This is a genomic window from Acidobacteriota bacterium, assembly GCA_039030395.1.
GTDB lineage: Bacteria > Acidobacteriota > Thermoanaerobaculia > Multivoradales > JBCCEF01 > JBCCEF01.
The window spans coordinates 1-57,671 of the sequence record JBCCEF010000023.1 but is presented as its reverse complement, the minus strand read 5'-3'; the positions used below and the strand labels follow the sequence as shown (position 1 = coordinate 57,671).

Below are 57,671 nucleotides of genomic sequence, written 5' to 3'. Positions count from 1 at the left end.
CTACCGCGGTGACTTCCCAGGCGGTGGGGCGGCGGCGGCTCCGGTCGGCGAAGACCATGGAATCGAGGTCGCCCTGAAAGTAAGGGATCTGGTGGCTGCGGGCCGCCACCAAAGGTCGGATGCGCCGCGCCGCCTGGGCGTAGCTCAGGGGTTGACCGCCATGGGCCGAGAGGACCTGGAGGAGGGCGTCGGTGAAGATGCCGGAGCCGGCCCGCTCCAGGGCCGGGGTGTTGTCCGAGGCGGCAGAGAAGGTCACCACTCCCGGCAGGTCCCGGGGCAGCCAGCTCGCGGCACTGTCGTCGCCGATGTCGCTTTCCCGAGATGTATCGTCCCCGGCGACGAGGACGTGATCGCGCGCCACCGCCGGTGGCTGAAAGCGCGCCGTGAAGGCGTTGCCGGTGGCTCGGGTGGCAGAGGCCGAAGTGCAGGAGTCGAGGATCACCGTCACCCGCTGGGTGCGCCGGTGGAGGCGGGTGAGAAGGCGATGGAATTCATCGTCGATGAGGTCGCCGACGTCGCCGGTGCGAGCGTCGTGAAAGAGCAGGGTTTCGTCCTGTCCGTCGGATTCGTCGCCGTTTTCGTCCGGAGTCTGAGCGCCGTGGCCGGCGAAGTAGATCACCGCGACGTCGCCCGCCTCGGCGCGCGCGATCAGTCCCTGTTCGAAGGCTTGGCGGAATCCGGCGGTGGTGGCTTGCTCATCGAGCAGCAGGCAGACATTCGACCGCGGAAAGCCGTAGCCGCTCGCCTCGTCGGTCAAAAGCTGGTAGATCCGCTGCGCATCGTTCGGCGGTCCCGGAAGATCGCTCACCGATGGGTTGGCGTATTCGCCCACCCCTACCACCAAGGCCAGGCGGCGGATGCCATCGGACGCCACCGCCGCACCCTTCGGGCAGTCGGAAGTGGGCCGCGCGCCGGTCTGCGCCGGGGGATCCGGTGCCGATGAGGCGCCCGGCGAGCAAGCCGCGGTGAAGAGGACGAAGGCCGCCGCCGCGAGGGCTTCGAGGGCGGTCCTCACAGCCAGTCGCCGGTGAGCTGGAAGCCGGCCCAGTAGTAGGGGTCGCGGAAGTCCGAGTTCTGCAGCAGGTCGAGTTGCGCTTGCCGCAAGGCCTCGTCCTTGGCTTTGCCGGCCAGCAGATGTTCGTAGAAGGAGATCATCAACTCCGCCGTCGCGGCGTCGTCCACCCGCCAGAGGGAGGCCAGAACGGAGCGCGCACCGGCCGCCAGGAAGGCGCGGCTCAGGCTGACCGGGCCTTCGCCGCCGCGCTCGCGGCCGACCGCCGTTTCACAAGCCGAGAGCGCGACCAACTCGGCGTCCAGCGCCATTTGGTCGACGATCTCCCAGCCTTCGAGGATGCCGTTGTCGGGGTCTCTGGCGTCGGGGCCCTCGGCATGGAAATCGGCGAGGCTGAGGGCGAGGAAGGAGTGCTCCGGCTGCATCTCGTTAACGAAGCCGTGGACCGCGAAGTGCAGGATGTCGGCCTCGCCGGCCTGCTCTTTGGCGAGTTCTTCGGTAGCGCCGGCTCCGAGGTGGATGGAGGCGTTCCGCGAGCCCCGCTCGAACATCCGACCGATCTGCTGTGCCTCCATCTCGGAGCCGGGGAGCGGTACGAGCTCACCGTCGAAACCACGGTCCGCCGCGGAGCGGACGGCCACCGGTAGAGGCTGCTTCTGACCGGCTGATCCGGAGCGCTCGTAGGCAGGGTTCGCGAAAGCGGTGAGACGCCCCGCGAGGGGCTCCCCGGGCTGCCGCGCCCGGCGCAGGATGAAGGCGCGATAGGCGGCAGCGGAGGGAGCAAAGTAGAGCGGTCTCCACTGCACGAAGAACTGTTCTTTGTCCTCGTCGAGGGGGCGGCGCAACGAGGCGAAGGGTAGCCGGTAGAGCGGCCCGTCCGGCACGATCAGCACTCGCTCGGCCCGCTCGATGTCCGCCGCCGCCGGCGCGATCAGCAGGTCGTAGAGCCGCCGCTCCGCCGCCGCCCTGGAGAGGGCGTCCGGCTGATCGAAATCTTCGATCTCGGCGACTCCCCGCTGGAGGCCGGTGGTTTGCTCCAGCAGCCGGTCGAGGTCTTCCGCCAGCGCCGTTCGGCCGATCGGCGCGCGGTGTTTCTTCACATCGCCGGTGGGCGGCACCACCAGCAGGTCCGTGTGGTCGGAACCCACCACGAAGTAGAGCATCACCAGGCTCGGGTCGAGGTGCGGCTGGAGCTCCCACAGATAGGTGGGCATGGAGGCCACGTCGTGGGCGTTCCAGGCTTGGTTCAGGAGGTCTCGCCGGTCCCCATGGAGGCGTTCCCGCTCGTTGTGCAGGGAGGCAAATCGTGGGTCGTCCTGCGGCAGGCGATCGAGGGCTCGGGTGAGAGCTTGAAGCTGGAAGATCACGGCCTGGATCTCCGCGCCGGAGGTCGGTGGGTCGTCGGAGAGCGGCGCCTGGAATCTTCGAACCTGCTCCGGGACCAGGGCGTTTTGCTGCTCCGGCGATCCGTGCCGCAGGATGCGGGTGACCAGGCTGAGGTCGCCGGAGCCGTAGAGCCGTGAGCGCTCGGCGACCTCGAGACCCGATCGGGTTGAAAGCTCGAGAATATTGTCGAAGTGAGCGTGTTGATCGGCGGCGACCGACGACGACCAGCGCCCTGCGCGCTGGCCGAAGGAGCGCGCCCAGTTCTCCTCGCGACCGGAGAACAGTTCTCCCAGGCCCGCGGCGCCGGCCAGGCCCATTTCGGCCAGGCGCTCTGCGGCGCCGGCGTCCGCAAAGCGGCCGGAGAACGCTTCGGCCAGAATGGCGGCCGGGCTGTCGTCCGGCGGCGGCTGCGCGGCCGTGGGTTGGGCCGCTACCGGGCGAAGTGCCTCACTGTCCCCGGGGCCCTGCCGCCGCGCTTGCTGAAGATCCCGCTCGGCGATCTGGACCCAAGCTCCGGGAGTGCCCGCGGCCTGTCTTCTTTTCTCGAGGATTCGTTCGAGCCGCGCGATCCCTTCGGCCTCGTTCCCCAGGGCGAGGTCCAGCCGGGCCACGGCGCGATCGACGTCGAGGGCGAAGAGCTGGAAGTCGTCCAGAATCTCTGTGTGCTCTTCAAGCTGAGTGGCGATCCGCCGCCGGGCCGCTTCGAGTTCTCCCAGTCCACCGAGGTGGCGCGCCAGGGAGATGGGTGGTTTGCCCCAGGCGAGGACCGGCGAGGAACGCAGGTCGAGGCCGAGGAGGCGATCGAAGATCGCACTGCCGCTCTCCAGATCGCCGGAGCCGGTGGCCGAGCGGATCCAGCGGGCCATCGCTTGCAGCGTGCGGGGGTCGCTGTCGCCGTGGGCCTTGCGCAGGGCCTTGACCTCCTGCTCCGGACTGCGCGTCTGTACACCGGCGGCTGAGGAATCCTCGCCGGAGGCACCGCCGTCCACCCCACCGCAGGCCGTCGTGAGGAGCGCAGTCAGCAGCAGGAACGTGAGCGCCAGGATGTGGAGAGTGGACAAAGAGGGGGTGACTCGGTTGCTAGACATTTCGCCTCCAAGCTGGCGGTCGTGGGTGCTCTGATCGGGTGGAACGTTGAACGCAAAAACGTTCCGTCCACTAGGCTTTCAAGCGAAAAGGACCGCTTTGGCGGACCACTCCGGGCCGGCCGAAGGCTTCGAATTCCCTCAGTTCGGAGCCGAAGCGTATCGCCGAGTTCCGGATCTTGGGGTTGGGGCTGCGGCGAAAGCACCTGTAGAGTGTGAACCTGCTATTCGCTTTCGTGGAACTGAAGATTCGGGAGATTCCGATGCTCTTACGCTGTTGCCTGGCAGTTGTTCTCAGCTTTTCTCTTGTCCATGCGGCCTCGGCGCAGGTCGAAACGGTCACCCCCGACGATCCCAGCGGTTGGTTGATCGGCCCCTTCGGTGCGCCGCCGCCGGTCGAGTTCGTGGACGGACCGGACACCCCGCCTTTGGGCAGCGGCAGCTACCGGGCGGCGATCGTCGATCCCGCGTCGAAGATCATCCTGCTGCGCAACGAATTCCACGATCTGCCGCTCAGCGATCTCACGGCCTTGTCCTTCTGGACCTATGTGGATCCGGTCGCCAGCAACACCAACAACTGGTACGTCAATCTGTACCTCGATGCGGACGGCGACGGGGTCTACGAGACTCGGCTGGACTACGTGCCACCGCCGGCGCAGGTGGCCACCGGGATGTGGCAGTTCTGGGATGCCTTCCTCGGCGTGTGGCAGATCAACACCGGCGGAAGCAGCACTCTGGCGGATTTCCTGATCGCCAATCCGAATGCCCGCATCAACGCCTTCAACCTTCCGGAGGGCGGCGCCCTACGCTGGAACATGGGGGACACCGCGAGCAGCTACGTCGGTTTCGTCGGCAACCTGGACGGCGTGCGGGTGGCGGTGAACGGTGTCGGCGACGTGACGTGGGATTTCGAGCGGACGGGTGTACCGATCCAGGCGATCCCAACTCTCGACGCCCCGTTTCTCGTCGTCCTTGCGGTTCTGTTCCTGATGGTGGGGACATGGCGCCTGCGGCGTCGCGTTTCCCGATCCCGCTGACCCCCACGGACCGGCCACCCGAAGGCGCCACCACCCGAAGGTGTCAAGGGAATGGTGCTGCCACGCGAAGGTGCCAGGGGAATGTTGCTACCTCGCGAAGGTGCCAGGGGAATGTTGTTTAGGTGGATGGTGCTACTTCGCGAAGGTGCTGCCACGCGAAGGTGCCAGGGGAATGTTGTTTAGGTGGATGGTGCCGAGAGTGCGAAAACCCGGTCGCGAGGCCGTCCCTTCGTTGGGAGCCGGCGGTTCCATGGATGTCAAAGCCCAGGGTCCCGTGGATCTCAAAGCCAAGCGAGGTCCACGATGTTGCTAGCAAGTTCATTGTTTCCAAGAGCTTCGACGTTCGTCACGAGCAGCATCTGGGTTGCTTTGCTGGTGGTCCTGACCGTGCCCGTGGCCACCGTTGACGCCCAGGAGGTGCCGCCGTTCAAGGTGCACTTCATCGATGTGGGCCAAGGGGATGCGACGCTTTTCGAATTTCCCTGTGCGGCGATGCTGGTCGACGCCGGAGGGGAGAAGAACCCGAGATTCAACAGCAACGAGACGCTCGTCGAGTACCTCCAGGTTTTCTTCGCGGAGCGCCCGGAGCTGGACCGCACCTTGAGGCTGGTCGCTCTCACCCATCCGCACCTGGACCACACGCGCGGCATCGAACCGTTGTTGCTGGCGGGGATCCGAGTCGAGAACGTGGTGACCAACGGCCAGACCGTCGGTTCCGGTGGTCGAGGTCAGGAGGCGTTGCAGACCTACGCCCAGCAGCCTGGACGAGCCGCTCGCGTCGTCGAATTCGACCGCCTGTCCGATGTGGCGCCGCAGAGGGATGAGGTGATCGACCCCATCGATTGCCGGCAGGGGTCGTCGCCGCACGATGTCGACCCAGAGATCGAGATCTTGTGGGGGTACCTCAAGGAGGATCCGGGCTGGGGGTACGAGGTATTCGACGGCGAACGAAAATATCACTTCAGGGACCAGAACAACCACAGCTTGGTGATCCGAGTTGAATATGGAGACGCTTCGGTCCTGCTCACCGGGGATCTCGAAGAGGTGGCCATCGAGGATCTGGTGCGACGCTACCCGCAGGATGAGCTGAAGTCCGATGTGTATCAGGTGGGGCACCACGGCTCCGCCAACGGCACCACCCGAGCATTGCTCGACCGGATCCGGCCCAAGGTTGCGGTGCTCTCCATGGGGCCGAGCGATCGCAAGTGCCGGTTTTGGTGGAGCGGTGGCTGCTGGACCGCTTACGCATTCGGGCATCCGCGCAAGGGGGTGGTCGAAATGCTGGAAGATGCCGTTCGGCTCCGGCGCGGCTCGCCGCAAACGGAACCGGTGGCCCGTAGGGCCAAGCGATTCGAGCCCATGACTCTGAAGAAGTGCATCTACGGCACCGGTTGGTCCGGCACGGTAGTGCTGTCGCTGGACAAGACCGGCTGGATCGAGCTGGTAGAGCCCGCGGACCAACCCTGCGGCGCGGCCTCACCCGCCGCAGACTCGGGCTGAACCGGATGCCTCAGCCTCCCCGCTTCGGCCCGTATCCCGAAGAAAATCCAGCAGCTCTGCACGTGCCTCTTCGACCTCCGGCGAATCCGCGGCCATGGTCTCGCGGCGGATGTCGAGGGCGCGGCGGAGGAGGGGCTCGGCCTCTTCCACCCGCCCCTGGCTGCGGTAGAGGCGGCCGAGATTGAGCAGGGTGTAGGTGATGAACTGGCCGCGCGGGCCGCTGTGTTCTTCGATCTGCGCCAGGCTTTCGAGGAGGACGGCTTCGGCTTCTCGATCTTTGCCTTGGGCGGTGAGGGCGCGGCCCAAGTCGCCGAGGGTAATGCCGTGGAACGGGTGGGACGGGACGAGCGTTCGTTCTTGATCGGCTCGCAGCTCGCGGAAGTCCGCCTCGGCGCCGGCCGCATCTCCCTGATCCAATCGCAGGCTGGCCAGGTTGTGCCGCAGGCTGATGGCGGCTCGGGAGTCGGCGCCGGCAATCTCCGCGACGATCGCCAGGGCGTCTTGCTGCAACCGTGTCGCCTCCGCCAGCTCACCGAGGCCGACATAGCTCGCGGCGAGGGTTTGCTGGGTCAGCGCCACCTTGAAGGAGTTCGGTCCGAGAAGGGTGTTGTGGCTGCGGATGGCCTGCTCTAGCAGGGGGATGGCGGCTTCATGTTTGCCTTGGTTGATGTAGGCATGGGACAGCGACTCGATCACCTGGACGTGTTGAAAACTCTCTTCTTCGAAGTGTTGGCGGGAATGGTCGAGGGCGCGCAGCAGAACGGCTTCGGCCTCCTGAAACTCACCGTGCTGCAGCTTGGCCTGCCCTAGCAAGCAGAGAAGAAAGGAGAACTGCCCGGGATCGGGTCGGTCGAGGGCTTCCATGACCACCAAGGCCTCGGTTGCCAACCGGGCGCTTTCCTCGGCCTGACCGTTGGACAACAGGACGTTGGCCAGTCCCGCGGCAGCAGTGGCGATTCGCTCATGGCCGGCCGGCAGGACGTCCCGCCGCAGGGCGAGGGTTTGGCGCAGCGGCTCGATCGCCTCGGGGGTCTTGCCGGCTTGATAGAGGAAGTCACCATAGGTGCCGAGGACGTAGGAATGCTCCAGGCGATGGTCTCCCGGCGCGTTTTCGGCGATTCGGAGGGCTTCCTGGAGAATGTCGTCCGCTTCGTCGAAGAGTTCCAGGTGGCTGTAGATCTTGCCTACCGCGGCGAACAGCCGGGCCCGGCCGCGGAGGTTTTGGGACGACGGGTCGCGAAGTTGCCCGAGGCCCCGCTGGAGGATCTCGAGGGCGGTGAGGTCGCGGCCGGCGGCGCCGCTGAGGTTGGGATCCGACACGTCGAAGAGGTCGATGAGGAAATCTTCCACCGCGACGGCTTCCCGGCTCCTCGTCTCGGCGATCTGGCGCTGCTGTTCCGCCCGCTGGGCGGCGGCGAGGGTCTGGTCCCGTTCGCGGGCCAGGCGGATGGTGAAGCTGATGACGAGAAAGGCGATGAGGAGCGCGGTCCCGACGGTGGCGGCGACGGGCAGGGCGTTGCGCCGGATGAACTTTCCCAGTCGATAGTGCCAGGTGTCCGGGCGGGCGGAAACCGGTAGGCCGGCGAGGTAGTTGTTGAGATCGTCCCGCAGACGGCCGACGGACTCGTAGCGCCGGCCGGGTTCCTTGCGCAGCGCTTCGAGCACGATGGTGTCGAGGTCGCCGCGCAGTTCTTGGGCCGACGGCAGGCCCGGGGCGACGTCCTTGGCCGGTAGGAGAGCCCGCATCTCGCTCGGTCGCGCGACGTCCTCCTGGCAGATCGCTCGCTCCGCCTCGGCCGCCGTGACGGTACGCACGTCATAGGGCAGGCAGCCGGCAAGCAGTTCGAAGGCGAGCATGCCGAGTTGGTAGATGTCCGAGGCGACGGTGATGGCTTCTCCTCGCACCTGTTCCGGGCTGGCGTACTGGGGCGTCAGATAGTTCGCCGAGGTCAGATCCTGAGCAGGCGCTTCGGTTTGCCCGGCGGATGGGGCCAGGAGCTTGGCGATGCCGAAATCGAGCAGCTTGATCTGGCCGTCGCCGGTGACCAGGATGTTCGATGGCTTGAGATCCCGATGCACCACCAGTTGTCCGTGGGCCGCCTGGACGGCTTCGCAGACCTTCGACACCAGGCCGAGGCGGGCTTTCAAGGCGAGGCCTTTGTCGCGGCAGTAGCGATCGAGCGCCAAGCCGTCCACGAATTCCATGACCAAGAAGGGGTGGCCCTCGTCGGTGACCCCGCCGTCGAGCAGCCGGGCGATGTGGGGGTGCTCCAGATCCGCCAGAATCTGCCGTTCCCGGGCAAAGCGCTCCTGGGCGGTGCGGTCGCCGCCGAAGGAGAGGACTTTGATGGCGACTCGCTGGTCGAAGTGACCGTCCGCCCGCTCGGCGAGGTAGACCACCCCCATGCCGCCGCGGCCGATCTCGCGCAACAGGCGGTACCGGCCGAGATCTGCGCCCGGCTGGAGGGGCGATCCGACCGTCAGGTGCCGCAGGAATTCGTCATCGATGGCGCCACCGGGCCGTAGCAGGGAATCCGTTGCGTCGGCCGCCGCCAGCAGGGAGGCCACCTGCTGGCGCAGACGGGAGTCCTCGCCGCAGGCCTCCCGCAAGCGCCGGGCGCGGCGATCCGGCGGAAGATCGAGCAACTCCGAGAGGAGTCGGTCCGCTTGCCGGTCTCTGGCACTCGGTTCCTCCGGTGGCCGGCGATCAGCCATCGGCCTGTCCTCGCCCCGGTTCGGCAGGGCTCAAGAGCTGGTGCAGCCAGGCTTTGGCCCGCAACCAGTCGCGGTGCACCGTGCGCGGCGAGATGCCGAGGGCTGCCGCGGTCTCTTCGCGCGAAAGGCCGGCGAAGAACCGGCACTCAACCACCCGGCACATCCGCTCGTCCAGGGCGCGCAGACGATGGAGGGCCTGGTCCACGGCCAGCACGTCCCGGGCGTGGCGGGCGTCCGCATGGAGGGAATCTTCCAGGGTTTTCGGCCTTTGGCCGCCGCCGCGCTTGGCGCTCAGCCGGCGGCGCGCCGTGTCCACCAGGATGTGGCGCATGGCGTGCCCCACCACCCCCAGAAAGTGCGATCGTCCGTCCCACTGGGGGTTTGTCTGCTGGGCGATCTTGGCGAAGGCCTCATGGACCAAGGCGGTGGTGTTGAGGGTTTCTCCCGGCCGCAGGCGGCGGCGCTGGAAGTGCGCGATGCGGTGGAGATCTCCATAGAGCAGCGCCACGAAGTCTTCGAAGGCGCGGGGCTCCCCTCGCCGATGGGCCTCGATGAGGTCGGTCACGGAACGGGTTTCGCTGGGCCTTTGCATACACCTCTCCCATCCGTTCAGCCTCGCAAGAAAAGCACCATCAAAAGAGAAGGTACGAGTGTATCAACGCAACGGGATACTCCAGACAAGGTGCAAGTCGGGCGATCTAAGCGGCATCGTCCGCTGGATCTCGACCGCTTTGGCAGGTTCTCTCCCGCTTTCTCGTGTACGGGAGTAAGGAGCGGATGTTGCCCATGAACTTCTAGAAAACCGTTCCGAAACCCGGCGAACCGATCCCTCGGTATGCCGCTTCTGGAGGAAAGATCCATGAGAAGGATTTCATTACTCGTTTCAGGTTTGACCCTCGCGGTGTTGTTCTCGGTCGGCCCGGCCGCTGCCAAGACCATCACCGTCAACTCGCCGCTAGACAACAATGTGACAAACGATGGCGACTGCACGCTGCGCGAGGCGGTCCAGTCCGCACAGAACGACAACATGAACCAACCGAACCAGGACTGCGCCTGGGGCCAAGGTCCCGATGAGATCGTCTTCAGCTCGGCGGTCGGCAGCGCCGTCACCCTCAATACGCAGGTTCACCTGAGCTCCGACCTGGTCATTCGAGGCCCGATGACCATCAAGAGCGCGGGATTCGAGCGCCTCTTTCGAATCGGCGGCAAGTTCAACATCGAGTTCCGAGATCTGGCCCTCGAAGATGGCAACGAGTCGGGGGCTGGCGGCGCCATTCTCATCGCTTCGCCGGCCGCTCAGGTGGACATCGTCAATTGTCGGTTCCGCGGCAACGTGGCGGAAGGGCTGGGCGGCGCCATCAGCAGCGCCAACGCGAAGGTGACCATCAAGGACTCGGAGTTCGCGGTGAACAAGAGCGCTTCGAGTGGCGGCGCGCTGCACGGCAGCAACATGTCGATCTCGAACTCGAGTTTTGAAAGCAACATGGCGGATCTCGGAGGAGGCGCTCTCTTCTGTGCGAGCGGCAGTTCGAGCCAGCCGGTCCTCATCGAACGAACGTACTTCGCGACGAATATTGCCTGGGGCAAAGTCTCGAACGGGATACAGACCGGTGGCGGCGGAGCGATCATGAGCAATTGCTACCTCGAGGTGTTGAACAGCGAGTTTCAGGCCAACATGGCCTTCGGTGTGGTCGGTGGAGGCGCCCTACTGCACGGCTCCGCCGGCGTCGCGACCATCACCCGCAGCCTCTTTCAGGTCAACAGCGCCGGCTGGGGCGACGAGCCCTCCGGCGGCTCCGGAGGGGCGATTCTCGCGCGCGGAGAGCTCCATCTGCATCGCAGTGTCCTCACCGACAACGTGGCCCGAGGAGGCAATGGCGGTGGCGGCGTCTACTTTGAGAATTCCCAGGGAAGCTATGTCGTGAACAGCGCCTTCATGTGGAACATCTCCCAGTTCGACCAAATGCATGCGCTGCGGGTTCGCCCTCAAATGCCTCGCAGTGGCGGCGCCATTGGAATCTATGGCACCAGCGAGGTGGAGTTGATTCATACCAGCCTGGTCGGCAACTACGGCAGAAGTGAAATCAACTACGAGATCGTCAACTCCCCCGGCCATGTGTACCTCAAGAACTCTTTGGTGGAGGGCCATTTCACGGACAGCACCTGCGACGGCAATGGCCTACCTCTGATGCTGGGTGGAGAAACCATCTCCAGCGGTGGCAACCTGCAGCTATCCCCCACCGCGGCGACCTGCCCGGAGGTACCAGAGACCAAGACGTTTTCAAAGGTCTTCCAGGGCGACTTCAATCTGTCGACACCCGCGGGGCTGCTGACCTTCGAGTATCCGGTGCCCGATCCTGCCGGCCCGGCGGTGGGCGGGGCGGTTGGGAGTTTCTGCACCGCTGCGGGCGTTTGGGCGATCGATCTGCTCAACCTGCCCCGAACCCAACCCTGTGACATCGGTGCGGTGGAAGTGCCGATCCCGTAGCTCGTTCGGCGACCTGATGGGTTGCAGTCGCCGCTTCACGGACGGCTGCAGCCCGCCGCTTTGCCCTCGTCTTTTTTCTCGGGAGATGCACTGCGGTTTCGGCTGCCCTCCCCGTTGAGTAGTATCCTGCTGGAAGAGCCGCAAGAGACTCTCGACGACGAGGATCCCGCCGTGAAGTACTGTCCGTTGTGTGGAAAGGAGTATGCCGAGGGCGAAGTATGCCCCGGCGACGGAGCCGTTCTGGTCCACACCCAGCAGGAGTCCGACCCGTTGATCGGTACGGTGCTCAAGGGCACCTACCGCATCGAGGAACAGATCGGAGCCGGCGGCATGGGGGCGGTTTTCCGCGCCGTTCAAACGCCCTTGGACCGAGACGTCGCCGTCAAGATCCTTTTGCCTTCGGCCCAGTCTACTCCCTCGATGATCTCGCGCTTCTTCCAGGAAGCGCGGCTACTGAGCCAGCTCAGCCACCCGAACGTTGTCGGCATCATCGATTTCGGCAACACCGAGACCGGCATGATCTTCATGGTCATGGAGTACCTCACCGGCCAGACCCTCTCCGCTCTCGTGCCGGAAAAACAGGGCCTGCCCATGGCCGATGCGGTCCACTGGATGCACCAGGCCTGCGCCGGAGTGAGCGCGGCGCACCGCAATGATCTCGTGCACCGGGACCTGAAGCCCGAGAACCTGTTCATCGCGTCGAGCCGGAGCGGCCCGGACACCCTGAAGGTGCTCGATTTCGGCATCGCCCGCACCCTGGAAGGGGCGGAGGGCACCCGCCTGACCCAGATGGGTTTGCTGATGGGAACGCCCGGCTTCATCGCGCCGGAGCAGATCGAGTCGCCGGCGGAGGCCGGCGCCCGCTCCGACATCTATGCCCTCGGGGCGATCCTCTTTTTCATGGTCACCGGGCACCGGCCGTACTACGGGCAGACGCCGCATTCGGTGCTGGTGCAGCAGATGCAGCGGCCGCCGCAGCTCGATCTCGGCCTCCTCGCCGAGCAGCCGGCCGTCGCCGCGGTGATCGCCAAGGCGATGGCCATCGCTCCGGAGAACCGCTTCGCCTCCACCGACGAACTGGTCGAGGCCCTCGATTCGGCCGTCGGTGGGCCGGACTCGGCGGTGCCGCCGACTCTCGTCAGCGCCGCGGCGAGCAGCCCCGCCGGAGGGCCGTCGGTTGCGCCCACTCTGCTGAACGAGAAGACCGCCGCGCCTGCCCGCGGTGCCGGCGGCTGGCGCCGGTGGCTGGTGCCGGCGGTGCTCGCCTTGATCCTGTTGGCCGGTGGATTCCTCTGGTGGCGAGGCGGGGCGAACGACGCTGCGGATTCGGCCGCCGGTACCGTCGCCGCCGAGGACCTCCGGGGTGTGACCGACTCCCGGATTGCGATCGGCATGAGTGCCGCCTTCTCGGGGCCAGCGCGCGAACTGGGCCGGGGCATGCAGACGGGGATCGAGACGTACTTCCGGGAGATCAACGCCGACGGCGGGGTGCACGGCCGAGATCTCGAGCTGATCGCTCTCGACGATGCCTATGAGCCCGACCGGGCGGTTGCCAATATGATCGAGCTGCTGCATCAGCGCGACGTTTTCGCCATTCTCGGCAACGTCGGCACTCCGACCGCCGCGGTCACCGTTCCGCTCGCCGTAGAGCAGGGGGTGCCCTTCTTCGGTGCCTTCTCCGGCGCCGATCTGCTGCGCCGCGACCCTCCGGACCGCTACGTCTTCAACTACCGAGCGAGCTACGCCGAAGAGACCGCCGCGCTGGTCGACTACTTCCTGGAGGATCTGGGATTCGAGCCTTCGGAGATTGCCGTCTTCGCCCAGGACGACGGCTACGGTGATGCGGGCTACGAAGGTGTGCGCTCGGCGCTCGCGGCGCGCGGCTACGAGGGTTCGGTGCTGCGCGTCGGTTACCGGCGCAACAGCCTAGAATTGGACGGCGCCGTGGAGGGGATCCAGCGCCGGCGCGCGGCGGTCTCCGCCATCGTCATGGCCGCCACCTACCGGCCGGCCGCCGAATTCATCCGTCGTTTGGTGGACGACGGCATCGAGCCGGTGTTCGCCAACCTCTCCTTCGTCGGCAGCCGCGCCCTGGCCGAAGAACTGGCGGGCTTCGGACCGCGCTACGCCGAGGGCGTGATCGTCAGCCAGGTCGTACCCCACCCGGAGTCCGCCGAGCCCGGCGTCGCCCGTTATCGCGAACACCTGGCGCGCCACTTTCCATCGGAGCAACCGGGCTTCGTCTCCCTCGAAGGCTACTTGGCGGCGCAGGTGTTCGCCGAGGCGCTCCGCAGCGGCGCTGATCCCCCGACCATCGAAGAGTTCCTCACGGCAGTCCAATCCCTCGACTACGATGCCGAAATAGGCGCCGGCCTCGCTTTTGGTCCGGACCGCCACCAAGCCTCTTCGAAAGTCTGGGGCACGATGATCGACGCCTCCGGGCGATACGTCGAACTCGACCTCTAGGTCGGCGGCCAGACCGTCGGTCAGCCCTTACTGAAAAATCTATCTCTTCTCGCTTGTCTTCTTGGAAGCGGTCTTCAGTGACCGCGCCGCCGGGCGCTCCGGCCGGGTGGCGAAATGAACGATCCAAGGAGGATCTTGCGATGCGATGTCTTCGACTTCTGGCACTCTCGGCTTTCGTCTTTTCCACTCTCTCTGCTGCCGCCATGGCGACCGTGCAGACGCCGGTACCCATTCCAACGGACGCCATCCCCGGCACCTATGTCGACCTATTCGACGACGGGGTTGTAGGCCCCGAGTTCTCGCCTATCGGCGACGCCACGCTGGTCGAACAGGGTGGCCAGCTTCACGTCTACCAGGGCTCCGCCGGTGGCGGCGTGCTGGTGAAGTACCCGAATCGGGTGGCAGGCCAAAGCCTGTTCGTGTTCTGCGCCCGCGTCGGGTTCCCGATCGACCAGCTCGGTCCCGATGACTGGGTTTCTTTCGAGGCGGTGGATGTGGCGTCCGGTGGCCTGGTCAGCCGGCGGTCGCAGGGCAAGGCCACCTGGACCATCACCAAGGATCCCGACAATCCCAACAAGTACACCTACAAGGTCTACAAGGACGGCAACCTGACCACCGAAGGGGAAGCGACCATCCCCGAGGGCGCCACCGGTTTCCGGATCGACAAGGTCCCCGGCACCAACATGGTGATCGGCGAGGTGCTGTTCCCGGACAACAAGTGGGAGAAGCTGTGGGAGCACGATCCGCCGGAGATCCCCTTCGGCACCTTCTCGGTGACCAGCAATCTCGAAGAGTTCGCCCTCGACGAGGTGATGGGTGGTCTGCACACCGACGATGGCTCGAGCGAAGGGGCTACCGGTGACCTCGTGCCGGTGGTCGTCGAGGACGGCGGGTTTTCCTTTACTCCGCTCGGCGGCAACCTCTACGACGTCGAGGTGGTGGTGGAGGATTGGGTGACCTTCGCCCAGGAAGGCGAAGCGGTGTTGCCCTTCGCTCTGGAGGTCGGCGGCGAGCAGGCGGTGGCCTTTGAGGTCAAGTGCCGCGGCGGCACCGGTGGCACCTGCTCCGGCCAGTCGAGCTGTTCGACCAAGACCTGCCCGGACATCGAGTACGACATCGGCGACGGCAACGGCTACCGGACCTATTCGGGCACCTGCAAGAAGGCTCAGATCGGTCTGCCGCTGTGCTCGTGCAGCTATTCCCTCAAGAAGACGCTGCGGGCGGTCGAAATCCTGCCCAACGAGCTGGTCACCCTGGTGGTGGATCCGAAGAACGAGATTCCGGAGATCATCGAAGGCAACAACCGCACCTCGACTCGGCCATCGGTGGAGCCCTTCGGCATGGTGATGGCGCATTCCTGCCGGGATGCCGACGCGGACCGCAAGGGCAAGACCGACGACCGGGCGGCCAAGGAGTTCCAGACCACTATCAAGCTGTCCTCCGGCTACTTCGACGCCTCGCGCATCGCGCCGGAGACCATCCAGATGGTGCCGGTGACCCGCGACGGCATGTCCAGCCGTTCCGTTCCTCTTTCCACCTACCGCACCGACGGCCGCACCGTGGAACTCGATTTCGCGGACGACGGCTCTCTGGACATGCCCGACTGCCCGACGGAGATGGTCGTGCTCGGTGCCGCCGGCTCGCCCTTGCAATTCTGGTCCGTCAGCGTGCCGGCGGTGGTGTTCGGTCCGGCCTACCCGGCGTCGGTGGTGCGCTCGCTGATCGGCCAGCTCGAAGCGCTGACCCCGACCGACGCGGAGGTCGGCACCCCGCAGGTGCAACCCAATTCAGTCACCGACCAGCTGGTGGCGATCGGTGATCTGGCGCTGCCGGAGCTGGTCGCCACTCTGTCGACCGGCAGCCCCGGCCAGAAGGCCTTCGCGGCCTTCGTTCTCGGCGAAATCGGCAACCCGAGCGTCATTCCCGACCTGGAGGCGCTGCGCGATGCGCTCGAGAACCAGTCGCTGCCCTTGCAGGAACTGGACTATATGCAGCTCGCCGAGGCGCGCGAGGCAATCACCGCCTTGGGCGGCGCACCGCTGACCACCGGTCCCGGCGATACTGGCGATCCCAGCGATCCGGACATCGAGGTCTGCGCCGACGGGGTTTGCAAGCCGGTGGAGAAGCGCTGCTGCGTGAGCGCCGTGGACGCCGTGACCAGCGGCCCCTTCCAGGGCGGCAAGCGGGCTGGCGACTACTACCCGGAGCGGGCGAACGACGACGGTACCTCGGATCGCTGGAGCGGCGACGGCAGCACCGCGGGTCCGCACAACATCGGCAGTCCGCCGGCCCAGCGGACCGGCGCCCTGGTGCAGATCGTGGGTACCATGGACGGCGACCGCTCCTGCTGCACCATCTCGCAGCACTTCACCATCGAAAAGTCCAACTACGACCAGGACTCGGCGCCGGTGGGAGAGAACATCGACGATCTCGGCCGCAGCGGACGCGACGTGCAGAACGCTCCCTTCCGCCAGCAGCACGGCGCCAATGGGGACTCCTTCTGCGATTACCCGGCGCGCCAGTACAACGCTCCGCCGGGGCGGCTCAACTACTGCCGCAAGCAGCGCTTCACGAGCTGCTACCACTCGTATCCGGACTCCGTGCCGCCGTGCCAGTGGGAGAAGTGCTGTGTCACGTGGGTGCTCGAGCAGAACGCCAACGGCAACAACGCCACCACCACGGTGACGAAGATCGGTAGTTTCTGCTCTAACGGTTAGGTCCCGAAACGGGAAAAAAAGACCCCTTGGGCCGGCCGAGGCCCAAGGGGAACCTTCCCCATCGAAGCGAGGGAAGTGGGTAGGGGAGACAGGAGAGGAAGATCGAGAACCGCTAGCAGGGTGCTGAACTTTTCGGCACCCTGCTCCGAGCCCGAAGGGCGAGGCGGCGGCTTGGCCGCCGAGGATGGGGTGAGCCCGCAGGGCGAGGGGGCGCCCAGCCCCCTCAAAATGAGCGGCTAGCAGGGAAGCTGAAATCATAGGGCGAAGCCCTTTTCAGCGACCTGCTAGCGAATGATGGCGCCGACGGTGGGGTTGACCTGGGAAACCTCTTCCAGGGTGACCTCTTCCAGCGTCGGGTGCGGGGCCTTTAGGTCGGCGTAGGTGATAGCGCCGCCGTTCGGGCTGGTGCAGAACAACTGCTCGACGTCGCGCAGCCGCACGGTGACCTTGAGCAGGCCATCGGAGAAGGTGAAGAAGCGCACGAAGAAGTCGAAGCCGGTGACCTGGCGATCGACCGGTTCGAGGACGCAGAAGCCCGGCTGGTTCGTCACCTCGGCGGTGGGGATGCCGGTGCGGCGGCGGAAGGGCGATTCGGTCAAGGTCGGCACGCCGTCGATCCGGTCGAGCACGCCGAAGACCATCGCGTCGAAGTCCCCTTCGCCACCGAGGAAGGCATCGCTGCCGTCACCCGGCGCCCAGATGTTGATGTCGTTGCCGGAACCGCCGAGGATGATGTCTTTGTTCGGTGCCACGAAGGCCTCGGGGCCGCCGATCAGGATGTCGTCTTCGATGCCGCCGCTCAGCAGGTCCGCGCCGAGCAGGCCGATCAACACATCGGGACCGTCCTGGCCTTCGAGCACGTCGGCGTTGTCGAGGCTCTGGTTGATCGCCGAATCGGCGGGCTGCACCAGCGGATTGTCCTGGTTGTCGTCGTCGGCACCGATCACCACGCCGGCGCGGGTAGCGTCCTTGACGGCGCCGGCTTCGGCGCTGCCCGGCAGCAGGATCAGTCCGGTGAGGGCCAAGAGGGCGAGGGCGAAAACGAAGGGGTTGGAAACGGTCTTGAGGGTCTTGGTCATGTCGGAATCTCCTTTGAGATGAGTTGTGCTGCTTGAGAGTGAACTCATCTTGGCGGCCGGCGGGCTGTGGCACAGCCCCCGATTTTCCGAACCTGCTAGGGAGGATCGTGGGAGAGGATTCCCTTCGATGGAGGGGGTGGGACCTGTCGAAAGTTAGGAGACCGCGAGGGCTAGCCCGTCCTTCTCACCATCCTTCTGCTGCGAGGTCGTATGCACCTGCATCTGCTGCGTCTTCGGGCCTCTCCGCTCCTCGACGTACTTCGAGTACGCCTGTGTCGCTTCGAGAGCCCAGCTCCTTGCAGCTACAGGCGCCTACGCCCTCTCGCTACGAAGTTGGTGAGAACAACGGGCTAGCCGTTGTTGACGAAGCCCTCGCGCACCGCCAGCAGTGCCGCTTGGGTACGGTCGTCTACCGCCAATTTGGAGAGGATGGTGCTGACGTAGCCCTTGATGGTGCCCTCGCTCAGGTGGAGGGTGCCGGCGATCTGCTTGTTGCTGCGGCCGCGGGCGATCAGTTCGAGGACGCTCTTTTCCCGTGGCGTCAGGTCGTCGATGGGGGAGGGCTCCGGCGGTGCCTGGACGCGCTGCATGAGGATCCGCTGGGCTTCCGGATGGAGGGCCGGCCGGCCCGCCCGGGCGCCGCGGATGGCGCGCACCAGATCGCCCTTTGAAGCGTCCTTGAGGAGGTAGCCCAGGGCGCCGGCCTCGATCGCCTGGCGCACCTGGTGATCTTCGACGAAACTGCTCAGCACCAGGACGCCCGCGCGGACGTCGCGGCGGCGGAATTCGGCGAGGGTTTCCAGGCCATCCATTTCGGGCATCACCAGGTCCAGCAGAACGACATCCGGATCTTGCGCTGCGACGAGTTCGAGGGCTTCACGGCCGTTCGCCGCTTCGCCGACCACTTCGAGGTCGTCGAACTCTCCAAAGAGAGTCCGCAGCCCTTCACGCACGATCTCGTGGTCGTCGACGATCAGCAGGGTGATGGGTTCGGTCATGGCGTCTCCGGGTTCTCTTTCTGCGGAATCTTGATCTCGATGCGGGTGCCCATGCCGGTCGAACTTCGAAGCCGGAAGTCTCCGCCCAGGCTGCGCACCCGCTCGCGCATCGAAAGCACTCCCATGCCGCCTTCCTTCGCCGAGCGCGCCAAGGCGCGGCGAGCGTTGAAGCCGATGCCGTCATCCTCCAGGGTGAGGTGAATGTTGCCGGGGGAGTGGTGGAGCTTGACGGTCACCCGCTGGGCGCGGGCGTGCTTCGAGACGTTGTTGAGGCCTTCCTGGGCGATGCGAAAGAGGGTCTCTTCGACGTCCGGCGATTGGCGCCGGTAGCCATCCCAGCGGCGGGTGACTTCGAGGCCGTCCCGTTGGGCCTCCTCCAGCAGATCTTCGAGGGCGGGCAGGAGGCCGTCGCGTCGCACCCGGAAGATCGTCGGTAGCGGAAACTCGCCGGTGGTGATCTTCATCGGTTCTTTCGCCGGGCGCAGCTCGCGCAACAGAGCCCGCATCTCCGCCAGGGCGGAGCGGTTCAATTCCAACAGCCGAGCCAGGCGGCGCTCGCCCTCTTCCGCATCGCGCCGGTAGGCCTGCGGCACCGCCTGGGCGATGAGGGTGGCCGAAAACAGCATCTGGGTGACCGAATCGTGCAGGTCGCGGGCCAGCCGTTGGCGCTCTTCGAGTACCGCCAGGCGCTGCGCCTGCTGGTAGAGGGAAGCGTTCTTGATCGCTACCGCCAGATGATCGGCCATGATTTCGAGGCTGGCGGCGTCCTCCTCCGTGAAGGATCCGCTGCTCTCGACGTTCAGCACACCCAACACCTCGCCGGCGAGAAGAATGGGTACCGCCAGCTCGGCCCGGATGGTGGCCGAGCCGGGGGTTGGCACGTAGCGGGGATCGTTGCGCACGTCGTTGACCAGCACCGTCTTGCGGCTGCGCACGGCGGCGCCCATGATCCCCTGGCGGATCGGTAGCCGATACTCCCGGGTGATCAGGTGCCGGTAGCTGCCGCCGACGGCGGAGAGCACCAGGGTCTCGGGATCGTGGGGGTCGACAATCGGAATAGCGACATTGGCGTAGCCGAGGATGTGGTGGGTCGCTTCGGCGGCATCCCGCAACATGTCGTCGAGATCGAGGCCGGCGGAAATGATGCGCGCCACCTTGGCGATGAGGCCGAGTTGGTCGGCCCGTTCTTTCTCCCGCCGGTAGCGCTCGGCATTGTCGATGGCGATGCCCGCGTGGCGGGCGAAGAGGCTGAGCATCTCGACATCGATGCTGTCGAAACGGCGGGGTGGCGCCGCGCCGATGCCGAAGAAGCCGACCAGGTCTCCGCGCCAGAAGATCGGCACGCCGAGCACCGCATTTTCCGCCAGCTTCGGCAGGGCCGGTTTGGGCACCGCGCCGTAGCGTGTGAGGTTCACCGGCTCGCGGCGCAGCAAGACCTGGCCGGCCAGGCCCTCGCCGGCGGCGAACTCCGAACCCAGCTCGCCCTCGGGCATGCGGTACACCGCGGCGATGCGCATGACCTCCCGCTGCCGGTCATAGAGGCCGATGCTGCCGTCGTGGGCTCCCAAGAGTTCGCAGGCCAGCCGCACGATGCGGGTGAGGAGCGGTTGGAATTCGAGTTCGCTGCTGACCTCCTCGATCACCTGGCGCAGGGCTTCCTGCTGGCTGAGAAGCCGTTCGATGCCGGCGTTGGTTTCTTCCGTTGGGTTCATGGTGGCTCGCAACAAGTCCTACCGGCCAGTTTAGCCTTGTGCCGGCAAGGGCCACCACACACTTTCGGCAGGGTTCGCCGACCGACGATGGAGGGGGCCTCGAGATTCCTACGAGGCCTCGTCCGCTGCGCATCGGCCTTCCCGGGTGACGCAGCAGACCAGGAACAGGAGAACCCGCTCTTGGTAGCGCAAGAGATTGTTCTTGGCTGCGAACACCAGCAGGGTGCCGAACAGGGCGATGAACACCAAGGGCAGGATCAGGGACAGGGCCAAGGCGCCGGCAGAGACTCCCGCACCGGCGAGCAAGACCAACACGGTCAAGGCGTACAGGCAGTATGAAAAGACCAGTGCCAGCGCCGAGTTGGCTTGAAACTCGAACCAGGAGAAGTAGCTCTCGCGGACGTAGGAGAACTTTTCGAAGTCGACCATCGGCAGAAAGTAGGTCTCGATGGAAGCCTTTTCGCAGTCTTCGTCCGAACCGGTGAAGGCCTTGAGTTCCGCGTTGGCTTTCTTTTTCAGCTCGCGGCGTGCGGCGATGAGTTGGGGATCCAATTCCTTTTCGACCCATGCGCGGAAGGACGAGTTGGCGAACTGCCACAACAGAGTGTTGGTGAAGAAACCGAGCATCAGGGAAAGCGGAATCATGAACGCCCCGAAGACGGTGGCGGCCACACTGTTCTGCAGGACGATCTGGGAGAAGAACGAGCGCTCGAAGAGCGATTGCCAGAGAGAACCGCCGGCGTCGTCGCCCGCGGGCTGCGCTACTTGATAGATGAGGTCAAAGATGAATAAAACGCCAACGCTCGCAATGAGTCCGGGTATAAAAGTCTTAATGATCTTGCCGAACGAAAAGGCGCTCAGGGGATTCACGGAGATGCTCCCTGGTCAAGGCCTGCTAGCCGGTTTGTTCTAGAGAAACGGACTCCCTTTGCCCTGGCTCGGTTCGGAGCTGTTTCGCTCGGGCGATGAAGCGCCGCACTCGATCGGGATCCTTGCGTCCGGGTTTTCCCTGCACTCCGGTGTTGACGTCCACGCCGAAAGGTTGGACCCTTTCAATCGCCGACTCGACGTTGTCTGGGCCGAGTCCACCGGCCAAGATCACCGGAAAACCCTCCAACGCTTCGCGAATCCTGCGACTGCGATCCCAATCGTGAGTCTTGCCGGTGCCACCGATGCGCTCACCCACCCGGGTGTCCAGGAGGATGGCGTCCGCGGCATAGGACGCTTTCATGGCTGCCTCGTAGGACTCGCGGTCGTCGCTATGCACCGCTTTGATGATCTTGAGGTGGGGCAAGGCGGAGCGCAGGTTCGGGATGTCGCGGATCGGAAAGTCGCCGTGCAGCTGCACGGAGCTGACTCCTACTCGAGCACAAAGGTCGCGCACATCGGCCAAGTCCGTAAGGTGGGTCACCAGCACTGAGGTGACGAATGGCGGTAACTCGGAGACCAGGTACCGCGCTCGGTCGGCGGTCAGTCGATCGGGCGTTTCGTAGTGCAATCCCACCAAGAAGCCCAGGGCGTCCGCTCCGTATCCGAGCGCGATGCTCGCGTCTTCGAGGGTGGCAATGCCGCAGATTTTGACCCGGGTCACGGCGTTTTTTGAGGGCTGCGCCATGGGCCGAGGTTACCATGTGGGACGGCGAGGCAGACCCGAGGCGACGCGAGAACTCAAGGGGTTTCGGGAGCCGCGGAACCGGCAGGTGAGGGAAAGTCAGCCGGGCACTCCCCTGAAGTAACCTTTCGCCGGGAAGGCGATACCTCCTCCTGAATGAAGGCCCAACCTCAGGGAGGAGTGATGAAATCTCGTATCGCGCTCATTGTGTGGCTTCTGGTTTCACCGGCCGCGTCGTGGGCCGAGGCTGCTGCGACGACCGGTCTCGAACGGCGACTCGATGAGTGGATCGCGTCGCGGGTTCTGGAGCGAGACCTGGCGGGCGCTGTTCTGATCCGCCGGGGAGGAGATACCGATGCCGGCGACGGCCGCGGCTTCGGTGTCGAGGTTTTCCGGCGCGGCGCGCGTCGGGTGATCGGTCACGATGGCGTGACCTGCGGCGATACGGCTTTTTTCGGGTGGTATCCGGGGAAGAAAGAATGGCTCCTGAACCGACCGACGAGGCCTTGATGGAAGCGGTGAGCCGTGGCGATCTGTCGAGCTTGACGCCGCTTTTCGAGCGCCACGCACGCCGCCTGTTCGGTTTTCTACGCGGCCTCGTCGGCAGCCCGAGCAGCGCCGAGGACCTGGTGCAGGAGACCTTTCTCAAGATCCTGCGCCACCGGCGGAGCTTCCGCCCGGGCAGCGCGTTTCTGCCGTGGTTTCTCGGCATCGCTCGCAATGCCGCTTGGGCCTTTCTCGACCGGCGCTCGCGCATGCCGTCCGGGGCGTTGGAGGAGAGGGTGGACGCGGATTCCCCGGAGCCGCTCCACCTCGCCCGGGAACGCGCCGCCGGCGTGACCCACGCCCTCCGGCAACTGCCCGCCGTGGAGCGCGAAGTCCTCCTACTTTCCTACTTCGAGGGCCTCCGGCATCGCGAAATCGCGGAGCTTCTCGGATCCACCCCGGGGGCGGTCAAGGTGCGGATCCACCGCGCCCGGAAGGCCGCTCGGCAGCATCTCGCCGAATGGGAGAAACCAGCATGAAGACACCGACCGAAGATCATCTGCTCGACGATCTCGCGGCCGACGCGCCGATGCGGCGCATGCGCTCGCGCTTCGAATCGCTGATGAAGGAAAAGCCCCGCGGGCGGAAGAGCCCGAGCCGCTGGCTGGCCTGGGCCGCCGCGGCCGTCTTGGCGGTCGCCGGCTTTCTGGCCCTGCGCCCCACGCCCACTCCGCCGCCCGACGACCTGGGGGACCCTCGCATCGTCTTGGCCTTGCTGCAAGACCCATCCACCTTCGAGCGGCTGCGGGGGGTCAGCGCGGCCGGTGATTTGGGACCGGCCCAGCCCCTGCTGACGGAGGCCCTGCTGCGGCGCCTGGAGGAGGACGACAGTCTGAACGTGCGCCTATTGGCTCTGGAAATCTTGCTGGATCAGGACCTTGCGGTAGACCAAACGGATCGCCTGATCGAACTGCTGATGCTCCAGGAGACAGCGATTGTGCAGGCCCATCTCGGATTGCGCCTGCGACAACAGCGGTTCGTGTCGCCGCGGGATTTCGAACACTTGATCGCCCGCCCCGAGGTGCTCCGGCAGGCTCGGGTGGCGCTCAGTCCCAAGGAGGAAACATGAGAAGGATGGCGTTGTTTCTGATCTTCAGTCTTTGTTGGTGGATGGCCCCGACGGTGGCCCTGGCGGAACGTATTGAGGTACAACTCACGAGTCCCTCCGAGCCTCTGGAGCTGCGGGTGGAGATCCTCTGGGGAACGATCGAGGTGGCGGGGGAGGAGGGCTTGCGGACCCTGACGATCGAGACCTTTGGGGATCGGCCCGGAGAGGTCGGCACCGCCCGCATCGAGGTGAATGAGAACGCCAATGTCGTGAGTATTCGTCAGGATTCCCTCCGGCCCGGTGTCATGCGGAGCGCAAACCTGCGGATCCGCACCCCGTTCCGGACCAGTGTCGACCTGCGCATTGAACGCGGCGGCGACATCGAGGTGAGCCGCCTTGAAGGGTTGGCTGAGATCACCAACCTCAACGGCTCCGTCGACCTCGAACGACTCTCCGGGGCGGCGGCGGTGAATGCCTCCAACGGTGCCATCCAGGCCCATTTCACCGCCGTCGAGGCGGGTCGCGACATGATCTTCACCTCGCTCAACGGCAGTGTTGAACTCTGCCTGCCGCCGAGTTACTCCGGCCATCTCCATTTGAGCACCGCCGGCGATCCGATCTTCGTGACCCTGCCGTGGCATCGCGACCCGTCGACGCGCACCGTCGAGCCCGATGGCGAACTGGATCTCGAACGCGTCGAAGTGAGGGGGCGAGTCGGCTCCGGCGGAGCCGACCTCCGCGCCTCGACCCTCAACGGCGAGATCCGGTTGGAGACATGTGAATCGCATCGGCCGGAAGCCTGACGGGCCGCTGAAATGGAATCGTCCGACCCGAACACCCGTAGTTGAGACACTACTGCTTGTAGCCGTCATCGAAGGGTTTCGGTTTTCTTTTTTCAGGGAGGATTCCATGAAGAGATGTCTGTTTCTTGCGCTGGCCGTGTGGTTCCTATTGCTTGCGGGACCGGTGGGGGCGGATTCCGAGCTGCAGTGTGAGGGTGTGCCCTACCAGATGACTCCCGGCGCCGCCGAGGACTTCGTGAACAGCCCCACCAATATGTTGACCTGTACCGCCGGCAAGTACGCGCTGTGCTACTACTCGGGAGCCGATCCCCTGCCCTGCACCGCGGATGGCGACCATGCCGACTGCCTGTGTCAGGTGTACGAGGCTTCCGAGGCCCAGCCGATGTACGTGGAGATCGGCGGCATTTTGAACGAGTGCATTTACGACGAGACCGTCGAGCAGTGCGGCGAGGACGGCTCGAAATGCCAAAACTTCTGCACCGGCGCGCCGGACAGTCCGCCCTGCAAGAACCTGGACCTGCCGTCCGATCCGCCTACCGCGACGGTGTGTGAATACATCCGCCGGAACCTCTTCAATCCGGGCTACGAATTCATCTCCACCTTCAGCTTCGCGAAGGTGATGGACCCCAACAGCAACGAGAAGTTCAAGCTGCGCTGCACCGAGGACAAGGGCCGCTACGCCGGCTGCATGACGGCGCCTTGCGATGAGCTGCAGAAGGGTGAGAACGGAGAGACCTACGTCGAGTGTGCTTGTCCTCTGTGGCCGGACGAAGGCGAGGCGGACTACCAGTACGGTCGCGGCTGCAACGACACGCCGACCGGCAACTGCGATCTGGCGTCGAACCAGGTGTGGTCCGCAGCCTACAATCCGGCGGGCTGTCCTTAGCCTTGAGTTCCCCTGCCCCCGCGAGCCGGTGTTTTGTCGCTCGCGGGAGTTCCGCTACTCGGTCGTCTGATCCCAAGCTCCGGTGTTCCCGGACTCGAAGCCGTCGTCGAAGAAGGTCTCGAAGATCCTGGAGGTCACCTGAGGCGGGCCATAGCCTCATGCTGCCAGGTAATCCGGGTCTCCGTCCGGTGTCGGGGATGTGCGCGTGACCTACTCCGAAGGATCGGAGCTGGCGAGGTAGGTTGGTGAATTCCATAGAAGCCGACGACTTTCTTCCGGATCTCAGCGAGGGAGGTGGATTGGTAGTTCACTTGTAGTCAGTAGAACGGCGGCAGCGGCTCCTCAGCCGGCGGATTCGCCTCGCACCCGATCAGAACCAAAAGGCACGTGACACGGATGCAGCGCAGAGTGGGGGTCCTTCTTATCTCGACTCCGCTCCCCGGTCTGACCTTCCTGGGCCCGTGGGCGCCCATTTTCGTTTTTCAAGAGGGTACGGAATGGCCCTAGGGGGCGACCGCATCACTTCTGGATTCCAGTGTCTGCCTTGCGGATTCTCCGCTGGCCATTCCAGCGATATCTCCGTCGGGCTGGTGGGATGGGTTGTCTTTCTAATGTTGGCCGGAGTGTGGGTGTCGTTGCGACGTCAGAAAGGGGCAGCCTAGGTCTTCTGGGTGGTGACGGGCCGGAGTCGTCCTCCGTAGACTGCATCGATGAATGCCCTGATGCGGTCCTTGTTTCGAATCGTCCTTGGAGTCGGCGCGGGGCTCCTTCTGCTCGGCTTCGGTCTCGGCGCGCTTTTCCGGCAGCCCACCTTTGGAAAGGACCGAGTTGCCGGTTTGCCCAGAGCAGATCCGGAGATTCTGCGGCGTCATGTGGAGTATCTGACCGGTCCGTGTCATCCCCGGTCGGTCGAAAATCCGGCCGGACTGAACTGCGCGGCGAACTACATTCGCCAGGTTTTCGAGACCTCGGGCCGAGACGTTGAAGAGCAAGTCTTTTCCGCCCGTGGTGACTCCTATCGCAATCTTATTGTGCGCTTTGGCCCTCAGGACGCGGAGTTGACGATCATTGGAGCCCACTACGACAGCTTTGGTCTCTTTGGTCCGAACCCGGGTGCGGATGACAACGCGAGCGGAACGGCCGGTCTGCTAGAGCTTGCCCGGCTGTTCGGCGAGCATGCGCCACCCAGCCGAGTGGAATTGGTGGCATTCGCCAACGAGGAACCGCCGTTCTTTGCAACGCCCCACATGGGTAGTGCGGTTCATGCGCGATCGCTGAGAACTCGTGATCGGCCCGCAGTGGCGATGATCTGCTTGGAGATGATCGGCTACTTCACTGAATATCAGCCGTGGCCGAGTCACCTACACCGTTGGCTTTTTCCTGCCCGCGGCGACTTCATCGCCATCGTGGGCCGACTCGAGGATCGTCGCCTCGCCCGGCGTCTCAAACGCGCCTTTCGAGGTGCTACCACTGTGCCGGCCTACAGTTTCTCCGCTCCTCGATGGATGCCTGATCTCGACGCCTCGGACCATCGAAATTATTGGGCCGAGGGCATCCCATCGGTGATGATCACGGACACGGCATTCCTCCGAAATCCGCACTATCACTCGCCCGGTGATACGGCGGCGACCCTCGACTACTCAAGCATGTCCGGGGTGGTGGATGGCGTGATGAATGCCCTTTCATTGGCACCCGAAGAGTAGCTGTTGGTGGACTCGACTCCAGGTAGACGAACAGAGTTCGTTGAATCTGGGAGGATCTCACCATTCAATCCAAGCTCGGATACTCCGCCGAAGCGATCCGGGCGCGCTTGAATGCCGGCCCGCGGTCGAGCGATCTGCGGCATACGGATTGGCGGTTCTGGTTCTCTTGCGCTTATCCACTTATGTATACTGGCTGTGTTGCGGAACTAAAGATGTCTGCGATTGAGTCGTAGACCAACCGTTGGTAGAAACCGAAGATCCCCCACAAGATGCGGGTTCTTCCGGAGGAGAGTTCATGAAGAAGGGGATGATTTTTGTGGGTCTGGTGTTGGTCGTCGCGGTTCTTGCGGTTCCGGCCGGGGCACAGGATTTCTTCACCATCCAGGCCAGCCAGGACACCACCATCTATGACGATCAGCCGGTCAACGGCGCTTGCGGTGCCGGCGGCGGCCAGCTCGCCAACGGTTCCGGTCCCAATCTGTTCGCCGGGTATCTTGAGCCTTTCGACGACACCAAGCGCGCGCTGGTGGCCTTCGACCTCAGCGCCATTCCGGAGGGCGCGACGGTCGTCTCCGCGATGTTGACCCTGAACGTCAACCGCACCGTCAATGCGGGTCCCTTCGACTTCTCGATCCATCGTCTGTTGTCGAGCTGGGGTGAAGGGCCTTCGAATGCGACCACCGCCGGCGGCGGTGGCGGCGGCGGCGGCGCCGGTGATCAGGCCGTCGCGCCGGACGCCACCTGGTGCGAGCGGATGTTCGGCAGCGCAGACTGGATTACCCCCGGCGGCGACTTCGCGCTGCCGAGCGACACCATCACCATCGACGGCCCGGAGCCCCTCGGCCTGGGACCGGCGACCTGGGGCTCGACGCCCGAGATGGTGGCCGATGTCCAGGGCTGGGTCGACGACCCGGGGAGCAATCGCGGCTGGATCGTTCTGGGTACCGAAATCCTCGATCCGGGCGGTGCGTCTCCCAAGCGCTTCGACAGCCGTGAGGCCACAGACCCGGCCGTCCGCCCGACCCTGGTCGTCGGCATCGAGCCGATCCCGGTGGTGGCGATTCCCACCCTCGGCCAGTGGGGCCTGTTGCTGATGGCTGGCCTGCTTTTGGGCGGCGGCCTCTGGGCCGTCGGCCGCATGCGCTGAGTCCGGCGCATAGCCATTTCAGCACGAAAGCCCGGGACCTCGGCGGTTCCGGGCTTTTTTCATCGGGAAGAACGGTGGCGGGTTCGGCCGAACTCGCAGCCTTGAACCCGGTAAGGTAGGCGTCGCTCGCCCGAAATGTGATTCCAGGAGGAGGCTATGCCCAAACTGACCGTCGTTGCCAACATCCACGCCGCACCCGACCAGATCGACCTCGTCAAGGCCGAACTCGAAAAGCTCGTACCGATCACCCTCGCCGAAGCCGGCTGCCTCCAGTACGACCTGCACCAGGACAACGAGAATCCGGCCCACTTCATGTTCTATGAAAACTGGGAGTCGCGCGAGCTGTGGCTGGCCCACATCCATGCCCCGCACATCGCCGCCTACCGGAAGGCCACGGACGGTGCGGTGGCGGAGTTCGTCTTGCATGAAATGACCCACATCGTCTAGCCAGTGCACGACTTGCTGAGGAGTCCTTCCGATGAGCCCTACTCCTTCTCAGAACAAACAAAACGCCCAGGCTTTCTACGACCTGATGTTCAACCAGTGCAAGCCGCGCGAGGCGATCGAACGGTATGTGGGCAGCGAATACATCCAGCACAACCCCGAAGTGGCGGACGGCAAAGAGGCCTTCATCGAGTATTTCGAACGCATGGCGGCGGAGTACCCGGGAAAGGTCACCCACTTCAAGCGCGCCATCGCCGAGGGCGACCTGGTGGTCCTTCACTGCCATCAAATCTGGCCCGGCGATCACGAGTACGCCGGCATCGACATCTTCCGCTTCGACGCCGCGGGCAAGATTGTGGAGCATTGGGACGTCCTCCAGGTGATTCCCGCGTCCTCGAAGAACGACAACTCGATGTTCTAGTGGCGGGCGAGCCCTACAGGTCCGGGTAGCCTCCCCCGATGCAGTGAGTCTTTGGTGGTGTGGAATGCGGCTGGGTCCGAAGGTGGTGCATTTTCTGCACAAGGTGTGATCATTTGATGATCGGTAGATAGTGGTGCCTAGTCGGCAATGTGCTCGTTCTATGCGAATCAGCGGGTCAGATGCCCTGGCATCTCCCTTGCCATGTCCTAGGGTGGTGACCTGAGATTGAAAGTTCGGATGGACGGAGCCAGATCACACAGCTCGTGACTCATAGCGAGAGGGGAGGCTGGGGATGGAAGGATTCTTCGTGCTGGTGGCGGTCGCTCTGTTGGGTGCGGCGTTGGTCACGCCGGTAGTTGTGGTGCTGCTGTGGGTGCGGCTCTCTCGGATGGAGAAGCGCCTTCGGGTCTTGGAGTACGAGGGCCTGCGCCGGCCGGAGGAATCGACTCCGGTGCCAAGGGCGGCGGCTCCTCCGGTGCGTCACCGGGCGGAGGAGTCGGCTCATGCTGCGAGACGGCCTCCTGCCCCTAGCGTGGCTCCGATACCGCCGGAACCGGTTCAGCCCGTGGGTTCTTCACCGCCGGCGGTGCCGCCTGCCGACATTCCCCTGGCACCTCCGACGACGACACCTTCCGCGCCCCCGGTCGACGGGGGCAAGGCGGCGGATCCGGTGCCCGCTCCGACTTCGCCTTCCCCGCCCTCTGACATTCCCCTGGCACCGGTGGTGGAGGCTCCGGACATTCCCCTGGCGCCGTCGGCTGCGGCACCGTCGGCTGCGGCCAGGAAGAAGCGCTCTCCGGTGGACTGGGAGCAGTGGATCGGTATCCGCGGCGCGGCGGTGTTGGGTGGGTTGGTGCTGGCCTTGGCCGGGCTGTTCTTCGTCAAGCATTCGATCGATGCCGGGTGGATCTCACCGTCGGTTCGAGTGGCCTTGGCGCTCTTGTCCGGGGCCGTGTGCCTCGGTCTGTCGACCGCTTTGGCCCGCCGCTACCGGACGACTTCGAATGCCCTCGGCGGTACCGGTCTGGTGCTGCTCTACGCCGGCTGTTGGGCAGGGCACGTTCTTTACGACTTGGTGAACGCCGGGGTGGCTTTCGGGGCGATGACCCTGGTGACACTCTTGGGCGGCTGGCTCGCCTGGCGTCGTCGATCCCAGGTGATGGCGGTGCTGGGACTGTTGGGTGGTTTCGCCACGCCGGCGTTTCTTTCGTCGCTCGAAGACCAGCCGGTCCAAGTCTTCGGCTACCTGTTGCTACTCGATGTGGGGCTGCTGTTCTTGGGCGCGCGTCGACGGTGGCCGGTGCTGGGTGGTCTGGCGATGGCCGGCACGTTGCTCTACCAGGTGATCTGGCTGCTGCGCGGTGGCAGCGATGAACGGTTTTTCTTGTCGCTGGCGGTGATCGGCCTCTTCGGGCTGCTCTTTGCCGCTTCGACGGTGGTGGCCGGAGAGCGGCGGGATCGGCTCGCGGGAGGCTGGCGTTCGGGCGTCGTCGCTCTCCTCGGAGCCTTTGCCCTGGCCGGCATGTTGGCGTTCCAGGGCGACGCGCTGGCGACTCACCTGCTGGCCTACTCGGGTCTCCTCGCTCTCTTGGGTTTGGTGGCGCAGAGTCTTTCCGTCATGAATCGCTCCTCCGTCTTGGGCTTGGGCGCCGCCGCCGCATCGGTCGTGAGTCTTGGGGCGGTGCTGGCACTGCATATCGATCTCCTGGGGGCAGGGACCCGGGCCTTGTCCTTCTCCCTGGTGGCGGTGGCCTTCGCGCTGCCGGTGCTGGTGCTGCGCCGCTGGAAGCCCCAGTGGCCCCTCGGACAAGGGGCCCTGGCGGCCGCTCTCGTGGGTGGGGGGCTGGCCGGTTTCTCGCTCCTCGCGGCTTGGGCTCAGCCGGCCTCTTCTTACATCACTTGGCTGGTGGTCGCGCTGGTTGCCGCAGTGCTGCACATCGCTCTGGCGCTGGTGTCCGGCCGGACCTTCCTGGTGACTCTCGCCGGCCTCGGGCTGGGCTTTGGATTGGCGACGACTCGGGGATTGGACGTCTCGGCACCGCTCCCGGTGGCGGCCGGTGCCGGGTTGCTCGGTTTGCTGGCGAACTTCCTGCCGCTGCCGGAGAAGTGGCAGAAGCCCGTCCAACGGGGCGCACTGTTTGTCCTGGCCTTGCCGTTTCTCGGGTTGGCAATGGTTTGGGGGTCTCCCTTCACCCTCGCCGAGACCGGGTGGGCGATCTTGGGGTGGACGCTCCTGCTGGCGATCGGTGCCGCCCGCTGGCGTTCCGGATGGGTCTATGCCTTGACGGTGGCGTTGGCGGCCTTCGTGACCCTGTCGGCGACGCTGCGCGGGGTCTACGAACTCGACTATGCGGCTTCGCCGTTCACGATCGTCGGCGGACTGCTCCTCTTTGTCGCGCTATTGGTGGGCTGGCCGTTTGTGTGGCGTCGTCGCTTCGCCGAGACGCCCTTCGCCTGGTACGGCGCCGTCGCGGCCCTTCCTCTCTTCGCCCTGAGCCTGAGTATTTGGCTCCATCGGCAGGAGTTCGAGAACCGGTGGGGAGTCCTCGCCTTCTGCCTGGCCTTGATCGCCGGCGGTGCCTTCTTCTTCGCCCGGCGTCTCGGAACCGACGCGCCCGCGCAGCGGGATCGCGCTTCGATCGGCTTCGGGGCGGTGGGTCTCTGTTTTGCCGGGGCGGCGATCGCTCTGTTCCTGGGGGTGCAGTGGATCACCGTGGCCCTGGCCCTCCAGGGCGTCGCCTTGGTCGGCCTCTGGCGACGCTTTGATCATCCGGTGTTGAAGTACCTCTCCCTCGCCCTGTCTGCCGCCGCCACCCTGCGCCTCGTCGCCGGTCCGTGGACCCTGCGGGATCTGGCCGGTCCCGACCAGCTCCTGTTCAACGGCATCAGCTACACCTACCTCGTACCGGCGGTGGCGCTGGTCCTCGGGCTCTACTGGATGCAGCCTCTCGAAGCGGCGCGGGCCAGGGCCACGGAGCGGTTTCTGTATCGCTCCGGGAGGGCCTGGGGCGCGAAGGCCCTCGGCGGGGCGGCCCTGGGAGTGGTCTTCACCTGGATCAACCTGATCATCGTCAACGCCTTTCGCAGCGGACCGGAACTGGTGTGGGCCGCCGGCCGGAACGCCACTCGGGATCTGACCCAGTCGCTCGCCTGGACGGTTTTTGCGGTGACCTTGCTGGTCCTCGGTATTGCCCTTCGCAGCAAGGGCCTGCGCTGGGCGAGTTTGATCTTTCTCATCCTCACTATCGGCAAGGTCTTTCTCTTCGATCTGGGTGAGCTGCAGGATCTCTACCGGGTCGCTTCGCTGGTGGGACTGGCGGTGGCCCTGATCTTGGTGTCCTTGGTGTACCAGCGCTTCGTCTTCAAGGACTCCGGCGAGGACGACCCGAGGGAGGGCGCCGCTTCAGGGACTCCGAATTCGCCGGCCGGCGGTGGAGAGATCTGAGAGACTGTCTCTATGAACGCACGACACCCCAACCTTTGCCCGCCTCGTCGCCTCGGTTCGCTGCCTGGAAATCTGCCCTTCCTAGGAATGCTGGTCGCCGCCCTACTGGCGGTGCCAACCGCCCAGGCGATGTGCCTCAACGCGGTCTTCTTCGATCTCGGCGACACGCTGGTGGAGGCGGGTGGGGGAGGGCAGTTCGTGTTGCGGGCCGGCGCGCAGCAGACCGTCGATGATCTACAGGCGGCGGGGCTGCAACTCGGGGTGATCACCAATGTGCCCGACGGCTGGACGCGGGACGATCTCGAAGCGATTCTGGAGGATCCCACCTTTCTCGATGAGTTCGATGTGCTGGTGCTCTCCTCCCAGGCGCCGGCGCCGAAGCCCGATCCGCTGATCTACACCCACGCCCATGGGCTGCTGCCGACGGCGGTGCCGATCGGCGAGACGGCTTTCGTCGGCGAGACCCTGGCGGAGATCGCCGATAGCGAGAACGCTCCAACCAGCGGTGCACGGTCCGTCGGCATGGTCGGTATTCACTTGTCCGATGCCGCCCCCAGCCCTCTCGCCGACTACACCATCCCAACCGATGGCTTGCTCGACCTCGTGACCTTGCGCGAGACGCTGTGCGCCCTCTTCGCCGACGGTTTCGAGTCCGGTGACACCAACGCCTGGGACTCGACGGTCTCGGCTCGCTAGGAAAAGAGGCGGCTGACGAGGATCCGTCGGCGGCGTGTTGAAGAGTCTCCAAACGCAGGAAGAGAAGCTTTCGGCGGGACCGCCTCCCTCGCGGTAGCTACATCAGCCGTGGGTGTTGCAGGAAGAGAGAGCCGGGGAGGTCGGGTGAAAATAAGTTATATCTGCATATTGTAACGACATCGATTTCGAAGCGCCTTGTATGGATAGAAGGCTCGAAGGGAGCCTGTCCACTCATTTCGAAAGGAGCTTCACCATGGCAAATGAGGCGAGCGGTTCGGCCAGGATGCTGGCGAACTACGACAAGGCGTGCGTGCTCGACGCGGAGGCGATTCAGCGGGTGCGCGACACTCTGGATCGCCACGACCTGCGGTTGATCGATTGGCACTGCAAGGGGCAACCGGTTCCGGACTGGATCGGTGGTTCGGTGCAGGTGTCCCGCGACCGGGTCGGCAAGGCCATTCAGGCGTTGGCGGACATCGAGGGCGTGCGCCTCTGCTGCCTCGACGGCTTCCCCTACGGCTTCCCGGATCCGGACGAGTTCCGGGTGGCCTTCGAGGCGGTCGCGGGACAGTGAGGAAGGAGGCGGCGATGGGACCTACCGGCAAGTCGAGAATCGTGCAGATTCACCCTACCCGGCAGTGCAACCTTCGCTGCCTTCACTGCTATTCATCGTCCGGTCCGGAGCAGCGCGGCGAGATTTCGCCGCGCCGTCTCCGGTCCCTGATGGCCGAGGCCCGCGTACAGGGATACTCGGTGGTCGGGTTCTCCGGCGGCGAGCCGCTCCTCTACTCGGGGCTTCGAGAATCGCTCACCGCGGCTCGAGAACTGGGCCTGTTCACCACCGTCACCAGCAACGGCATGCTGCTCGACAAGCGGCGCTTGGCGATGCTCGAAGGCCGCCTCGGTCTGCTGGCGATCAGCCTGGACGGCTCCCCTGAGTCGCACAATCGCATGCGCGCCAATCCGCGCGCCTTCGAGGCGATGGAACGGCGGCTCGACGGAGTCCGCGGGTTGGGGATTCCCTTCGGCTTCATCTTCACTCTCACCCAGTACAACCTGGACGAGCTCTTGTGGGTGGCGCGCTTCGCCCTAGAGCAGGGCGCTTCGTTGCTCCAGATTCACCCGCTGGAGATCACCGGCCGCGCCGCCGAGGAGCTGAGCGGCAGCCGGCCGGACCCTACCGAGGCGGGTTGGGCCTATGTCGCGGCGACGAATCTGCAGCGCTCCGTCGGCGACGCCCTGCGCATCCAGCTCGACCTGTTCGATCGCGAAGCTTTGCGGCTCGATCCCGAACGGGTCTTCGCCGGTGACCGCGCCGGGGAAGAGTTTGAGCGCCCGCTGGGCGAGGTGCTCTCGCCGCTGGTGGTGGAGGCCGACGGTACCCTGGTGCCCATGCAGTACGGATTTTCACGCTCCTTCGCGCTGGGCAATCTCCACCACGAGGGATTCAGCCTCGCGGCAGCGGCGGTTCGATGGCGCCGTCACCTCGAAGAGGAATTTCGCTCTCTCTGCCGGTCCGAATTGGCTGGACTTCTGGAAACCGCCGACGACCTACCCATCAGCAACTGGTACGAGCGCTTGGCCGAGCGGGCGGCGGCCTGGGAGGGAGAGAGGAATCTGCTGGCGATCGGAGCGTAGGGGATTCTCCGGCGAGTTGTTAGTCTCGGGGATCCACAACCAAAGGACCCATCGATGACCGACCACCAGTCCCTCGAAGCCCTCGAAGCCCACCTCGACACCATCCGCCAGTCCCCCCGCGACGAGGGTCGCTTGGACTGGATCGTGCGGCGGCCCCAGGAGGATGGGCGTGAGGTGCTGGAGGAAGGGGTGCTCGACCCCAATGCGGGACTGGTGGGCGACTACTGGCAGTTCAAGGCCAGCACGCGCACCCCGGATGGCTCTCCCCATCCGGAAATGCAGCTCAACATCATGAACGCCCGGGTGATCGAGGCGATCGCCGGCGAAAAGGATCGCTGGGCGCCGGCCGGTGACCAGTTCTACGTGGACCTCGACCTGAGTTTTGAGCACCTGCCGCCCGGCAGCCGTCTGGCGATCGGCGAGGATGCGGTGGTCGAGGTCACGGAAGAGCCTCACCGCGGCTGTAAGAAGTTCGCGCACCGCTTCGGTCTCGATGCCCTTCGCTTCGTCAACGGCAAGGCCTCGGCCGACCTCCGCCTGCGGGGCTTGAACGCCAAAGTGGTCAAGGCCGGCACCGTTCGGCGAGGCGATCGGGTCCGCAAGCTGGCGGGCTAGCCCTGCACGCCATCCTCGGTTGCCGCGGCAAGGCGTGGACGGCGAACGACAACCGTAACGAATCCTCTGCAAAGTCAGCCGATGGAGGTGCGAAGGCGGCGGGTGCGCATGGAGCGACTCCTGGCTCGTCTGAAGAATCGAGGATGGTCATGTTCGGGAAGCATCGGGTCTTGTTTTCTCTTCGGAGGCGTTGCGCGGGTGCGGTGTCTACCCTCGCGCTGGGGGCGGCCCTTTTGCTGCCACTGGGTTGTGGGTCCCGGGCCGTCAGCCCAAGTATGTCGGATCCGACGCCACCGGAGGTCGAGCTCTTGATCGCGATTCAGCCGGGAGGAAAGTTGCATCAACTGCGTCCAGGCGACGCGGATGCCGAGGACAAACTGAGGAATCGCCGGACTCTTCGCCTGGGTATGACCGCATCGGGTTTCGATTCGGATCACGGTCTTCGGTCGGTGGCGCTCGTCGGGTCCATTGCCTTCAAGTGCTCGAAGGAGAATCCCCCGGGGTCCGAGATTCCCTTCACCGTCACGAACCAGATTGCCGTGATCGCCGTCGAAGTGAGCGAGCCGTTCGATGCAACGTCGGCGTTGGCCCGGCGAACGGTGGGCACGACCTTCCGAGATGTACTCGAGGGAGATTCTTCGGTACGAGGATGCTTGGGCGGGGGTGGCAGTCCATCCGATTTCGAAGGGTCTGTGCAAGCCGAAGCCGTCAACTTCAACAGCGATCCGACCTCCGCGGTCCGACGGTCGCCGACCTACTCCTTCACGGTGCGCTGATCGGGGCAGCGCTCTTCCTCACTCTCCGCCTTGGCAAGGCTTCGGTGCCCTTGCGTGCTTCCTCGCAGCCATCATGGAGGATGTCCGCGGTGGTGTCCCAGGACTGCATCAGGGGGATGATCGATCCTCTCGCCACGAACTCCTTGGGTACCACCCTGAGTCGCGTTACGAGATCGACCTTTGGGTGGATCTCCCCTCCGTCTCCGGAGTTACCGAATTCTTGTTTCCGTGCATCGAGAAAGACCTGCGCAGAGTAGCGAGGAGGTTGGGGAGCGCAAGGCGCTCGGGCGGTTAGATGTCGACAAAGACTCCCTGGTGGGCCTCCGTTCGGGATCGACTGCAGCCATCTAGCCCGCGGGGCGGTACCGATAGGATGAGGGACGAACTTGCCAATAGGAGGAGGCCGAATGGATCGTCGAAACTTCATCGTCGGCGCCGCCGCTTGGATGATCGCCCACGACCTTCTGGCCGAGGGGACCGCTTCGGTGCCGCGGAGAGATGCGGACCCTCGGATTCGCGGCATCCGTCTACAAACCCATCATCCCTTGGAGGCTATGGCCGATTTCTATGTCGGTGCGATGGGCATGCGGCGGGTACGCTCCGGGCCGAGGGCGCTGGTCGTCGAAGCGGGGGCCACTCGCCTCGAGTTCGTCTACGAAGAGCCCACCAGCGCCGACACGGTGTGGCCGCAGGGTCCCGGCGGTGCCTTCTACCACTTCGCCTTCAACATTCCCGAGAACAAGATCGCCGCGGCCCGCGACTGGCAGCTCGAGCGCACGCCTCTGTTCGAAACCCCGGACCCCATGCGCGACCCAGCCTTTGCGAAGGACGTGCGCCACTTCCGTAGCTGGAATGCACACTCGGTCTTTTTCTACGACCCGGCCGGCAACGTGGTAGAGCACATCGCCCGCCACGACATGAACAATGCGGCGCCCGGCGCCTTCTCCCCGAAGGATTTCCTCTGCGTCAGCGAGATCGCCCTGGTGACGGATGACGTCGAGGCCCTTGCCCAACGGCTGATGCCGGATCTCGCCATCGAGCAGTACCGCGGCGGCGGCCAGTTCTTCCGCGCCCTCGGTGACGAGCACGGTCTCGTCCTGCTTTTCGGTCGCGGACGCGAGCAGGGCCTCGGCTCCGGTAAGCTTCGCCGGGCGGCGCCCTTTCCCTGCGAGATCGAGTTGGCCGGCACCAGTTCAAAGGTCGCTTTGCCCGAGGGACCGTATTTCATTCGGTCCGGCTGAACCTCATCTCGGTGGAGGCGCCCTGGTTGTGTACTCGCTGGATTCCCGCGGAGAAACCCATGCCCGAACCCGCTGCCATCAAGCCCACCATTGCCCTCAGCCTGCTGGAAAGGATCGATGTCCGCGTCGGCACCATCGAGGCGGTCGAGGTGGTGCCGAAGTCGGACAAGTTGGTGCGATTGATCGTCGACTTCGGCGATCACCAGCGGCGTATCCTCGCCGCCTTGAAGGGTGAACGGGCCGACCCGCGGGAGATCGAAGGTCGCCAAGCGCTGTTCGTGGTCAATCTCGAGCCGCGCCCGATGATGGGAGAGGTCTCCGAAGGCATGCTCTTCGATATTGGCTACGCCGATGGCATTATGCCGGTGCTGGCAGTGCCGGAGAAGGCGGTGCCCAACGGTAGCCGGGCGGGATAGCGACCTGCCGGCGCCGGCTGGACCTAGGGCATCGCCGAGACGCGGCGATCCGAACGGTTTCGGCCGGCGTATGTCTAGCGTGTCCGGCCGGATCGAGCCGTGTCCGGACACTTCATCTTCGAATTGGATTCGACCTGCCTGAGGAGCCGTGATGCGTCGACTGACCCCCGCTTTGTTCGCCCTGGCGCTACTTCTTGCTGTAGCAGGCGCTGCCCAAGCGCAGGATACGAGCGCCGACTGCACTTTGACCTTCGATGCGATTTGGAGTGCCGCCACCCATCCGACGGATTTTCCTCCGGGAGCACACTTTTCGCCGCTGATCGGAGGCAGCCACAGCGATCAGGTTTCTTTCTGGGCACCCGGAGGTACGGCGACGGCGGGAATCCAGGCAATGGCCGAGACCGGAGCGACGACTCCCCTGCGCAACGAAGTCCTCGCCGCCATGCAGGCCGGAACGGCGGCGGCGGTGATTTCCGGCGGTAGCGTGGACGATTCGCCGGGATCGGCGCTCGCGAATTTCAGTCTCGAGGTCGGCCATCCGCTGGTGACCGTGGTCACGATGATCGCTCCGAGTCCCGACTGGTTTGTCGGACTGCACGGCCTCCCGCTCTTCGACGAGGGTCACTGGATCGAAACCGTCGAGGTGCCTCTTCCGCCTTACGACGCCGGAACGGACTCCGGCGTGACGTTTTCCTCGTTGGACGATCCCACCAATCCACAGGGGGTGATCACGCAGATCACTACCCACCCCTTTCTCGGAGGCACCTCTCTGGGCACCTTCACCATCACCTGCGCCAGCGCCTTGATCTTCATGGACGGATTCGAATCCGGAGATTTGACGATCTGGTCCGCCTCTACCTCCTGATCCGGAGTCCGGCCGGTGGTGGACCCTGCGAGCGCCAAAAGGCGCCCGCAGGGGGAGCCGGGCCTGGCACTCAGATGGACCGGCAGTGCTCCCGAAAGCGATCGAGAATTGCCCGCCAACGGTCGCGCAGGCGATCGAGTGTTTTGCGGTCGGGAACTTCGCTGTGTCGCGCCACCAGGCTGGAGCGACCGTCCGGCTTTCGATCCACCGTCAGTTCGACGATCGAGGTGTCGGGGCGGTAGCGCAGCCGGTAGCCGCGCTTGCTGGGCTGAAACTCGCTGTTCGCCAGCTCTTGTCGTAGCGATTCACCGGGTTTGCCGGCGGCGTTGTCCAGCCAGATAGCGGTATCTCGCCGCAGTAGGTCACAGGCCATCTCGGCGTCCACCGGCAGCACGCGAGAGACGGACACTTGGTAGGTGCCTGTGCCTTGCTGGCCGATCTCCCGCAGGCCGTGAACTCGCTCGTAGGCGACGGTGATGGACTGGGCGTACCAGGCGGAGACGTTGTGGTCTTGTTGCAGGTGGCGGGCGGCGGCGGTGTGGCCGGCCTTGCGCGCGCCAAAGCGGTCGAGCACGCCGAACCAATATTCGAATCCGTGGCCGGTTTTCTCGCGGCAGCGATCGTCGCTCACCGCGCCGGTGGCGGGAGCCTTGCGCGCCCGCTCGGCGGACTCCGCGGTCTTCGCTTGGCGTTCAGCGTCGAGCTGGGCGAGCACGTGGCGGCGCGCGGCGGCATAGCTCTCGCCGGTACGTTGGGCCCGGGCGCGGATTTTGGCTTTGAGTTTGCTGGCGTCGGTCATCGTCTTCGTCCTCTCTCGTTTCGAGACCCAACCCCTTCCGTCGCTGGCTTGCGCCCGAAATGCAGAACGAGACGTGATGGCGGCTTCGCGATGGCCGCGGCTCGAGGTATTGGGGACCCCTTTGCCCCTTCCGTGAGCCCGGCGACGGCGGGCTGATCAGGGGTTGGGCGGTGAGCTGACGCCGGTTTTTAGGCTGCCACAGGGGGAGGAGAGGAGTCAAGCGGCGGGATGAGACCTGGCCGCAGCCCCATCCCGGGCCCACTCCCTACTGGTGCGCGTCGAGAAACGCCACGATCTCGTCGTTGAAGTCGCTGGTGATCTCGTGGGCGCCGTAGAGCTCGTCGATCTGCCGCTTGGCCTCTTCGGTGAAGGGCGCCGTGAAGCTCGGTTCGAGGGCGATCACCGTCAGGTCGAGGTTCGCCGATTCGTTCACGGGGATGTTGCAGGGGTCGAGGTAGCCCGCGTCGAAAAGCTGGCTCACGGCGTCGGCGGAGTCGCTGGCGGATACCGCCGATGAGGGGTCGGCGATGCGTGCGAAGGCGTACTCCGAAGCGCCGATCGGCTCGTTGATGTACGACTCCCAGGACACGCCGGCGGCGTCGATGAAGCTCTGGTTCGTCAACAGTCCGGCGTCGTCCGGCAGCACCCGCGAGTCGTTCTCGCCGATCACCCACAGGGTGGGCGGTGGCGAATCCGGATTCAGGGCGGGATCGTAGGTGGCGGAGTCGCCGCGCACATTGAGGAGGACGAGAGCATGGGCCGGTTCGTAACGGGTGGCCAGGCTGCCGAAGAAGCCGCCGGAAGAAAAACCCAGGTAGAAGATCGGTGTGTCGGCGGGTATTTGGCCGGTCGATTCCATTTGGCCGATCGCCGTCTGCAGATTGACGATGTCGACATTGGTGGCGGCGTCCGTCGGGTCGAAGTTGCCGTCCGTCGGATCGTCGCTTTCGAGGGCGACGATGGCGTAGCCGGCATCGACCAGCGCCTCCACCAGCCGCCGCGGCTCGATGCGATTGAACCAGATGGGCACTCCACCGCCGCCATCGAACAGCACCACCAGGCCAACCGGTGAGGCGGGGGCGTAGTAGCGCGCCGTCGTCTGACCGACCGGCGCCGTCTGGTAGGTCCAGTTGTACTGTGGCGGCAGGGGATCCGGCCGGTACTCGCAGGTGTCCGTCGGTTCATCGTCGTAGTCGTAGTCGTAATCCGTATCGGTGGTGGTGTCCGTGTCGGTCACGGTGTCCTCCTCCTTGGAGTCCTTTGGACAGCCGAGAAGAAGGATGCAGGCCGCGGAGACGATGACCGCTAGGAGGAATCGCGCCAGGGATGGTTTTGTGTTCATGGAGACCTCAGGCGCCGGGCGGTCGGAAACGTTGCATCGGTGAGCCCCCTCACGGTATTCCGGTAGGGAAGGCGAGATCGAGTTCCCGCCGGGTCGCGATGGGAATCTCGCGGGCGATGGCGTCGGGATCGGTCACCCGGTCGTAGGCTTGTTTCGACACGTGGGCGCCGTCCGAGGCGCGAATCAGCTCCACCCGCAGGTCGGAAACAGGCATGGCTCTCGCGGTGCGAGCGCTCGAGGAAGCCGATCTCGGTTCCGACGAACATTCCCCTGGCACTTGGTATTGGGTTCCGACGAACACTCCCGAACATTCCCCTGGCACTTGGTATTGGCAGCGAACATTCCCTTGGCACTTGGTTTCGGCACTTGGTGTCGGGGCACTGGGTGTTAGGTCCGTGGGAGCTATGCTTCCTTCGGCGGTGGGCCAAACGATGATCGAAGGAGCGTTCGGAGGGGGAGCGATGGCGTTTAAACGGGGAGGGCGAGGCACGGGCAGTCTCTGGCGGTGGATTCTTTCGGCGGGGTTGGTCGCCGCCCTCGGGTGTTTCGGAGCGTTGCGCCCACCTTCCGTTCCGATGGCGACGACTTCGCTCGCGGAAGGCACCGATTCTTCGTGCCTGGTGGTCCTTCTCCCGGGGCGCGCCGACCGACCGGTGGCCTTCTCCCGGGAAGGTTTCGCGGAGGGCGGCGTCTGGGGTTGTGAGGTGATGGCGGTGGACGCCCATCTGGGCTACTACCGCAGCCGCACGGTCGTCGATCGCCTGCGCCAGGACGTGGTGTTGCCGGCGCGCGCGCGGGGCTTCGAGGACGTTTGGCTGGCCGGCGTTTCCCTCGGCGGGCTGGGCAGCCTGCTGTACGCGAAAAACCACCCGCAGGACCTCGCAGGGGTCTTCGCCATCGCGCCCTTCCTGGGCGAAGCGAAACTGCTCGACGAGATCCGGAGCCAGGGTGGGGTGAAGGCCTGGAGCCCCACGGTGACTTCCGGCGACGAATCGCTGGAGGGGCTATGGGCCTGGCTGCAGGAGGTGTCCGAGGGCTCCCCGGCCCCGCCTCTATTCCTGGCCTTTGGAGCGGACGACGCCTTCGCTGACGGGGGCGAGTTGTTGGCCGAGATCCTGCCGGCGGATCAGACCTTGCGAGTGGCCGGGGGGCACGATTGGGCGACCTGGCGCCTACTCTGGCGGCGCTTCCTGTCGCTGGCTGGAGCGCGAAGCATCCCCTGAGGCATTCCCCTGGCGCCTACTCTGGCGGCGCTTCCTGTCGCTAGCTGGAGCGCGAAGCATCCCCTGAGACATTCCCTGAGACATTCCCCTGGCACCTTCGAGGAGAGCCTGTAGTTCGTTTCGCCATGCTGTAGGATGGGTTCAATCTCTATGTTTCGGGAGATCCTCCAAACCATCCGTTCCCTCGCCAGAAATCCGGTTCTGGCGGCCGCCGTCGTGCTGGTTCTTGCCCTGGGGGTCGGTGCCGCGACCACCGCCTTCAGCGTCGCCTACGGGGTGATGATTCGGCCGCTGCCCTACGGGGATCCCGATCGCATTTTCCAGCTGCGGGAGACCCATCCCGCGAAGGAGTGGGGCAGCGACGCGGTGGCGGACGGCAACTACCTCGATTGGCGTGAAAACAGCCGCAGTTTCGCATCTTTGGCGGCCTACCTCCCTTGGTATTTCAACTTGACCGGCGAACCGGGGGCGGAGCGTCTCGGCGGCCTCTATGTCTCCCAAGACTTTTTTGCCGTCCTCGGGGTGTCCCCGCGGGTTGGGCGCCACTTCGGCCGCGACGAAACGGCCGAGGCCGCCGACGTCGTCGTTCTGAGTCATGAGCTGTGGCAACGCCGGTACGCGGGTTCGGAGGAGGTGGTCGGGCGGAGCATCACCGTCGATGGCGATCCCCATGTGGTGGCCGGCGTCATGCCGCCGGATTTCGTGTTTCCGTCTCCGTCCATCGAGCTGTGGTCGCTCCTCTCCTTCAGTGAAGAAGACGCCGCCAATCGCACCGACCGGTCGATTCGAGTGATCGGGCGGCTGGCGGACGGGGTCGGGGAGGAGCGGGCACGAGCGGAACTTCAAACGATTGCCGCGCGGCTCGCCGGCGAACATCCGGAATCCAACGACGGCTGGAGTGTCGCGCTGGAGTCCCTGCACCAGGCGATGGTCCACGAGGCTCGACCGCAACTCCTGGTGCTCCTCGGATCCGTCGCCTGCCTTCTGCTTCTGGCCTGCGTCAATGCTGCCGGCATTCTCTTCGCCCGCGCCGAGGCCCGGCTCGGAGAGGTTGCCCTTCGCCGGGCCCTCGGCGCCGGTACTCTCTACGTCGTGCGCCTTCCTTTCTTCGAGGGGCTGCTGCTCTCGCTGGCCGGCGGCGCCCTCGGATTGCTGTTCGCCCACTGGGGTTTGGCGATCGTTACCGGCTTGGGATCGAAGCATGTGCCGCGCCTGCACGACATTCGCCTGGATCCCGGCGTGTTGCTGTTCGCCGCTGTGCTGGCCGTTTTCACCGGCCTGGCCGTTGGGGCACTGGCTGCCTGGCGGGTGTTCCGGCGCGCGCCGGGGACCTTGCTGACTTTGGCCTCGCCGCGCCAGGGCCGTCGGGGTATCGGGCGGAGCCTGGTGGTGGTCGAGGTGGCGCTGTCCCTGACCCTGCTGACCGCTGCCGGGTTGATGGCCCAGAGCCTGTGGAAGCTGAGCCGCGTGGAGACCGGCTTCGAGGTGGACCATTTGCTGGTGCTCAGCCTCAGCCTTTCCGGCGAACGCTACTGGGATCAAGGGGAGGTGCTCGGCTATTTCCAGCGCGCCAGCGAGGGGCTGCGGTCCCTGCCCGAGGTGCGATCCGTCGGCTGGACATCGGCCGTGCCGCTCTCCGGCGGCGGGTGGAGGCACGGGGTGATTTTCGAAGACCGATCGGATTCGGCGGCCGGAGAAGCCGTCACCGGCCACAAAGTGGTCGACAACTATTTCTCGACCGTCGGCCTGAGGATGGTCGCTGGCCGTGGTTTCCTGGAGAGTGATCGCGCCAGCGAAGTGCTTCATGTGGTGGTCAACGAGACCTTCGCCGAGCGCTTCTTCGCGGGGCGAGATCCGATCGGCCAGCGCATCAAGCGCGGAAAGCGCGACGACGACAAGCCCTGGAAGGTGATCGTCGGAGTGGTCGAGGACGAACGACACGCCGGCATCGGCGTCGAACCCGAGCCGGAAATCTACGAACCGCACGATCAGCAACCGTTCCCCTACATGAGTCTGGTCCTGCGGACCGAGGGAGATCCCCTTCAACTGGCCGAGGCGGTGCGCAGCCGCCTGCGAGAGGCGGATCCCGAGCAGCCGGTTTACGGCTTGCGAACCATGAAGAGTCTGGCCGAGGAGTCCATTGCCGTGGAACGTACCGCCGGTTGGATGCTGGGCTTCTTCGCTCTGCTCTCGCTGCTCCTGGCCGGTACCGGCCTCTACGGCCTGATGACCGTTGAGCTGGCCCGGCGTCGGCACGAGATGGGTGTTCGGATCGCGGTGGGTGCCGGACGTGGCAGGGTTCGTCGGCTGGTGCTCCTTCAGGGAATGGCGTTGGTGGTGGCCGGCGCGGTGGCCGGTCTGGTCGTCAGTCTGTGGACGAGTCGATTTCTGAGCAGCCTGCTTTATGGCGTGGGAGCACTCGATCCAAGGGCATTTGTCTGTGCCCTCCTGACCTTGCTGGCGGTGGGCCTCCTCGCCTGCTACCTGCCCATACGCCGGGCGCTGCGGGCGGATCCTCTCCAGGCTCTGCGGGTGGTCTAGGCCGCCACTCTCATCGGCCTACTGCCGCGCGGGGCTGGTAGACTCCTCGATACCAATTCATTTCAGGAGGGAAACCATGTCTCAACGCACAGTGTTGGCTGCGGTGGTGGGTGGAATTGTGCTGTTCGTGCTCGGCTACCTGATCTATGGCATCGCCTTGGCGGATTTCTTCGACGGCCAAGGGGTCGGAGCGGTCGACGAACCGATTCTGTGGGCGATCTTCGTCGGCAATCTGGTGATGGCGATTCTCATCACCTACATTTTCGCCCAGTGGGCGTCGATCAGCACTTTTGGGGGTGGGTTCAAGGGTGGCGCCATCATCGGCGGGCTGATCGCCCTGTCCATCGGATTGGTCATGCACGGCGTTTCCGGGGAAATGACCTTGGTCGGCGTGGTCGCCGAAGTGATCGTCTCGATTGTTCGGGTGGGTCTCGCCGGCGGCGTCATCGGCATGCTGCTCGGCCGCAAATAGTAACCTCTCCCGAAGAGGAAATCGGAGCGGTCGCGCGGTTGGCGACCGCTCCCGTTGATCATTCCCAACTCGCTCGTCCAGCGCAAAGGTCGATCCGGGCTCGTTGCCGGCCGAGCTGCAGGATCTGTACGTCCGGGTCATTCACGATGCCCTCCGGCTCGAAGTCGAGATCCCAGGCGACCCGCCGGGGTCCTGGGGCGCCTTCCGCACGGCGACTCGGTCCTCATGGGCCTCCGAACCGGACTCACCCAGGGCCGCCAGTTCGACGCGGCCGAGTCATGATCCCGAGGGACGGGGAATTCTGTGGCGAAAATGTGACCTAATCTTCTTTGGAAGATTCCTTCTGAGAGGCGCCTTCGCTTCGTCTGGAAACTGCGGCGGGAGGCTTCCTTCACTCGCCCATTAGATCCCACCGGTTGCCTTCGAGGTCCCGGAAGACCGCCACGCGCCCGTAGGCCTCAGAGCGCGGCGGCGAAGTGAACTGCACTCCGGCATCGATCATCCGCTGGTAGCTGGCGTCGAAGTCGTCGACCCGCAAGAAAAATCCGACCCGACCGGCGCACTGGTTGCCGAGCGCTTGGACCTGGCGCTCGCCATCGGCGCGGGCCAGCAGGATCCCCGTTTCGCCGCCAGGCGGCCGCACCACCACCCAGCGCTTGGGTCGACCGTCATTGGTCAGCGAGGGGGAGTCCTCGATCAGTTCGAATTGGAGCACGTTGACAAAGAAGTCGATTGCCGGGTCATAGTCTCGAACGATCAGGGCGACGAGTTGGATTTGTGCCATGGTGGTCACCTTCTCGCGTTGGGTCAGAAGTGTCGGTGTCCGCCGTCCGCTGAAGGCTTGGGCCATGCCTCGGGCGGAGGCGGTACCGGGCAGCCATTCTCCATCCGGGGTTCGGTATTCCCAAAACGAGCGGTACACTGCTGTGTCCGGAGAGTCGCCATGAAGATCCTGAATCATCCCCGTTCCGTGGGTTGGGCTGTAGCAACGCTGCTGATTGCCGGTTGGCTAACCGGATGTCAGACGGCAAAACCGGTGGCCTCATCGGCAGTGGCCCTGACGCCGCTCACGACGCCGGAAATTCTCACGGAAGAGCAGGCGAGGGGCGAACTGGCACTGTTGCGGAAGGGACTCGAACGCCTTCATCCGGGGTATCTGCGCTACGCGACGGAAGAGGAAATCGTCACGGGCTGGAAGCGCTTGGATGCGGTGGTCGAAGGTGGTGTCGAGTTGGGTACCTGGTACCGCGAGATCTCGGCCCTGCTGTCGCGCCTGGGCTGTGAGCACAGTCGGGCCGAGTTGCCTGACGTCTTGGAAACACAGCGGCAGGAAAAGCCGTCGTTTCTTCCGTTCCGCTTCCGGCTGTTCGGTGATCGCATGTTCATTGCCGAAGCGGCGGACGGAGCGGGCTTGCTGCGCGGCGACGAGGTGATCGCGCTGGACGGGAGACCGGTACGAGAGGTTTTGGATGCTTTGCGCCCGTTCGTGCCGATCGATGGTGTCCGCACTCGGGAGTTGGAGAACGCCTCGTTGGAGGACGACGGCGACTTTCTCGGCAGCACCTTCGAGCAGTTCTACCCCCTGGTGTTCAGCTCGTCGCCGAAGGTGAGGGTCCAACTCGCCGGAACGGCGGGTGTGCGCGAGTTCCACAAGGTGACCTACGAAGATTGGCTCGCCTTGGCGGGTCCCGAGGCGCGGCGCTTCCTGAACTTCAAAGACGCGGTGACGGCTAGGGATCTCGATCGAGGCACTGCGTATTTGGCGGTCGACACCTTCGTCAACTACCGCGATCCGGTCGATCCATTGACTCTCCTTGTCCCTCATTTCCGACGCTGGAATGGCGAGGGCAAAAAACGCCTGATCGTCGACCTGCGCAACAACGGCGGCGGCAGCACTGACGCCATGTTCGCCCTGGCGACGCTCTTGGTGGATGGGGCCTTCACCGTCACGTCCGAGGCCTACATTGCGCAGCGAGACCCCGGCCTCGATCTCCTTCCGTTCCTTTCGACCTGGGAGACCCGGGCGCTCAAGCCGAAACGCTTCTCGCTGGCGAGGGCGGGTGAGGGGAGGTGGCGGTTGCGTCACCGGGTGCTCGATACCGGTCGCCGTGAATGGCAACCCCACGAAGATCACTTTCGGGGTGAGGTGATCGTCCTCACCAGTCGCTTCAACGCCTCCGGCACCACCACCCTGCACACTCTCTTGAAGGACAACGGCTTCGCCCGACTGGTCGGCGAGCGCACCGGAGGCAACGTCTCCGGCGTCACCGCCGGCGTTCTCCTCTACCTCAACCTGCCGGTGAGCGACATCACTGTCCGCCTGCCGAGACTGCTTCAGACCCTCGAGCTTCGGCACCCGGAGCGCTTCGAGCCGGACCGAGGGATCGAACCCGATGCCCTGGTCGAGTCGACGCTGGAGGGCTTTCTCGCGAGGAAGGACGAAATCCTGGAGGCCGCCCGAGCGCTGCCGCCGGAGTCCGGGGCGATGGGCGGGAGCGATAGGGGAGCTGAGTAAAGAAAGCCGGGGAGCCTGCTCGGCTCCCCGGCGAGTGGACGGTAGGGAACTACGTTGTCTCGTTAGTGCCGGCCGTTGAAGGTCGGGCGCTGGTCGCCGTCGTAGTCATGCGGCTCGAGGTCCTCCCACGGCACCCGGTCGTCCGGGCACGGCGGGCACGGGGCGCCGCCGCCATCGTCGTCGATGCCGTCGCAGTTGGCATCTTCGCAGTAGCAGTGGTCCGCCACGCCGTCGCCGTCGGAGTCGACGCCGCCGGTGTAGTTCTTGTGGCTGCTCTTGGTCTTCGGGCCGCCGCCGCCAACGTGCGAGGGAACGGTGCACTCGGGAGTGCCGCCGCCACCGCCACCGCTGCCGCTGGTGCCGCAGATCTTCATGCCGCCGGTGAAGCTGTTGCTTCCGATGGTGGTGGCGGAATCCGGATTGCCGTCCGCATCCACATCGACCTGCACATTCGCGGGCAGCGCGCCGAGGTTCATACCGCCGAGGGCGGACTTGACGGTCCAGTCAGCACCGGTGGCATTGAAGGTGGCCTCGGGGCAGTCGCCGGCGCCGCAGTCCTGGGTGAACTGGATGGCCGGTGCCGGGCTCACCCGCACGTAGCGCAGCAGGAAGTAGGCCCGCAGGTTGGCGTCGAAGGTGCCGCCGTTGCCGCAGGTGCGACAGATGGTCATGCTGCCGATCGGCTGCGCCGAGGTGAGGCTCAAACCGGCGACGATCTTCCAGGTCTCGCTCGATCCTCCGCTGTAGGTAACGGTGAAGGGATTCGATTCGAGGTGGAGGGCCTGGAAGTCGATCGGGACCGAGGCGCAGCTTCCCACGGACAGATTGCCCGTCGGGGCCATGCGCCGGACGATGGTGTCGATGCCGGCGCCGAGGCCGCCGGAGTTGGCGATCGGCTGACCGAAAAGGGTGACCTTGGAGGCCATCGCGTTGGAGCCGGCGCCGAAGAAACCGGCGGGCAGCGGATTGAGGTCGAAGCGCAGGTAGGTCCCACCGTCGTTGAAGGTGGTCCAACCGTCGTCTCCGGCGGCGAAGTTGACGGTGACGGGGGCGACGACCTGGGCGACCAGGGGGGACGCCAGGATCAGCGCCGCGGCAATAACGAGCATTCCTTTGAGCTTCATAGATCCTCCAGGCTTCGGTGGACGGTGCCATACGAGGCGAACGCCGCCTCACTTAGTACAGCGAGAAAGATCTACGTATCCAACAAGAGACACTAAATTCGCCAACTACATATTCATTGCTCGAGGTGCCGGTGGGAGGAGCGCCGACCTAGGCTAGCGGCATCACCGCGCTGGATCGATAGACTGGCGCGATGGAACGCCTGTTCACCCTCGGGCACTCGAACAAAGACGCGGAAGAGTTTCTGGCGCTGCTCGCGGCGGAACCCGCCATCGAGCGATTGGTGGACGTGCGGCGATTCCCCGGCTCGAAGCGACACCCGCACTTCGGCCGCGAGGCCCTCGCCGCCACCCTGGCGGACGCCGGTATCGACTACGAGCACCTGCCGGACTTGGGCGGCCGTCGGCGGGGACACGCCGACAGCCCGAACACCGCCTGGAGGAACCTGAGCTTTAGGGCCTACGCCGACTATATGTTGGGCCCGGAATTTCAGACGGCGTTGGCCCACCTGGAGGAACTGGGCCGGCAGCGCTGGACGGCGGTGATGTGTTCCGAAGCGGTGTACTGGCGCTGCCACCGGCGGCTGATCGCCGATGCGTTGGTGGTGCGGGGTTGGCGGGTAAGCCATCGCCTTGGCCCGGGCCAGGACGTGGACCACGAGCTCCACCCGGACGCCGTCGTGGAGGACGGCGTCCGGCTCACCTACCCGGCGCCCTCGGAGCGCCAAGAAATTTTGTTCTAGAGAACGAGCGGGAGCCTAATGCGTTCTTTACCGAACCTGCAAAGCAGAGAGCGATCTGCTACTCCAGCAGATCGCTACCGAGCCCGAAGGGCGAGGCGGCGGCGTGAGCCGCCGAAGATGGGGGTGTGCCGCCAAGAATGACACTTCTTGGCGGCGAGGGGGGCGCGAGCCCCCCTGCTCAAAGCTGAACGGGCTGTAGACCCGTCCCGAAGCGGTCGCTGATCTCATCGAGCAGAGTCAGCGTGAAGGTATAATTTCCGCGCTTCAAGTCCTTGACGGTCAGGCCGAAGCGGGCCGGGGCGTTGTCGTCGGCGTCGGCGATCTTGTCCGCCGGCAGGCGCAGGTCCTGGCGTTCGCGGTAGAGGTTAACCAGTTCGCCCTCCTCGTCATACACGGCGAGGTAGAGGTATACCCTTCCGACCATCTCATCGCCGTAGGGCACCAGCGTCACGTCCTCCAGCGGGATGACGCCGGCCACCGTTAGAGTGACCTTCTTGGCGGTGACTTTCTCCGGCGGCATGATCTCGACGGCGATCGGGAAGTCGCCGCGATCCTTCGGGAAGGTGAGCGGGGTGGTCAGCTCGTTGACCAGGCGGTCTTGCCGGCTGATGTGCAGGTAGCCTTCGCGGTTGGTCACCCGCAGGCCCTTGCGGTTCGTCTTGACCCGCAGCTTGTGGTACTTGCGATCCGGGTTGCGGCGGGTCTGGAAGCCGAGCACGTAGGCGTTGGCGGTCAACTCGTCGATGTTGTCGAAGGAGTTGTAGTAGCGAGTGGTGGAGAAGAATTTGCCGCCGGTGCCCTCGGCCATGATCTTGGGCGCCGACTCCGCATCGATCTCCGGCGGCAGCGATTCGAAGCCGCCGGTGAAAGAGATCTGCGGCGTGCGCTCGACGTCGAGGTACGGTGCCTTGGCGGCCAGTCCGGCGAAGCTGGAGATCGGGTAGATGGCGAAGCCGGCGGCGTTGGCGGTCTTGATGATCACCTCGTAGCGCTGCTGCAGTTCGGCGTGGACGGCGTTGATCAACGGATCGTTGCGCTTGTTGGTGCCGGGGGTGCCCTGACCGAAGAGCTGCGCCGGCCCGGGCAACGACTCGAGGCCGCCGGAGATGAGCACCAGAGACTTGCGGCCGGGAAGGCCGGAGTAGGCGCGCATGGTTTGCACCAGGGCGGTGGTGGTGCGGTCGAAGCGCTGCAGCGAGGTGAACATGCGATCCCGCTGCTCGAACTCCTGGAAGGTGATCTGCCGCGGGCCGGCGCCGGAGTTGGTGTCGCCGGCGGAGAACTGGCCGAGGCCCGGCGCCCGGCTGACCACCAGCGGATCCTCGCTGACGTTGCGGTCGCCGGCGTGGGGCCGGCGCACCGGCACCGGCAGATCGCGGATCTGCGACAGGGCGGCGAGCACCGTGGACTTGTTGCTGGTAAACGGCTGCAGGTGCTGGATCCGGTCGCTATGGGCGATGACGGCCCACTCGTAGGTGCCGTCGAACTGTTCGAGAATGAAGCGCTCCAGACCTTCGATCGCCTTGTCCCGCGGGCGCTTTTCGAGCGAGTTGGTGTCGAACAGAATCGCCATGCGGCGGCGCTTCTTGGGATCTACCCACTCCGTCTCCTCGCTCGTCGCTTCGCGCCGCGCTCGGCCGTCGTTGAAGGCGTAGAAGTTGGTGATCTCCTGCTCCTTGCCGTCTTCATAGAGCACGAAATCTTCGGCCGTCAGACCCGAAACCGGGTTGCCTCGCCGGTCGGTCACCACCACGTCGACGTTGACTACTTCGACCTGGATCTCGTCGACGATGGTTTCGAGATCGACCTCGTCTTCCTGGACATTTTCTTGGGCGACGGCCGCGACGCTGAGGAGCGAGGCCGCCAACAGGATCAGAAGGAGGGGGGTGATGCGGAGAACTGAAGGACGAGGCATGACGGAGCTCCCTTCTAGGTGGCAGCGAATTCTGAGGGGATGGGGCTGAGTACCTTCACCACCACAGTATACGCGACGGCCACAAGGGCGGACGCTATACTGGCGAGGCGTCTCGCGAACTGATTCGCCCGTTCGACCCCTAAGGGAGCTTGTCGATGACCTCCACCTGCTCGCGCCCCCTCTCCCTACCGGCGACCTTCCTGGCGGTCGGCCTCGGGGTGCTCTTCGTCGTGCCATCGCTCTTCGCCCAGTCGCCCGACCCGGGGGACACTCCGCAGAAGAAGGAGACCTTCACCGGCACCGCCCAGGTCACCGCCGTCGACCTTCTGCTGGAAGTACGCGGTCCCGATGGTGAGGTGCCGGACGATCTCCGCCCGCAGGATTTCGAGGTGCTCGAAGACGGCGCAGCGCGGCCGGTGGTGGGAGTGGAGGTGTTTGGGCCGCGCCGCACCGCCGGCCAAGGCACCGCCGCCAGAACCTCTTCCCGCAAGTCCTCGAACGAGGAACCCGGCGCCGAGAACGCCTGGACCTGGAGGATCGTGGTCTACATCGATCAGGTGCTGTCGAGTTCGCGCTCGATCCGCCGCACCTGTGAGGCCCTGGCGGCCCAGGCCGGCCGCTTGGCGGACCTCGGCACCGTCGAAGTGGTAGTGGCGAGCCCGCGGCCGCAGGAGGTCCTGCCTCCCACCCGCAGCGCCCGTTTGATCGAGCAGACCCTTTCCCGCCTGGCGCGGGAAACCACCGGCCGCGATGCTCTGCGGCACCTGCGGCGGCAGTACCTCTCCGCCCTCCAGGTGAAAGGCGAGATTGACGGCACCGGGGTGCCGACGGTCGCTACCGATCCCTTTGCGGACACCGGCGGAGCGACCACCGGGCAGGCCGGCCGGCGGGTAGGGGGGCGCGGTGGCGGACCCACCATCCGGGATGGTTCGAATCTCTCCCGGCGGCGCCTCGTCCGCTCGACCATTCCCGAGGAAGTGGGCCTGCTGCGCGGTCAGCACGACGCCATGATGGCTTGGTTGAGCAGCTATTCGGCGGTCGGTGCCCGCGCCCTGGTGATGGTCAACGACGGCTACGACCTCGATCCCGCCGAGTTCTATTTGAGCGGCATCTCTCCCGGATCCACTCTTTTCGGAGAGATCAATGCCGACCTCCAGAACCTTCCCGTCGCGCCGGGCAACGAAGAGTTGGCACAACAGCTTTCGGCGTCCGGTTGGGTCACCCTCGGGGTGATGCTCGGCGGCCTCGAGAGCGGCGCCACGATGGCGGCGGAGATTTCCGGCAAGGGCCGGGTCGGCGACTTGGTCGCCGGCCGCAACGACACCATCAGCTCCTTGCCCGGTTCGTTGGTGCTGCGGCCCCTGGGACCGATCGATCGGCTGGCCCGCGAAACCGGCGGCGAGGTGCTGACCGGCGCCGGCAAGATCCCCGGCTCCCTCGAACGCCTGGGCGAGCGGGTGCGCTTGACCTACCAGGTCGGCCGCACGCCGGACGGCGAACTGCATCGCATCGAGGTCCGGCCGCGCCGCGAAGGCTTGAAGATCAAAGCCCCCAAGTGGTCCGGCTCGCCGGCACCGGAGGTGCTCTCGGCAGCCCGGACGCGCGGCCTCCTGCGCGGCGACGGCGAGCGCGGCGGCCTGCCCTTGACGGCGGCGGTGGCCCTCCAGCGGCAGGCGGACGAGGCCGGGCGCCGGAAGGGGCGCCTACAGGCCCGGGTCGATCTGGAGCCGATCCGCGAGGCCCTGGCGGCGGCCGGTGACACGCCGCTGCGGGTCACCTTCGGCGTGTCCTTTCCTGATGATCCGTCGTTCGTGCACCACGACCTCGTCACCGGGCGCAGCTTGGCCGGTCTCGACGTGTGGACCTACGGCACGCCGCTTTCGCTGCCGGCGGAGGCGGACAAGGTGGCGGTGGTGTTCGAAGAACTGACCACCGGCGCCTGGGGCGGCGTGCTGGCGGCGCGGGTCGAGGAGGAGCGCGCCGCCGCGCCGGAGGACGATTCCATCCCGGACGATCTGCTGCCCGGCCGCCGGGGGATTTTTCTGCTGCCGCCCGGCGGCGACGTGGTGATCGGCAAGGAGCGGGTGGAGGCGGCGGTGGCCAACCCGGCGGTACGCCGAGTGGACTTCCATCTCGACGGCGAGCGCGTTGCCAGCCGTGACGATCCGCCCTGGGAGGCGCGGGTGGACTTCGGTCGGCTGCCGGAACCGCGCCGTATCGAGGTGGTGGCCTACGGTGAGGGTGGCGTCGAACTCGGCCGCGATGCCCGCCAGGTGAACAGCGGAGTCGGGCGCTTCGGCATCCGCCTGATCGAGCCGCGCAGCGGGCGACGGACCGGCTGGGTGGATGTGGAAGCGGAGGTCACCCTGCCGGCGGACGGCGAACTGGACCGGGTGGAGCTCTTCTGGAGCGGAGAGCGCACGGCGACCCTCTACGAGGCGCCCTTCCGCCAGCGTTTCGAGATCCCCGCCGAAGCCCCCGCCGGGTATCTCACAGCGGTGGCCTACGACCGTGCGGGGTCGCGGGTGGAAGACGTGGTGTTTCTGAACGGCGAGGGGGCCGAAGAGCGGGTCGAAGTGCAGTTGGTGGAACTCTTTACGGTGGTCACCGGCGAAGCCGGTCGGCCGGTGCAGGACGTTGCGGCGGACGAGCTGGCGGTGTTCGAGAACGGCGCGCCGCAGGAGATCAACGGTTTCCGGCCGGGGGTGGAGATGCCCTTGAAGCTCGGGCTGCTGCTCGACACCTCGGCCAGCATGACCCCGTCCATGGGCGAAGTGCAGCGGGCCGCCATCGACTTTCTCCTGCTCGCTTTGAAAGAAGAGGACCGGGCCTTCGTGGTGGACTTCAAGGAGGCTCCGCGCATGGCCCAGGAGTTGACCGGCGACCGCCGGGCGCTGGTCGGGGCGGTTTCCCAGCTCACCCCCGGCGGCACCTCGGCGCTGTGCGATGCCCTGGTCTATTCTCTGGTGCAGATGCAGGAGGTCGATGGCCGCCGGGCACTGGTGGTGCTGTCCGATGGGGTGGGCCGCAACGAGCGGGTGAACTTCACCACCTGCTTGCGCTTCGTGCAGCGCAACGGCATTCCCGTCTACGGCATTCTGCTGGCCGGCGACGATCCCACGGCGGAGCGGGAAGGCACCTCGATGGAGCGCCTCGGGCGCATCGCCGAGTCCGTCGGCGGCCGGGTTTGGCGGGCGGAGGAGCCGTCGGACCTGGGCGGGATCTATCGCTCGCTGATCGACGAACTGCGCAGCCAGGTATTGGTCACCTATGCGCCGCCCTTTGCCGAGGAAGACGACTGGCGGGTGGTCCACATCGAGGTGGAGCGCCCAGGCCACCAGGCCCGCACCCGTTCCGGTTACTACCCATGAGATCGGGCCATGAACTCGAGCTATGAGTCAAGGAATACCGACGCAGTAAGATGTAAGGAAGCGAAGATCGACAAGTAGGGAACTCTTCCGAGGAGGTCATCCATGCATAACGTTCCCCGTCCTTCCGATTTCCGAAACCTCCCCTCAGATTCCAAGAGACGGCTGCTCGCCGTCGTCCTCTGCCTTCTGCTGGTCGCCGCCATTCCAGCGGCGGCCCAGGACGGCCGTACCCTGGAGCGCTTCTCCGGCCGGGCGCAGGTCACCGCCGTGGATCTCGTGATCTCCGTGACGGACCGCTCCGGGGCGGTGCCGACGGACCTGACGCCGGCCGACTTCGAGGTGATCGAAGACGGCGAGGTGCAGCGGGTGATCGGGGTGGATCCCTTCCGGTCCCGGCCAGCGAAGTCGGTGAAATCGGCGACGACGGCCGAAACCCGGTCCGAGCGCCCGCCGGCCGCGGCGGACCCGAACTGGAACTGGCAGACGGTGGTCTATTTCGACCAGGTGTTGTCGAGTTCGCGTTCCATCCGGCGGGCCGCCGGTGCGCTGGCGGCGCAGGCCGGCCAACTCACGGAACTGGGTCCGGTGCAGGTGATCGTTGCCAACTCCCGTACCGAGGAAGTCCTGGCTCCAACCCGCAGTGCCCGGCTGGTGGAGCAGACCCTGGAGCGCCTCTCGCGGGAGCTATCCGGCCGCGATGAGCTGCGGCGCCACCGCAAGCAGTTTCTCCATCAGGTTCAGTTCGGCGGTCTCACCTCCGTCAGTTCGACATTGGTGAGGGGGCTGATTCAGGAGGAGGAGTTGATGCTGCGCCGTCAGCACGATGTGTTGCTGTCCTGGGCGGCGGACTTCTTGGAAGAAGGGCCGCGAGCTCTGATGCTGGTCAACGACGGCTATGACCTGGATCCGCGGGAGTTCTACTCGTCTAACATCGACGCGAGCTTCCAAAACGATCGGTTGGGGGGCTCCAATACCGTGTGGCTGAATGTGGATATGGGGAGTTCAAGCTCCGCCCCGAAACTTCGCGATCTTGCGCAGTTTCTCGCTGCTCGCGGCTGGACCAGCGTCAATCTGGCTCTCGGGGCGCTCAATTCCGGCGGCTCGATGTCGGCTGAAATGTCCGGCCGGGGTCGTTCTGGGGACCTCGATCTACGGGCGAGTACCGAGGTCACGGCCCCGATGGCGAGTTCCCTGGTCTACCGACCCCTCGATCCGATGCGCCAGATGGCCGACGCCACGGGCGGCGAGACCCTCACCGGCATCAAGAAACTGCCGCAGGCGCTCCAGCGGTTGGAGAGCCGGGTGCGCCTCACCTACCAGGTCTCCCGCCGAGCGGACGGCAAGCTCCACCCGGTGGAGGTGCGGGCCCTGCGCCCGGGCCTCAAGGTGCAGGCGCCGAGGTGGTCCGGCTCGTCCTCGCCGGAAGGGCTCGCCTCGTCACGCGCCCGGCGGCTGCTGGCCGGCGGGGTGGAGCGCGGCGATTTGCCGGTGGAGGCGGCGGTGGCGACACCGGAGTCGACGGGTGCGGACGACTCCAAGAAGGATCCGGTACCGAGCAAGCTCCAGGCGCGGGTGGACCTGGAAGCCCTCAAGCAGGGAGCGAGCAATCTTTCCGGTGCCGCCGTGAGGGTGACCCTGGCGGCCTCCTTCTCGCAGGGCGTGCCCTTCGTCCATCATCAGGAACTGCCGCCGCAGGACCTGCAGAACCTCGATCTGTGGACTTTCAGCTCGTCCCTCGCCCTGCCGCCGGCAACGGAGAAAGTGGCGGTGGTGTTCGAAGAACTCGGCACGGGTACCTGGGGCGGCGCCCTGGCGGCGCGGGTCACCGGTGACTTGCCGACTTTGACGGAGGTGGCCGGCCGGCGATCCGGCGGCGCGACCGGCGACGTTGGTGGTGCGACGGAGACTCTGGCCGGCGCCGAAGGCACGGTGCCCCTCGATCTGCTGCCGGACCGCAAGGCCATCGTGCTGTTGCCGCCGAGCGCCGCGGTGGTGCAGGGTCGGGAGCGGCTCGAAGCGCTGGTCTCGGGCGCCGAGGTCGAGCGGGTGGACTTTCTCTTGGACGGGCGCAAGGTGGAGTCGCGCCGTCGCTCGCCCTTCGAGGCGCGCATCGACTTCGGATCGCTGCCGCAACCCCGCGAGGTGCTGGCGGTGGCCTTCGACGGGTCCGGCGCCGAGGTGGGCCGGGATCGCATTCTGGTCAACCAGGGGGTGGGCACCCTCAAGGTGGACATCATCGAACCGCGCGATACCCGCCAGGTCGGACCGGTGGACGTCGAGGCGGAAGTCGATCTGCCGACCGGCGCCGAGATCGAGCGAGTCGAGATCCGCTGGAACGACCAGTCCATCGCCACCCTCTTCGAGCCGCCTTTCCGCCAGCGCCTGCGGGTGCCGCCGGACTCGCCGGTGGGCTATCTCCAGGTGGTTGCCCACCTCTCCGACGGCCAGCGAGCGGAGGACGTTCTGCTGCTCAACGGCGACGGCCTGTCGGAGCAGGTGGACGTCAAGCTGGTGGAGCTCTACACGGTGGTGGCGGACGAGGGGTCGCGTCCGGTGCGCGGCCTCGAACGGTCGGAGTTCGACGTCTACGAGGACGAAGTCGAGCAGGAGATCGCGGACTTTCGCCAAGGCAGCGACGTGCCGATCAGCCTGGCCCTGCTGCTCGACACCTCCGCCAGCATGTTCCCGGCGATGCGCGACGTGAAAACCGCCGCCATCGACTTTCTCTCCATCGCCCTGCGCGGCGAGGACCGAGCGATGGTGGTCGAGTTCTCGGAGAAGCCGCAGATCGTGCAGACCTTGACCGACGATCGCCAGGAGCTTTATGCCGCCGTCGCCGGACTGCAGGCCGGCGGCCGCTCCGCCCTGTGCGACGCCCTCGTCTACACCCTGCTCCAGATGCAGTCCATCGCCGGTCGCCGGGCGGTGGTGGTGCTGACGGACGGCGTCGGCCGTGACGAGCGGGTGGGCTTCGACGTTTGCCGGCGGGTGGTGGAGAAGAGCGGCATCCCGCTCTACACGGTGCTGTTGGCCGGCGACGACCCCACCACCATCGCCTCCGGCGGCTTCGACCGGGAGAAAGTCGAAACCCTGGTCGAACCGGTTGGCGGCCGGGTGTTGGCGGCGGAAGAT

General features: G+C 65.5%; 45 protein-coding genes (1 of these 45 running past the window's edge). 29 read left to right on the top strand and 16 right to left on the bottom strand.

The features are described from left to right. Both AAF481_17245 and AAF481_17240 read right to left on the bottom strand, forming a co-directional pair. A protein-coding gene (locus AAF481_17245; protein ID MEM7482923.1) for a caspase family protein crosses the window boundary here: on the bottom strand, positions 1-1,015 show its 5' portion. Its footprint begins 1,244 nt before the window's first position; the window shows 1,015 of its 2,259 coding nt (coding positions 1-1,015); its start codon is at positions 1,013-1,015; its stop codon lies beyond the left edge, outside the window. Further along, positions 1,012-3,486 (bottom strand): CHAT domain-containing protein, encoded by a 2,475-nt coding sequence (locus AAF481_17240; protein ID MEM7482922.1) that lies wholly within the window; start codon positions 3,484-3,486, stop codon positions 1,012-1,014. The genes AAF481_17245 and AAF481_17240 overlap by 4 nt, the downstream gene beginning before the upstream one ends. A 260-nt stretch (positions 3,487-3,746) precedes the next feature. On the opposite strand from AAF481_17240, the gene AAF481_17235 reads away from it, so the two are divergent. Then, positions 3,747-4,520: a hypothetical protein gene (locus AAF481_17235; GenBank protein MEM7482921.1), complete on the top strand. Its 774-nt coding sequence runs from the start codon at positions 3,747-3,749 to the stop codon at positions 4,518-4,520. Between the two features lie 375 nt (positions 4,521-4,895). Next, the gene (locus AAF481_17230; protein ID MEM7482920.1) at positions 4,896-6,020 is read left to right on the top strand and encodes an MBL fold metallo-hydrolase; all 1,125 of its coding nucleotides are present in this window, start codon (positions 4,896-4,898) and stop codon (positions 6,018-6,020) included. Here the strand turns inward: AAF481_17230 and AAF481_17225 are convergent. Further along, positions 5,997-8,735 (bottom strand): serine/threonine-protein kinase, encoded by a 2,739-nt coding sequence (locus AAF481_17225; GenBank protein MEM7482919.1) that lies wholly within the window; start codon positions 8,733-8,735, stop codon positions 5,997-5,999. The two genes, AAF481_17230 and AAF481_17225, sit on opposite strands and share 24 nt — an antisense overlap. After that, complete coding sequence (locus AAF481_17220; protein MEM7482918.1) at positions 8,728-9,300, bottom strand: ECF-type sigma factor; 573 nt, start codon at positions 9,298-9,300, stop codon at positions 8,728-8,730. The genes AAF481_17225 and AAF481_17220 overlap by 8 nt, the downstream gene beginning before the upstream one ends. A 294-nt stretch (positions 9,301-9,594) precedes the next feature. Here AAF481_17220 and AAF481_17215 point away from each other — a divergent pair, with 294 nt between their 5' ends. From AAF481_17215 to AAF481_17205, 3 genes are all read left to right on the top strand, one after another. Continuing rightward, the gene (locus AAF481_17215) at positions 9,595-11,223 is read left to right on the top strand and encodes a hypothetical protein (protein ID MEM7482917.1); all 1,629 of its coding nucleotides are present in this window, start codon (positions 9,595-9,597) and stop codon (positions 11,221-11,223) included. Between the two features lie 114 nt (positions 11,224-11,337). Next, positions 11,338-13,689, top strand: a complete 2,352-nt coding sequence (locus tag AAF481_17210) for an ABC transporter substrate-binding protein (protein ID MEM7482916.1) — start codon at positions 11,338-11,340, stop codon at positions 13,687-13,689. Positions 13,690-13,829: 140 nt separating this feature from the next. Continuing rightward, on the top strand, positions 13,830-16,406 hold the full coding sequence (locus AAF481_17205; protein ID MEM7482915.1) for a hypothetical protein: 2,577 nt from the start codon (positions 13,830-13,832) through the stop codon (positions 16,404-16,406). A gap of 284 nt (positions 16,407-16,690) precedes the next feature. Here AAF481_17205 and AAF481_17200 read toward each other — a convergent pair whose 3' ends face one another. From AAF481_17200 to AAF481_17175, 6 genes are all read right to left on the bottom strand, one after another. Continuing rightward, the gene (locus AAF481_17200) at positions 16,691-17,485 is read right to left on the bottom strand and encodes a hypothetical protein (GenBank protein ID MEM7482914.1); all 795 of its coding nucleotides are present in this window, start codon (positions 17,483-17,485) and stop codon (positions 16,691-16,693) included. Positions 17,486-17,835: 350 nt separating this feature from the next. Further along, positions 17,836-18,483 carry a response regulator transcription factor gene (locus AAF481_17195; protein ID MEM7482913.1) on the bottom strand — a complete coding sequence of 216 codons (648 nt, stop codon included), beginning with the start codon at positions 18,481-18,483 and terminating at the stop codon, positions 17,836-17,838. Further along, positions 18,480-20,195 (bottom strand): GAF domain-containing sensor histidine kinase, encoded by a 1,716-nt coding sequence (locus tag AAF481_17190; GenBank protein ID MEM7482912.1) that lies wholly within the window; start codon positions 20,193-20,195, stop codon positions 18,480-18,482. Before AAF481_17190 ends, AAF481_17195 begins: the two co-directional genes overlap by 4 nt. A gap of 108 nt (positions 20,196-20,303) precedes the next feature. Beyond that, positions 20,304-21,065: a hypothetical protein gene (locus tag AAF481_17185; GenBank protein ID MEM7482911.1), complete on the bottom strand. Its 762-nt coding sequence runs from the start codon at positions 21,063-21,065 to the stop codon at positions 20,304-20,306. A gap of 25 nt (positions 21,066-21,090) precedes the next feature. Further along, positions 21,091-21,786, bottom strand: a complete 696-nt coding sequence (locus tag AAF481_17180; GenBank protein ID MEM7482910.1) for a phosphoribosylanthranilate isomerase — start codon at positions 21,784-21,786, stop codon at positions 21,091-21,093. Positions 21,787-22,029: 243 nt separating this feature from the next. Continuing rightward, positions 22,030-22,230, bottom strand: a complete 201-nt coding sequence (locus AAF481_17175; GenBank protein ID MEM7482909.1) for a hypothetical protein — start codon at positions 22,228-22,230, stop codon at positions 22,030-22,032. 56 nt (positions 22,231-22,286) lie between these two features. Between AAF481_17175 and AAF481_17170 the strand changes: the two genes are divergently transcribed. The 17 genes from AAF481_17170 (at position 22,287) to AAF481_17090 (ending at position 38,497) form a co-directional block, all read left to right on the top strand. Next, the gene (locus tag AAF481_17170; GenBank protein MEM7482908.1) at positions 22,287-22,832 is read left to right on the top strand and encodes an RNA polymerase sigma factor; all 546 of its coding nucleotides are present in this window, start codon (positions 22,287-22,289) and stop codon (positions 22,830-22,832) included. Beyond that, a complete protein-coding gene (locus AAF481_17165; protein MEM7482907.1) occupies positions 22,829-23,422 on the top strand; it encodes a hypothetical protein in 594 nt (197 codons plus the stop codon). Before AAF481_17170 ends, AAF481_17165 begins: the two co-directional genes overlap by 4 nt. A gap of 5 nt (positions 23,423-23,427) precedes the next feature. Beyond that, complete coding sequence (locus tag AAF481_17160) at positions 23,428-24,204, top strand: hypothetical protein (protein ID MEM7482906.1); 777 nt, start codon at positions 23,428-23,430, stop codon at positions 24,202-24,204. A gap of 106 nt (positions 24,205-24,310) precedes the next feature. Further along, complete coding sequence (locus tag AAF481_17155) at positions 24,311-25,090, top strand: hypothetical protein (protein MEM7482905.1); 780 nt, start codon at positions 24,311-24,313, stop codon at positions 25,088-25,090. Between the two features lie 710 nt (positions 25,091-25,800). Beyond that, the gene (locus AAF481_17150; protein MEM7482904.1) at positions 25,801-26,793 is read left to right on the top strand and encodes a M28 family peptidase; all 993 of its coding nucleotides are present in this window, start codon (positions 25,801-25,803) and stop codon (positions 26,791-26,793) included. 295 nt (positions 26,794-27,088) lie between these two features. Further along, positions 27,089-27,940, top strand: a complete 852-nt coding sequence (locus AAF481_17145) for an IPTL-CTERM sorting domain-containing protein (protein ID MEM7482903.1) — start codon at positions 27,089-27,091, stop codon at positions 27,938-27,940. Positions 27,941-28,096: 156 nt separating this feature from the next. Next, entirely contained in the window at positions 28,097-28,387 is a 291-nt protein-coding gene (locus tag AAF481_17140; protein MEM7482902.1) for a putative quinol monooxygenase, read from the top strand. Positions 28,388-28,418: 31 nt separating this feature from the next. Then, a complete protein-coding gene (locus tag AAF481_17135; protein ID MEM7482901.1) occupies positions 28,419-28,805 on the top strand; it encodes an ester cyclase in 387 nt (128 codons plus the stop codon). A gap of 292 nt (positions 28,806-29,097) precedes the next feature. After that, a complete protein-coding gene (locus AAF481_17130) occupies positions 29,098-32,250 on the top strand; it encodes a DUF2339 domain-containing protein (protein ID MEM7482900.1) in 3,153 nt (1,050 codons plus the stop codon). A gap of 12 nt (positions 32,251-32,262) precedes the next feature. Beyond that, entirely contained in the window at positions 32,263-32,946 is a 684-nt protein-coding gene (locus tag AAF481_17125) for an HAD hydrolase-like protein (GenBank protein ID MEM7482899.1), read from the top strand. Positions 32,947-33,199: 253 nt separating this feature from the next. Further along, on the top strand, positions 33,200-33,520 hold the full coding sequence (locus AAF481_17120; GenBank protein MEM7482898.1) for a hypothetical protein: 321 nt from the start codon (positions 33,200-33,202) through the stop codon (positions 33,518-33,520). Positions 33,521-33,534: 14 nt separating this feature from the next. After that, positions 33,535-34,584 (top strand): radical SAM protein, encoded by a 1,050-nt coding sequence (locus AAF481_17115; protein MEM7482897.1) that lies wholly within the window; start codon positions 33,535-33,537, stop codon positions 34,582-34,584. A gap of 54 nt (positions 34,585-34,638) precedes the next feature. Continuing rightward, complete coding sequence (locus tag AAF481_17110) at positions 34,639-35,199, top strand: MOSC domain-containing protein (GenBank protein ID MEM7482896.1); 561 nt, start codon at positions 34,639-34,641, stop codon at positions 35,197-35,199. A gap of 335 nt (positions 35,200-35,534) precedes the next feature. Next, positions 35,535-35,975: a hypothetical protein gene (locus AAF481_17105; GenBank protein ID MEM7482895.1), complete on the top strand. Its 441-nt coding sequence runs from the start codon at positions 35,535-35,537 to the stop codon at positions 35,973-35,975. 407 nt (positions 35,976-36,382) lie between these two features. Then, positions 36,383-37,216, top strand: a complete 834-nt coding sequence (locus AAF481_17100; protein ID MEM7482894.1) for a hypothetical protein — start codon at positions 36,383-36,385, stop codon at positions 37,214-37,216. Between the two features lie 59 nt (positions 37,217-37,275). Continuing rightward, positions 37,276-37,632 carry a tRNA-binding protein gene (locus tag AAF481_17095; GenBank protein ID MEM7482893.1) on the top strand — a complete coding sequence of 119 codons (357 nt, stop codon included), beginning with the start codon at positions 37,276-37,278 and terminating at the stop codon, positions 37,630-37,632. Between the two features lie 151 nt (positions 37,633-37,783). Continuing rightward, on the top strand, positions 37,784-38,497 hold the full coding sequence (locus AAF481_17090) for a spondin domain-containing protein (GenBank protein MEM7482892.1): 714 nt from the start codon (positions 37,784-37,786) through the stop codon (positions 38,495-38,497). Between the two features lie 70 nt (positions 38,498-38,567). Here AAF481_17090 and AAF481_17085 read toward each other — a convergent pair whose 3' ends face one another. The 3 genes from AAF481_17085 to AAF481_17075 form a co-directional block, all read right to left on the bottom strand. Beyond that, positions 38,568-39,296, bottom strand: a complete 729-nt coding sequence (locus AAF481_17085) for a hypothetical protein (protein MEM7482891.1) — start codon at positions 39,294-39,296, stop codon at positions 38,568-38,570. A 265-nt stretch (positions 39,297-39,561) separates the two neighbouring features. After that, a complete protein-coding gene (locus AAF481_17080; protein MEM7482890.1) occupies positions 39,562-40,638 on the bottom strand; it encodes a hypothetical protein in 1,077 nt (358 codons plus the stop codon). A 49-nt stretch (positions 40,639-40,687) separates the two neighbouring features. Next, positions 40,688-40,852, bottom strand: coding sequence for a hypothetical protein (locus AAF481_17075; GenBank protein MEM7482889.1), 165 nt, complete (start codon positions 40,850-40,852; stop codon positions 40,688-40,690). Between the two features lie 247 nt (positions 40,853-41,099). On the opposite strand from AAF481_17075, the gene AAF481_17070 reads away from it, so the two are divergent. The 3 genes from AAF481_17070 (at position 41,100) to AAF481_17060 (ending at position 44,874) form a co-directional block, all read left to right on the top strand. Further along, on the top strand, positions 41,100-41,861 hold the full coding sequence (locus AAF481_17070) for an alpha/beta hydrolase (GenBank protein MEM7482888.1): 762 nt from the start codon (positions 41,100-41,102) through the stop codon (positions 41,859-41,861). A gap of 150 nt (positions 41,862-42,011) precedes the next feature. Further along, complete coding sequence (locus tag AAF481_17065; protein ID MEM7482887.1) at positions 42,012-44,402, top strand: ABC transporter permease; 2,391 nt, start codon at positions 42,012-42,014, stop codon at positions 44,400-44,402. Between the two features lie 76 nt (positions 44,403-44,478). Further along, positions 44,479-44,874: a hypothetical protein gene (locus AAF481_17060; protein MEM7482886.1), complete on the top strand. Its 396-nt coding sequence runs from the start codon at positions 44,479-44,481 to the stop codon at positions 44,872-44,874. 391 nt (positions 44,875-45,265) lie between these two features. Here the strand turns inward: AAF481_17060 and AAF481_17055 are convergent, their stop codons facing one another. After that, positions 45,266-45,658 (bottom strand): VOC family protein, encoded by a 393-nt coding sequence (locus tag AAF481_17055; GenBank protein ID MEM7482885.1) that lies wholly within the window; start codon positions 45,656-45,658, stop codon positions 45,266-45,268. 159 nt (positions 45,659-45,817) lie between these two features. Between AAF481_17055 and AAF481_17050 the strand changes: the two genes are divergently transcribed. Further along, positions 45,818-47,389 (top strand): S41 family peptidase, encoded by a 1,572-nt coding sequence (locus AAF481_17050; GenBank protein MEM7482884.1) that lies wholly within the window; start codon positions 45,818-45,820, stop codon positions 47,387-47,389. A gap of 62 nt (positions 47,390-47,451) precedes the next feature. Here the strand turns inward: AAF481_17050 and AAF481_17045 are convergent, their stop codons facing one another. Further along, positions 47,452-48,513 (bottom strand): hypothetical protein, encoded by a 1,062-nt coding sequence (locus AAF481_17045; protein MEM7482883.1) that lies wholly within the window; start codon positions 48,511-48,513, stop codon positions 47,452-47,454. 191 nt (positions 48,514-48,704) lie between these two features. On the opposite strand from AAF481_17045, the gene AAF481_17040 reads away from it, so the two are divergent. Continuing rightward, on the top strand, positions 48,705-49,253 hold the full coding sequence (locus AAF481_17040; protein MEM7482882.1) for a DUF488 domain-containing protein: 549 nt from the start codon (positions 48,705-48,707) through the stop codon (positions 49,251-49,253). 178 nt (positions 49,254-49,431) lie between these two features. On the opposite strand, the gene AAF481_17035 is transcribed toward AAF481_17040, so the two are convergent. Continuing rightward, positions 49,432-51,168 (bottom strand): VWA domain-containing protein, encoded by a 1,737-nt coding sequence (locus tag AAF481_17035; protein MEM7482881.1) that lies wholly within the window; start codon positions 51,166-51,168, stop codon positions 49,432-49,434. A gap of 155 nt (positions 51,169-51,323) precedes the next feature. Between AAF481_17035 and AAF481_17030 the strand changes: the two genes are divergently transcribed. Then, positions 51,324-54,539 (top strand): VWA domain-containing protein, encoded by a 3,216-nt coding sequence (locus AAF481_17030; GenBank protein MEM7482880.1) that lies wholly within the window; start codon positions 51,324-51,326, stop codon positions 54,537-54,539. Between the two features lie 102 nt (positions 54,540-54,641). Next, positions 54,642-57,671: VWA domain-containing protein (locus tag AAF481_17025; protein MEM7482879.1), on the top strand; the 3,030-nt coding region annotated here is incomplete at its 3' end.

Coding starts and splice junctions, on each gene's coding strand:
- AAF481_17160 (MEM7482906.1), top strand. CDS start 23,428: ATGGCGTTGTTTCTGATCTTCAGTCTTTGTTGGTGGATGGCCCCGACG.
- AAF481_17135 (MEM7482901.1), top strand. CDS start 28,419: ATGAGCCCTACTCCTTCTCAGAACAAACAAAACGCCCAGGCTTTCTAC.
- AAF481_17235 (MEM7482921.1), top strand. CDS start 3,747: ATGCTCTTACGCTGTTGCCTGGCAGTTGTTCTCAGCTTTTCTCTTGTC.
- AAF481_17155 (MEM7482905.1), top strand. CDS start 24,311: ATGAAGAGATGTCTGTTTCTTGCGCTGGCCGTGTGGTTCCTATTGCTT.
- AAF481_17205 (MEM7482915.1), top strand. CDS start 13,830: ATGCGATGTCTTCGACTTCTGGCACTCTCGGCTTTCGTCTTTTCCACT.
- AAF481_17130 (MEM7482900.1), top strand. CDS start 29,098: ATGGAAGGATTCTTCGTGCTGGTGGCGGTCGCTCTGTTGGGTGCGGCG.
- AAF481_17060 (MEM7482886.1), top strand. CDS start 44,479: ATGTCTCAACGCACAGTGTTGGCTGCGGTGGTGGGTGGAATTGTGCTG.
- AAF481_17065 (MEM7482887.1), top strand. CDS start 42,012: ATGTTTCGGGAGATCCTCCAAACCATCCGTTCCCTCGCCAGAAATCCG.
- AAF481_17145 (MEM7482903.1), top strand. CDS start 27,089: ATGAAGAAGGGGATGATTTTTGTGGGTCTGGTGTTGGTCGTCGCGGTT.
- AAF481_17215 (MEM7482917.1), top strand. CDS start 9,595: ATGAGAAGGATTTCATTACTCGTTTCAGGTTTGACCCTCGCGGTGTTG.
- AAF481_17120 (MEM7482898.1), top strand. CDS start 33,200: ATGGCAAATGAGGCGAGCGGTTCGGCCAGGATGCTGGCGAACTACGAC.
- AAF481_17115 (MEM7482897.1), top strand. CDS start 33,535: ATGGGACCTACCGGCAAGTCGAGAATCGTGCAGATTCACCCTACCCGG.
- AAF481_17095 (MEM7482893.1), top strand. CDS start 37,276: ATGCCCGAACCCGCTGCCATCAAGCCCACCATTGCCCTCAGCCTGCTG.
- AAF481_17040 (MEM7482882.1), top strand. CDS start 48,705: ATGGAACGCCTGTTCACCCTCGGGCACTCGAACAAAGACGCGGAAGAG.
- AAF481_17035 (MEM7482881.1), bottom strand. CDS start 51,168: ATGCCTCGTCCTTCAGTTCTCCGCATCACCCCCCTCCTTCTGATCCTG.
- AAF481_17045 (MEM7482883.1), bottom strand. CDS start 48,513: ATGAAGCTCAAAGGAATGCTCGTTATTGCCGCGGCGCTGATCCTGGCG.
- AAF481_17110 (MEM7482896.1), top strand. CDS start 34,639: ATGACCGACCACCAGTCCCTCGAAGCCCTCGAAGCCCACCTCGACACC.
- AAF481_17100 (MEM7482894.1), top strand. CDS start 36,383: ATGGATCGTCGAAACTTCATCGTCGGCGCCGCCGCTTGGATGATCGCC.
- AAF481_17200 (MEM7482914.1), bottom strand. CDS start 17,485: ATGACCAAGACCCTCAAGACCGTTTCCAACCCCTTCGTTTTCGCCCTC.
- AAF481_17030 (MEM7482880.1), top strand. CDS start 51,324: ATGACCTCCACCTGCTCGCGCCCCCTCTCCCTACCGGCGACCTTCCTG.
- AAF481_17170 (MEM7482908.1), top strand. CDS start 22,287: ATGGCTCCTGAACCGACCGACGAGGCCTTGATGGAAGCGGTGAGCCGT.
- AAF481_17140 (MEM7482902.1), top strand. CDS start 28,097: ATGCCCAAACTGACCGTCGTTGCCAACATCCACGCCGCACCCGACCAG.
- AAF481_17150 (MEM7482904.1), top strand. CDS start 25,801: ATGAATGCCCTGATGCGGTCCTTGTTTCGAATCGTCCTTGGAGTCGGC.
- AAF481_17090 (MEM7482892.1), top strand. CDS start 37,784: ATGCGTCGACTGACCCCCGCTTTGTTCGCCCTGGCGCTACTTCTTGCT.
- AAF481_17225 (MEM7482919.1), bottom strand. CDS start 8,735: ATGGCTGATCGCCGGCCACCGGAGGAACCGAGTGCCAGAGACCGGCAA.
- AAF481_17195 (MEM7482913.1), bottom strand. CDS start 18,483: ATGACCGAACCCATCACCCTGCTGATCGTCGACGACCACGAGATCGTG.
- AAF481_17050 (MEM7482884.1), top strand. CDS start 45,818: ATGAAGATCCTGAATCATCCCCGTTCCGTGGGTTGGGCTGTAGCAACG.
- AAF481_17190 (MEM7482912.1), bottom strand. CDS start 20,195: ATGAACCCAACGGAAGAAACCAACGCCGGCATCGAACGGCTTCTCAGC.
- AAF481_17085 (MEM7482891.1), bottom strand. CDS start 39,296: ATGACCGACGCCAGCAAACTCAAAGCCAAAATCCGCGCCCGGGCCCAA.
- AAF481_17070 (MEM7482888.1), top strand. CDS start 41,100: ATGGCGTTTAAACGGGGAGGGCGAGGCACGGGCAGTCTCTGGCGGTGG.
- AAF481_17240 (MEM7482922.1), bottom strand. CDS start 3,486: ATGTCTAGCAACCGAGTCACCCCCTCTTTGTCCACTCTCCACATCCTG.
- AAF481_17125 (MEM7482899.1), top strand. CDS start 32,263: ATGAACGCACGACACCCCAACCTTTGCCCGCCTCGTCGCCTCGGTTCG.
- AAF481_17055 (MEM7482885.1), bottom strand. CDS start 45,658: ATGGCACAAATCCAACTCGTCGCCCTGATCGTTCGAGACTATGACCCG.
- AAF481_17080 (MEM7482890.1), bottom strand. CDS start 40,638: ATGAACACAAAACCATCCCTGGCGCGATTCCTCCTAGCGGTCATCGTC.
- AAF481_17075 (MEM7482889.1), bottom strand. CDS start 40,852: ATGCCTGTTTCCGACCTGCGGGTGGAGCTGATTCGCGCCTCGGACGGC.
- AAF481_17165 (MEM7482907.1), top strand. CDS start 22,829: ATGAAGACACCGACCGAAGATCATCTGCTCGACGATCTCGCGGCCGAC.